Here is a 57671-nt window from a genome sequence, read left to right as displayed (position 1 = left end):
GTAGTCGCTATAGCGTGTGCTATACCAGGAGTTTTTCTTGTATTGCGTAAGATGGCGCTCATAAGTGACGCCATAAGTCACTCTATCTTGCCGGGTATTGTGATAGGCTTCTTTATAACAGAAGATCTTAACTCTCCACTTTTAATACTTCTTGCGGCTCTTATGGGAGTGATTACAGTTGTACTCGTGGAGGCAATACAGAAAACGGGACTTGTAAAAGAAGACACGGCAATAGGCTTAGTCTTCCCAGCCTTATTTAGCATAGGTGTTATTCTCATTGCAAAAAATGCAAACGATGTGCATCTAGATGTAGATGCCGTCTTGCTAGGTGAGCTCGCTTTTGCTCCTTTTGACAGACTCATTGTGTCTGGTACAGATATCGGTCCAAAATCTTTATGGGTTATGGGTACAATTTTGTTAATAACCATAGGTATGCTATTTGCCTTCTTTAAGGAGCTTAAGGTAAGCACCTTTGATGCAGGACTATCAGCAGCGTTAGGATTCTCACCTGTCGTTCTGCATTATGGATTAATGACAGTTTCCTCTGTTACTGTGGTGGGCGCTTTTGAAGCAGTAGGTGCAGTGCTAGTCGTAGCGCTTATGATTGCCCCTGCGGCCACTGCATATTTGCTCACTTCAGATTTAAAAAAGATGCTGGTGTTATCTGTTATCTTTGGAGTCTTTTCGGCAATAGCGGGGTATTGGGTGGCTCATTTTCTTGATGCCTCTATCGCTGGATCTATGACAACCGTCTTAGGTTTAGTCTTTCTAATGGTCTATCTATTTGCGCCAAATAAAGGTCTCATTGCAGTGATGTATCGCCAGAAACAACAGCGCACGGAGGTGTCACTTCTTACATTTTTATTACACTTAAACAACCACGAAGAAGAGAGTGAGCGCCACGTAAAACATCTTAATGAGCATATAAACTGGCAAAAGGTACGCTCTAAAACAGTACTTGACCTTGCCGAAAGAAACAACCTCGTACACATTGATAAGAACATTGTCTCTCTTACTATAAAAGGAAAAGAGTTTACAGACCTCGCTCTAGAATATATCATCACGAATAAGGATGAAAAAATAGAGCATATGAAGGATGACTTCTTCCTCTTTAGAGGCTAATTAATAGTTATTTTGCAACGTGGCATTAGTTTTGGAGTATTTAAGTAACTAATCATAAGATTTAAAAAGAATCATTGTTTATGAAAACATACCTTACACTCATTTGTTTGCTTTTATTTTCCGCTTTCGCGAAAGCGCAAGACACCACAAAAGTAGAAGTCCCAAAAATATATGTAAAAGCTTATCAAGGGGCTGCTACGTCTATAGATTATACATCATTAAGACTTGTGCAAGTGTTGCAAGATAGTAGATGTCCAAAAGGAGCCGACTGTATCTGGGCAGGAAATGCAAAAGTTGAGGTAGAAATTACAAATGAAAAAGGTGATAAAATCACTAAGCAAGTCACACTTAATGGAAAGCAATTACCTGCTATCTACACAGGAGACGGTCTTGAAATTTTTATAAGAGGCTTAGCACCTTACCCTACAACAAATTCAAAAATAAAGTCTAGCGACTATTATTTACAGCTAGAGGTAAGAAACTAGCAACCGCAACTGCTGTTACCACAGCCGTTGTCGTCCTTCTTTTTTAAAAAAGAAGGAGTATATATGAATTTTGTTATTAAGTAACCTACAGCTGCAAGAAAGATGAGCAGCACCATAATTTTTTGAAAAATTTCCATAGCTTTTAGTAGTTCTTAATGGTTAATCCTTACAGTTTATTTAAGCACTTGGTAGGCAACTAGTGCAGCTACGTAGGCTATTACAGTCATAGCACCTAGTTGTATCATAGGCCACTTCCAGGTGTTAGTTTCCCTTTTTACAATAGCAAGTGTACTCATACATTGCATTGCAAAGGCATAAAATAATAAGAGCGATATACCACTTGCAAAGTTAAATCTAGGCGTACCTAGTACTGGGTTTATCTCGCCTGCCATTCTGTTTTTTATTGTTTCTTCTTCGGCGTCACCTACGCTATAAATAGTTGCTAGCGTACCTACAAAGACCTCACGAGCAGCAAAAGAAGTGATAAGGGCAATCCCTATTTTCCAGTCATAACCTAATGGTTCTACTATAGGCTCTATGGCTTTACCCATATAACCTATGTAACTATGTTCTAGCTTTTGGCTCGCAACAAGTTTATCTATTTCCGCCTGGTAAGCCTGGGCATCTGTAAATGCGTTGATACCTCCTTGTGCTTCTAGGTTTGTGGTTACCATCTCTTCTGCCTGATTGAACTTTTCATTAGGCCCAAAAGAGGCGAGTACCCATAGCACAATACTTATGGCGAGTATGATTTTACCAGCATCTACTACAAAAGATTTTGTCTTCTCAAGTACATTAATCCCCACGTTTTTAAGAAGAGGGAGTTTATAGTTAGGCATTTCTACCACAAAGAAAGACTTACTCTTTATTTTAAGAATCTTATTGAGAATCCACGCAGAGCCTATAGCAGCACCAAAGCCTATGAGGTACATAAGCATAAGCGTGAGCGCCTGCAGATTAAAAAATAAGAACTTCTCATCTGGAATTACCAGTGATATAATAATGAGATATACTGGTAACCGTGCAGAGCAGGTGGTAAATGGTGTTACTAGTATGGTGATTAATCGTTCTTTCCAGCTTTCTATATTACGAGTAGCCATTACAGCCGGTATGGCACAGGCAGTACCAGATATAAGCGGCACTACAGACTTCCCACTTAGTCCAAAACGGCGCATCACCCTATCCATCAAGAAGACTACGCGACTCATATAGCCACTCTCTTCTAGCACAGAAATGAATAAAAATAAAAAGGAAATTTGTGGTATAAAAATCACAATACCACCTAGTCCCGCAATAATACCTTCTGCAAGTAGGTCTGTGAGCTTCCCTTCTGGTAGCGTAGCTTGCACCCACTCACTCATATGAGCAAATGCAGCATCTATCGCATCCATTGGGTATTGTGACCAGTCATATATCACTTGGAAAATAAGTAATAGTATCGCAAAGAAAATCACATAACCCCATACCTTGTGTGTGAGTATGCGATCAAGACGTGCTCTTAGGTCTTTTGCATTTTCTACGTCTATAGTTTGCGTCTCGTTGAGCGTTTCATTTATAAACTTATAGCGTATGATGGTTTCCTTTTGCTGTAGTCTTTTAAGATTACTCTCAGATTCGGTCTTAAAAGATGAGATGCTTTTCATCTCTCCACGTTCTAGCTTACCAAAGTTTACATCTTGAGTAATTACTAGCCATAATTTATATAAATCTTGATTAGGAAACGCAGTGCGTAGTCTATCAAAATATTCTGGAGCAATGACAGATGCATTAACACAAGGTTCTGTGTTAAGCGTGCGATACTCAGATATAAGCTCTTTGAGTTCTGTTATTCCTGTATTCTTTCTTGAGCTTATAAGAGCGATGCGTGTTTTAAGACGCTTCTCCATCTCTGGTATATCTAGAGAGATAGCTTTGCGCTCCATACGGTCTGCCATATTTATGGCGAGTATGGTGGGTATACCTAGATCTTTAATTTGTGTAAAAAGGAGCAGGTTGCGCTTTAGGTTTTCTACGTCAGACACTACAACGGCTACATCTGGGTAGTCTTTATCATTTTTATTAAGTAGTAACTCTATTACAACATTCTCATCTAGTGAAGAAGCATTAAGACTATAAGTGCCTGGTAGGTCTAATATATGTGCTTTTACACCACGAGGGAGTTTGCATACACCTTCCTTTTTTTCTACCGTAATACCGGGATAATTACCTACCTGCTGGTTAAGGCCTGTAAGGTGATTAAATACAGAGGTCTTCCCTGTGTTCGGGTTACCGATGAGTGCAACGTTGAGCTGTTTTGCCATAGGGTTATGCTGGCGTTTCTATTAGAATGTGTAATGCCGTCTCACGACGTATCGCCATATGGCAACCATTTACATCTATGTACATAGGGTCTGCAAAGGGCGCAAGTTGTAATAAACGCACTTCGTTACCTGGTAGACAGCCCATTTCTAGTAGTTTAAGAGGCACCTCGTCTGTCATTACATCTGTAATGATTGCGCGTTCTCCTTTTAGTAAGTGGGCTACTGTTTTTTTCAATGTTTATTTAGATTGAATTTAGATAACAAAAGTAATGCATTTTACGCTTTCGCGAAAGCGTACGCATTCCAAACTAAAAAATCTTTTGATACCAAGCTTTACGTGGCTCGTACTCTTGTTTTAGAATCTCGATGTCTTCTAGCAATTGATCTATGGCTTCACGATCTGTACCGTCATAGTATCCTCTTATTTGACTTTTTTTGTCAATGAGCATAAAGTTTTCGGTATGTACCATATCTAGGTCATCTTCTGTACCTGGTATATCTTTTACCGCGAGATAACTCTTTCGCGCAAGCGTAAAGATTTCTTCTTTTGAGCCGGTCACAAGATTCCATCTACTATCATCTACTCCTTTCTTTATGGCGTATGCTTTTAAAATTTCTGGCGTGTCATACCCAGGGATAACGGAGTGCGAGAGAAGTTTTACGAGTGTGTCACCTTTGAGCTCTTCTTGTATGTCTACCATATGGTCTGTCATAATAGGACATATAGTCTGGCAGGTGGTAAAGAAAAAATCTGCCACATAGATGTGGTCCTCGTAGTCTTTTTGAGTTACTAGATTACCGTTTTGATTAGTAAGAGCAAAGTCACTTATTTTGTGGTATTTCTTGACATACTGAAGGGTGCTGTCTACGAGTTCTTTACTCACCATATCTGGCTGATATATGGGTAGTGTGGGAGTTACTTTAAGTTGGCTATATATTAAAGTAAGTATAATTACAGATAGCACAAAAAGTGTAATGAGTAGTATTTTATAGCGATTAAAAATCTGTCGCATAGCTTTATTTTTTTACAAAGTTACAATGCACGTGGCATTTACTTTAAGTATGGCTTGAAAAATGCTATCATACAGCTCTAGAACTTTACTATGCGCATCGAAAAGCCTATTTTTGTGCGTTTTAAAAATTGACTTTTATCCTTTATGGAGACATTTATACAGATTGCCCAGTTTACGCTTGCTATTTCTATACTCGTGGTGTTACACGAGTTTGGTCACTTTGCTCCTGCCAGATGGTTTGGAATTAAGGTTGAGAAGTTTTTCTTGTTTTTTGATGTGAAGTTTGCACTTTTTAAAAAGAAAATAGGTGATACTGTTTATGGTATAGGATGGCTACCTCTAGGTGGTTATGTCAAGATTGCTGGTATGATAGATGAATCTATGGATAAGGAGCAGATGGCAAAAGATCCAGAACCTTGGGAGTTTAGATCTAAGCCAGCGTGGCAACGTCTTATTGTAATGATAGGTGGTGTAACGGTTAATGTACTGCTAGCGTGGTTTATCTATAGTGCGATGCTTGTGTATTATGGTGATGAGTATGTGCCTGCAGACCGATTAAAATATGGTATTGCAGTAGGTGAGATAGGTGAGGAGATAGGCCTTCGTAATGGAGACCAGGTTATAAAAATAGATGATAAGACGGTCACACGTTTTGATGATGTCCAGATAGATATTTTACTAGGTGACAATGTAACTGTTGTACGTGATGGAAATGAGATGACATTTGCCATACCAGATGAGGCAAAAAAATCTGTGCTTGACGCAGAGGAGCGTTTTATAAGACCAAGATTTAGTAATATAATAGGTGTTGTTGCAAAGGACTCAATAGGGTATGTAAATGGAGTGCTTGCAGGAGACCGTATTATGAATATAAATGGTACACCTATAAATGAGTGGTCAGAGTTTCAGTCTGTCTTTGATGCCGCAAAGGGTGGTGAGGTTGTGATGCAACTAGATAGAGATGGCGAGCAGATTGAGAAAAGATTTATAGTAGCTCAAGATAGAGCGCTAGGTGTAGCAGCAAATGTAAATGAACTTCTGGTTAAAGATGAGTATAGCGTTGCTGCGGCAATACCAGCAGGTCTCACAAAAACTTGGGATGTACTTACAAAGCAAGTAAGACAATTTAAACTCATATTTAATAGAAAAGTACAGGGGTATAAAAAAGTAAAAGGTCCTATAGGTATTGTTGAGATGATGGCGCCACAATGGGACTGGTATAAATTCTGGGGCTTTACGGCAATGTTTTCTGTATGGCTAGCTTTTGTAAATATTCTTCCTATCCCAGCTCTAGATGGTGGACACGTTATGTTTTTGCTTTATGAGATGATTTCTGGTAAAGCACCTTCAGAAAAAACTTTAGAAAGAGGACAGATAATAGGTTTTGTTATTGTAATGGGTCTTATGGTTATCATCTTTGGTAACGATATCTGGAATTTAATAAAGGGATAACCTTTCCGCTTACGCGAAATATTACATTTGTTTTTTCTATAGTGTCAACTCGTTCTATAGGCCTTCAATATAGTTTTTGATTTTTCGACTTCTTAAAAGCTGCATATAGCGGGTTTCTTTATTTTCTTAAGTCACACTATCATATTATTTAATTTGCTCTTAAATCTTCTAAAAAGAGCTCTGGTGTGTTTTCTTTAATCATCTGTTGAATTTTGAAATTATTGATGAAAAATTTTTATGATTATTTTGTAAGAATATATGTGTTAATAAATTTTACTTAGACTGTTGAAATATCATCTTGATATGTTAAAAAACGGAAAAATTTTCTAAATACTTGCTAATGAGTTACTTGTAAAATATTGATTTAAGTTCATTTATTTTAAAATTCTAAAAAAGTAATTTTTTTCAAAATTGCTGTGAATGCCTTTGTTTACGTATCTTTCGGGCTGTTAAGAATTTTTTTTGACCTTTTTTAAAATGTTAAACTTTGTTAAATAAGATTATAAGGCTTTGTTGCGTAATTTCCTTTTAACAAAAATTTTTCCTGTGTAGAACGTCGATGTAATTTTTCGGTTTGTCGGATAATCTGCTAGTTATTTGACAAGTAGAATTCATTGTTTCTCTGTCATATACATTTGTTTTGGTTTTTAAATTACACCCTCTTAATTGATAATCAAACCCGAAAGCTTGTCTTTCATTTTTAATAGTTTATGAAAAAAGTTACTCTTAATCAAGTTTCAAAAAGTTTAAAATACTTTGTGATTCCTGTTTGTGTCTTTCTGTTTGGTCAAAATATACAAGCACAATCTACACCTAGATCGTGTGATGATGACCCTATTGTTTTAGATAGTGCAAATTTTGTCGGTGCAAATATGACAGTAGAATCTGAATCTGGAGATCCTAATGCGGTTGAAGTCAATGATGTATTCAGATTTAATGACGTCGCTCCAGGGATTGATTGTTTAATATCTGTAGATGCATTCATAAATGGTGCTGGAATAAGTAGCATAGATAATCTTGATGCTTCAACAACGCTTGTTGGCGGTTTTGATCGAGCATTTCAACCAGTGATTGATGGAGATCCAGGTGTTAATGGTCAAGAGGTTGTGTTTACATTAAATTTTGTTCTTGCAGATACAAATATTAGCCAAACAGTGTCAATATACTTGACAGCACTGGATTTAGACAGTAATCAGCCAGGTGATAGGGAGAGGGTAAAACTAGAACTTCCAGATGCATACTTCACAAACGGTGTAAATTCTGAATTGATAATCACTGAAACTGCAACCCAGATTATAGGTGCGTCTAATGGTTCTGGAATTGTAAACGGTATAAATGTAGACGATTCATATTCGTTTACAGGTTACTATAATTCATTTTCATCTATTGAGTATACTATAAGTAAAGATGGTTATAATGGAGGTTTAGGTTTTGAAGATAGACAGTTTTCTTTATTATTTGAAGATGTAGTTTATTCTCCAGAAGAGGCTGTTCTTCTTACTGATCCAATAATTTGTGGTCAGGTTTTCGTTGATAACGTTCCGAGGCAGGGTGTGACAATTAATCTTACCGGTGATTCAACACAAACTGCGGTTACTGATTCAAATGGGCAATATAGTTTCACGGTACCTGGTAATGGAAATTTTACAATTACTGAAGTTGATCCAACAGGTATTACTTCTACTAGTGATGTAGATGGTGCTAATGATAATGTTATTAATACATCAATCACTGGTCTAGAATCTTCTCAGGAAAATGATTTTTTTGATACAATTACTGTTTCTATTGGAGATGTAACAGTTACAGAAGGGAATAATGGAACTACGGTAGTAGCCAACTTTCCAGTAACTTTAAGTGCTCCGGCAGATATTGACACAGTTGTTACAGTTGTTGTTTCTGAAGGTTCTGGTACTCTAGGAGATAATGACTATGTAGCACCAACAGTATTAACCGTAACGATTCCTGCTGGTCAAACAAGTGGGGTATTTCCTGTTACCGTTAATGGAGACGATAAAGTCGAAGATAATGAGCAATTTTCGGTTAGTATAGCTAGTGTATCTAGCGGAACAATCAATTCAGCGGCAAATACTGGAGTGGGAACTATTACCAATGACGATGATGCTGGTGTAGTTTCAGTATCAACGGAAGAAGAATTAGAAGGAACTTCATTAGTACACGATATAGTTGTTACAGAGAGCGCAGATGCTGAAGTATATCCATTTGTTATTTCAAATGACAGTACTGAGGATGAGGATTACACGCTACCAACGGATGCAGAATTTACTAACGGTGTTGTATTAAATGGTGATGGTACCATTACAGTTCCTGCTGGAGTTACTGACTTTACAGTAACAGTACCAACAACTGAAGATGCTATTGATGAAGAGGCTGAAGTATATGATCTTACTGTTGGCGGAGTAGCTGCTACAGGAACGATTACAGATAACGATGATGCTGGTGTAGTTTCAGTATCAACGGAAGAAGAATTAGAAGGAACTTCATTAGTGCACGATGTAGTTGTTACAGAGAGCGCAGATGCTGAAGTATATCCATTTGTTATTTCAAATGACAGTACTGAGCTGGAGAGGATGATTACGAAGAAACAATTGTAACGGTAACTATCCCTGCAGGAGAGACTGAAGGAGAAGTAATTGTTCCAATTACAGAAGACACGACAGATGAGGATGATGAGATTTTCACAGTAGATGGAACGGTAACAAGTGGCAACACTGATAATACAGATCCTAGTGGAACGGTAACGATTATCGATAACGATGATGCGCCTACAGTGACTATCGAAGATATAATTGTAGACGAAGATGCTGGAACTGCAACGGTTCCTGTAACCTTAAGTAACCCAAGTGATGAGGATACTGTTATTGAAATAGTCACTACGACTGGTACAGCTGGAGAGGATGATTATGAAGAAACAATTGTAACGGTAACTATCCCTGCAGGAGAGACTGAAGGAGAAGTAATTGTTCCAATTACAGAAGACACGACAGATGAAGAAGATGAGATCTTCACAGTAGACGGAACGGTAACAAGTGGCAACACTGATAATACAGATCCTAGCGGAACGGTAACGATTATCGATAACGATGATGCGCCTACAGTGACTATCGAAGATGTAATTGTAGACGAAGACGCTGGAACTGCAACGGTTCCTGTAACCTTAAGTAACCCAAGTGATGAGGATACTGTTATTGAAATAGTCACTACTACTGGTACAGCTGGAGAGGATGATTATGAAGAAACAATTGTAACGGTAACCATTCCTGCTGGAGAAACTACGGGTGAGGTTGTGATTCCTATCGAGGATGATGAGCTTGATGAGGGTGATGAAATCTTCACAGTAGACGGGACGGTAACAAGTGGTAACACTGATAATACAGATCCTAGCGGAACGGTAACGATTATCGATAATGATGGTGCTCCAACAGTGACTATCGAAGATGTAATTGTAGATGAAGATGCTGGTACAGTAACCATTCCTGTAACCTTAAGTAACCCAAGTGATGAGGATACTGTTATTGAGATAGTCACTACGACTGGTACAGCTGGTGAGGATGATTATGAAGAAACAATTGTAACGGTAACTATTCCTGCAGGAGAGACTGAAGGAGAAGTTGTAGTTCCAATTACAGAAGACACGACAGATGAAGAAGATGAGATCTTCACAGTAGACGGAACAGTAACAAGTGGTAACACTGACAATACAGACCCAAGTGGAACGGTAACGATTATCGATAACGATGATGCTCCAACCGTGACTATCGAAGATGTAATTGTAGATGAAGACGCTGGAACTGCAACGGTTCCTGTAACCTTAAGTAACCCAAGTGATGAGGATACTGTTGTTGAAATAGTAACTACTACTGGTACAGCTGGAGAGGATGATTATGAAGAAACAATTGTAACGGTAATAATTCCTGCTGGAGAAACTACGGGTGAGGTTGTAATTCCTATCGAAGATGATGAGCTTGATGAAGAGGATGAGATTTTCACAGTAGACGGAACAGTAACAAGTGGTAACACTGCCAATACAGATCCTAGTGGAACGGTAACGATTATCGATAACGATGATGCGCCTACAGTGACTATCGAAGATGTGATTGTAGACGAAGATGCTGGAACGGTAACGGTTCCTGTAACCTTAAGTAACCCAAGTGATGAGGATACTGTTATTGAGATAGTAACTACGACTGGTACAGCTGGAGAGGATGATTATGAAGAAACAATTGTAACGGTAATAATCCCTGCTGGAGAAACTACGGGTGAGGTTGTGATTCCTATCGAGGATGATGAGCTTGATGAGGATGATGAAATCTTCACTGTAAATGGAACGGTAACAAGTGGTAACACAGATAATGATACCGCTCAAGGCGAAATTACAATTGTAGATAATGATGATGCGCCTACAGTGACTATCGAAGATGTAATTGTAGATGAAGATGCTGGAACGGTAACGGTTCCTGTAACCTTAAGTAACCCAAGTGATGAGGATACTGTTATTGAAATAGTAACTACAACGGGTACAGCTGGAGAGGATGATTATGAAGAAACAATTGTAACGGTAATAATCCCTGCTGGAGAAACTACGGGTGAGGTTGTGATTCCTATTGAAGATGATGAACTTGATGAGGGTGATGAAATCTTTACAGTAGACGGAACGGTAACAAGTGGTAATACTGATAATACAGATCCTAGCGGAACAGTAACCATTACCGATAATGATGGTGCTCCAACAGTGACTATCGAAGATGTAATTGTAGATGAAGATGCTGGAACGGTGACGGTTCCTGTAACCTTAAGTAACCCAAGTGATGAGGATACTGTTATTGAGATAGTAACTACAACGGGTACAGCTGGAGAGGATGATTATGAAGAAACAATTATAACGGTAATAATCCCTGCTGGAGAAACTACGGGTGAGGTTGTAATTCCTATTGAAGATGATGAGATTGATGAGGATGATGAAATATTCACAGTAGACGGAACGGTAACAAGTGGTAATACTGATAATACAGATCCTAGCGGAACGGTAACCATTATCGATAATGACGATGCGCCTACAGTGACTATCGAAGATGTGATTGTAGATGAAGATGCTGGTACAGTAACCATTCCTGTAACCTTAAGCAACCCAAGTGATGAGGATACTGTTATTGAGATAGTAACTACAACGGGTACTGCTGGAGAGGATGATTATGAAGAAACAATTGTAACGGTAATAATCCCTGCTGGAGAAACTACTGGAGAAGTTGTAATTCCTATCGAAGATGATGAGATTGATGAGGATGATGAAATCTTCACTGTAAATGGAACGGTGACTAGTGGTAACACAGATAATGATACCGCTCAAGGCGAAATTACAATTGTAGATAATGATGATGCGCCTACAGTGACTATCGAAGATGTGATAATAGATGAAGATGCTGGTACAGTAACCATTCCTGTAACCTTAAGTAACCCAAGTGATGAGGATACTGTTATTGAAATAGTAACTACGACTGGTACTGCTGGTGAGGATGATTATGAAGAAACAATTGTAACGGTAATAATCCCTGCTGGAGAAACTACGGGTGAGGTTGTGATTCCTATTGAAGATGATGAGATTGATGAGGATGATGAAATCTTCACTGTAAATGGAACAGTGACTAGTGGTAATACTGATAATACAGATCCAAGCGGAACTGTGACTATCGTAGATAATGATATAACAGGAAATCTTGATTTATCAAAGTCTAGTGAGATTGTAGATCTTAACGAAAATGGTGTTATTGATGCAGGAGACCAAATAAACTATACACTAACGGTGACTAACACTGGTTCAGTAGATCTTACAGATGTAGTTGTTTCTGATGAAATGATTATTCTAGAAGAAAATACAGTAGCATTGCTTGTAGTGGGAGATAGTGTTGTGTTTACTGGTGCCTATACAATCACACAAGATGATATTGATACGGGAGAAGTTATAAATATTGCTTTTGCAGAAGGAATAGATCCTCTTGGAGATATTGTAGTAGATCAGTCTGATGACCCAATGGATACTACAGATGTGGATACAGATGGAGATGGAGATGGAGAAGACCCTACAGTAACTATGATTGATCAATTACCTGGTCTTAATATCACAAAAACAGCTTCTTATCAGGACTTTAATGCCGATGGGTTTGCAAATGCTGGTGACCAGATTATTTATACTTTCGTAGTAATAAACACTGGAAACGTCACTTTAACGGATGTTCACGTAGATGACCCGATGGTTATCGTTGCAGGCGAGCCAGTAACATTACTTCCTGGTGAAAATGCTACTTTTACAGCGGTTTATATAATTACTGAAGAAGATGTAGCTAATGGAGAGATTGTAAACGTTGCAACAGCAGTAGCTTTATCACCGTTTGGTATTGAAGTGATAGATGTTTCTGATGATCCAGAGGATCCTACAACAGATGTTGATGATCCAACTGTTACAGTGTTGAGTCAGACAGCGGGTCTAATTGTAAATAATGGTATATCAATAGGTCAAGATGGACGTAATGATAGCTTTAGAATACAAGGACTTGAGAATTTCCCTGATAATACGCTAACTATATTTAATAGATGGGGTATTGAGGTGTACACTGCAGAGCGTTATGGTGTAGATGGAAATGAATTCAGAGGTTTATCTAACGGTAGAACAACTATAAGCCAGGATGATTATTTACCTGTAGGAACCTACTACTGGATACTAGAATATGTAAATGCAGTAGGAGATACAGTTAATGAATCAGGATACTTATATATAACACGATAAAAGATGTTAAATCGCCGGTAGTTTTTAAAACAGCCGGTGATTTTAATTAAATGATTTATGAAAAAGGTAGTTTCAGTTTTTGGATTCTTATTGATTTTAGCGCTTGGTACAACGTCCCTTTCTGCGCAACAAGATCCTCAGTACACGCAGTATATGTATAATACCGTAGCTATTAACCCAGCATATGCTGGTAATAGAGGTGTAACTAGTATTGTAGGATTACATAGAAGTCAATGGGTAGGACTAGATGGGGCGCCAAGAACCCAAAGTTTAAGTATTCATTCTCCTATTGGAGAAGGTAAAGTAGGTTTAGGGTTATCTATTGTAAATGATGCCTTAGGCCCATCACAAGAGACTTACGTTGGTGCAGATTTTAGTTATACAATCAACACTTCAGAAAATGGGAAGCTTAGCTTTGGATTAAAAGCTGGAGGACACATTCTGGATGTAGATTTTACTAAGCTTACGCTCTTTGATGTAACAGATCCTAGGTTTTCTCAAAATATAGACAATAAGCTTTCTCCTATAATAGGTGCAGGATTGTATTATCATACAGATAACTTTTATGCTGGTGTGAGTGTTCCTAATCTTATAGAGACAGAACATTTTGACACAAGCAGTAACTCATCAAGTGTAATCGCTAGAGAGCGTATTCATTACTATGGTATTATGGGTTATACTTTCGATATTAGTGATCAGCTTAAATTTAAGCCTAGTACACTTGTAAAGATGGTTGCTGGAGCTCCATTGCAGGTAGACCTCACAGCAAACTTCTTAGTGATGGAAAAATTACACTTAGGAGCGGCTTATAGATGGAGTGCAGCACTTAGTGGTCTTGTAGGCTTCCAGGTTTCAGATAGTATGTTAATAGGTCTCGCGTACGACCGTGAGAGTACAGACCTAGGTGATACCTTTTACAACGACGGTAGCTTTGAAGTATTTTTACGATTTGAGCTGTTTAATGAGTATGATAGAATGTTAACCCCTAGATTCTTTTAATAAGTTATTTTTGACTTATTCAAACTTACAATTATGATGATTAAAACTATTAATTTATGTCTTTGCGTTCTGTTTTTGGGAACCATAGCACTAAATGCTCAAGAAAGTAAAATAGACAGAGCAGACAAGAAGTTTGACCAATACGCATTTGTTGATGCTCGAAAAATATATCTCGAAGTAGCAGATAAAGGATATGAATCTGCAGATTTATTTCAGAAAATTGCAGATAGCTACTACTTTAACGCTGGTTATGCAGATGCTCAGGTTTGGTATGAGAAGTTAATATCTACTTTCCCAGAAGAAGTAAAGCCAGAGTACTACTTCAGGTATTCACAAACACTTCGTGCTTTAAAAAATTATGATAAAGCAGATGATATGATGGCTACTTTTAATGACCTTAACGGGGAAGATGTAAGAGCTGTTCTCTTTGAAGCAGAGCCTAATTATCTAAAAAATATTGATTACAAAAAGAGTAACTATACAATAGAGGACATACGTAGTATTAACTCACGTTACTCAGATTTTGCTCCTACAGAGTATGAAGGAAAGCTAATTTTTGCTTCGTCTAGAGATACTGGGGGTGTATCAAAGAAAATACATAAATGGAATAATGAACCATTTTTAGACCTTTATGAGACTAATGTTGGAGAACAGACCGAAAGTTTTAGTAAACCTAAAAACTATAGTAGAGAGCTCAACTCAAAATTTCACGAAAGTACAACCACCTTTACAGAAGATGGTAAGACCGTATACTTCACACGTAATAACTACAATAAAGGGACTTACAAAAAGTCTAAAGAGGGGACTAATAAACTTAAAATCTATAAGTCACGTAAGAAAAACGGTCGCTGGTCTACACCTGTAGAAATGCCTTTTAACAGTGATGAGTACTCTACTGCACACCCTGCGCTTAGTAAGGATAATACAAAACTTTATTTTGCTTCAGATATGCCTGGTACTTTAGGGCTCTCAGATATATGGGTAGTAAATGTAGATAGTACAGATGTAGTAAGCGAGCCAGTAAACTTAGGAAGACCTATTAATACAGAAGGAAGAGAGACCTTTCCATTTTTAAGTGACAATGGAGTGCTTTACTTTTCATCAGACGGGCATCCTGGTCTTGGAGGTCTTGATGTATTTGCTACAGCACCAGATGCACGTGGTAATGCTCAAGATGCTATAAGCAACATAGGTGAACCTATAAACAGCTCTTATGATGATTTTACATTTATCGTAAACGAAGAGACTAAAGTGGGTTATTTTGCCTCAAATCGTAAGCAAGGAGTAGGTAGTGATGATATCTATAAATTTACAAAAGAAGAAATACCTTGTGAGATTGAGCTAGTAGGAGTTGTTACAGATAGAGATTCTGGAGAGCCTATACCAGCAGCAACAGTTACTTTATTAGATTACAACGGTAACGTAGTATCTTCAGTACAAACTACAGCAAGTGGGTACTATGCTTTTGATAAGTCTTACTGTGATACGCAATATATCATAAGAGGAGCAAAGGAAACGTATAGTGGAGCAGAAGCAATTACAAAAACTCCAGACATATCTGGTACTGTGACTAACGATCTTGAACTAGAGTTATTGAAAAAGCCTATCAAAGTAGGAGATGATCTTGCAAAGATTTTAGAACTTAACCCTATATACTTTGATTTTGACAGATATAATATTCGTCCAGATGCGGCACTAGAGCTAGAAAAAGTACTTGCAGTTATGCGTGAGTACCCTAATATGGTTATAGATGCGCGATCACATACAGATAGTAGAGGTAAAGATTCATACAACCTAAGTTTATCAGACAAGCGTGCAAAATCTACGGTGAACTATATCATTGCAGAGGGAATCTCTTCATCTAGAATTACAGGTAGAGGATATGGAGAGACACAACTTACTAATGAATGTTCTAACGGAGTACAATGTTCTGAAGAAGCACACCAGCTTAACAGGCGTTCAGAGTTTATTGTAATAAGCAACTAGAAGTAGGTTACTACTTATATTTAAAACCCCTTTTCATACGGAAAGGACTTTTTTTATGCTTTCGCGAAAGCGCACTCATACCTTTATTCATACTATCCCAAAGAGAAAATTACATCTATGTGCTCAATAACTTGTAATACATACAAGACTAAGAATACCATTGTAACCACAGCTTTTATAAATGTAGAAGCTATAAAGCCTATAAAGGATCCTAGCGCTGCTTTAAGTGCAACCTGAGTACTTGTATTGTTAAAGCTGAGTTCACCTATAAAAGCGCCTACAAACGCCCCTATAAGAAAGCCCAAGGGTATGGGGCTAAGCAATCCCACAATAAGGCCTATGGTAGTGCCTATTGCACCTGCTTTACTACCCCCATATCGTTTTGTGCCCATTGCAGGGATGATATAATCAAGTATGGTGATTGCAACCGCCACGGCTAGCGTAATGCCTAAAAATGTCCAGTCTTGCGGTACAGCATCTGTTAGGTGAAGGGTTAACAAACCTAGCCAACTTAAAGGCGGGCCAGGTATCACGGGTAAAAAACTGCCCACTATACCAGCTATAACCAGCAGTAGGCCTACAAAAGCCAAAAAAAGATCTACATAATTCATCGCTTATAAGACGTCAAAATGTTATAATGTTACATTTTTTAAACTAAAACATTAGTTTAAACTAAATATTTAGTTATATTTGATGTGTCGATGTTCAATATATTGACATACAGACTATTCAATACCAGTATTTATGAAACAACTTACAAAGGCAGAAGAAGAGGTAATGCAATTATTGTGGGTAGCACAAAAGGCAAACGTAGCACAACTCATCGAGCAAATGCCAGAGCCCAAGCCTGCTTACAATACCATATCTACCATCATACGGATTTTAGAAAATAAAGGTTTTGTAGGTCACGAGAAGGAGGGAAGAGGCTATATCTACCATCCTCTTGTGACTAAGGAGGTTTACAGCAACGCCTCTATGCATAAAATGATGGACAGCTATTTTAATGGTAGTTTTAAAAGTATGGTAAGCTTCTTTGTAAAAAAGAATGATCTAGATGTAAAAGAGCTGGAATCTATTCTGAGCGAAATTAATAAAGACAAGTAATTATGGGATCTTACATTATTCAAGTCATCTGTTTTCAAGCATTATTTCTGGCAGTGTATTACCTGCTTTTAAGAAAAGAGACCTTTTTCTCATATAACAGAATATACTTGCTAGTCACTCCCGTAATTGCACTAGCAATACCATTTATAAAAATCGCAATGTTACAAACGGTGGTGCCTGTAGAGACATTTGCCAGTGTACTCCCAGAGGTTGTAATAGGTGATGCGGCAGTGATTACATCTACAGATGCGGCTCCCGTTACAGAGTCTTTTACCATACCGTGGTTACAAATTTATATGGCAGGTGTGATCATTAGTCTAGTTGTACTCATCATAAAGATTAAAAAGTTTGCCAACTACTTTTCTTATAAACAGAAGGGGTCTAGCATCATCGAGATTCCTTCATCTACAGAGGCTTTTACATTTTTTAACTACATATTTATTGGGGCAGATATAGATACGCTTTCGCGAAAGCAAATACTTACCCACGAACAGATACACGCAAAGCAAGGGCATACTTGGGATCTCATCTTTTTTGAGATTTTGAAAGTAGTACTGTGGTTTAACCCTATTACCTATTTATATCAAAAAAATATAAGTATCGTACACGAGTACCTAGCAGATCAAAAAGCAACCGAAGGTATCTCAAAATACACCTATTATGAAGAGTTGCTTAACACCGCCTTTGGCACAAGTAAGCTCTCGTTTACAAATACATTTTTTAATCAATCATTAATCAAAAAACGAATCGTTATGTTACAAAAATCAAAGTCGAGACAAAGTGCGCTTATTAAATACATTGTAATAGTTCCGCTCATTTTAGCAATGCTTGTACAAGTCTCTTGGGCACAAAATTCAAATCAGTCAGGTGAGGTAGAAAGAGAGAATTTCACATTGATGGAAAATAACCTGCATAATGAGAAAATATATTACTCTATAATTGTTATAGATACTTTAAAACTGACTGATAATGAGAATGCGTTTATAACAGCTGTAAAAAACGATAAATCTTTAGATTCAAAAGATTTTGATCCAGCAACAGGGAATGAGCCTATATTCGAAACCATAAATAAATTTCTTACGTTTTCAAGTAAGGAGGATATTATTGAACTCAAAGAAAAATTTGATATAAAATCTTATACACTTCAGGAACTACGGACAAAATATAACTTAAAAAATACTTATGCTTATCAGACCACTTATAGAGAAGAGGTTGAAGTTGTTGAAGAAGAAGAGGAGGTTGTTGGTATTCCTTACGCAGTGATAGAAAATGTCCCAACCTATCCAGGTTGTGAAGATTTAGTAGGTAATGATGCTCAAAAAGTGTGTATGTCTAATAATGTGTCTAAGTATGTAAACCGTAATTTTAATATGAATATTGCTAAAGATTTAGGACTTACAGGAGTTAATAGAATCTTTGTTTCTTTCAGAATAAATAAAACAGGGCAAGTAGATAATGTAAAAGTAAGAGCGCCTCACGAAGCTCTCGAAGAAGAAACCAGAAGAGTTATTTACAATCTACCTCAAATGAAGCCTGGCACGCAAGGAGGAGAAAATGTTGGCGTTCTCTACAGTCTCCCTATCACGTTTCAAATAGCGAAATAATTTTTAATAAAAAACAGAAACCATTGCTTTTATGGCATTACAATACATTATACAAGTTATCTGTTTTCAAGCATTGTTTCTGGGAGTTTATTACCTGCTTTTAAGAAAAGAGACTTTTTTCTCATATAACAGAATATACTTGCTAGTCACTCCCGTAATTGCGCTAGCATTACCGTTTATAAAAATCGCAATGTTACAAACGGTGGTGCCTGTAGAGACATTTGCAAGTGTACTCCCAGAGGTTGTAATAGGTGATGCGGCAGTGATTACATCTACAGATGCGGCTCCCGTTACAGAGTCTTTTACCATACCGTGGTTACAAATTTATATGGTAGGTGTGGTGATTAGTCTAGTTGTACTCATCATAAAGATTAAAAAATTTACGAGCTACTTTTCCTATAAACAGAAAGGGTCTAGCATCATAGAGATTCCTTCATCTACAGAGGCTTTTACATTTTTTAATTACATATTTATTGGGGCAGATATAGATACGCTTTCGCGAAAGCAAATACTTACCCACGAACAGATACACGCAAAGCAAGGGCATACTTGGGATCTCATCTTTTTTGAGATTTTGAAAGTAGTACTGTGGTTTAACCCTATTACCTATTTATATCAAAAAAATATAAGTATCGTACACGAGTACCTAGCAGATCAAAAAGCAACCGAAGGTATCTCAAAATACACCTATTATGAAGAGTTACTTAACACTGCCTTTGGCACAAGTAAACTCTCATTTACAAATACATTTTTTAATCAATCATTAATCAAAAAACGAATCGTTATGTTACAAAAATCAAAATCACAAAAAAGCGCATTAGCAAAGTATTTACTTTTAATTCCACTTGTACTTGCAATGCTCGTGTATGTTTCTTGCTCCGAAGATAATGGAGTAGAAAATGAGCAAACTCTAGAACAGCAAATATTAGAACTTAAGTTAGCAATTGAGGATAGAGAAAGTCTTACTGCAGAAGAATTGAAACAGCTTCAAAGTCTAAGAGCAGCATCAGTCAATGGTATTAAAGGTTCTCAAATTATAGAAGTTGTAGAACAGCAAGAGGCATATAATCTTAATGAGGCTAATCAAGATGAAATAATAGAAGTGCTGGAAGTAGAACGTGTTTATGATGTAGATGAGAACGGAAATATCCCATTTGCTGTTATAGACGAGGTTCCAGTATTTCCAGGCTGTGAGTCCCTTACCTCAAATGAGCAATTAAGGAAATGTATGTCTCAAAAAGTAAACGCTTTAATTAACGCTAACTTTAATGTTGCATTAGGAAAAGAGCTAAATCTCAAGGGTACTAACAGAATTTTTGCCAGCTTTAAAATTGATAAAAACGGATTTATCACAAACTTAAGAACGCGCTCGCCACACCCAGATCTTGATGCTGAAGCACAGCGTGTGATTTCTATGTTACCAAAAATGAAACCTGGTAAACATAATGGTGAAGTAGTAGGCGTTCTCTACAGTCTCCCTATCACGTTTCAAATAGCAGAGTAACCTATGAAAAAACTATTTATAGTAATTGTAATTGGGATGATATCAAAAGTCGGGGCGCAAGCTCCGGCTTTGGCCGTTGCAGATAGTTTATACGCCACTGGTGAGTATACAAAGGCAATAGCCCAGTACGAGAAGATTCAAGAACCTACAGCACGTGTATTGTTACAAATAGCCAGAGCATATAAAGGGAAGGGAGCAAAAACAGCTGCTCTTAACTTTTATAAAAAGTCACTAGAGCTTAACGATAAACAACCCATCGCCGCAACCGAGTATGGAAGGTTACTCCTCACAAAATCAAAATTTAAAGAAGCAGACAGTGTTTTTTCTATACTTTCAATGAGATACCCCACAAATGCCGAGTATCACTATCAATGGGGACGAGCACTTAAAAAGACCGCGGTAAAGGACACCTTAGTTTTAAATAAAAAAGTAGATAATGAAAAGATAGATACCTCAGAAAAGGCTTTTGCAAAAGCAGTTCAGCTGGACTCAACACATCAAAAGGCAATGTTTGAACTTGCAAAGTATCACTTGGGTCATAAAAACTATCCAGAGGTTGAGACAATCTGTAAAAAAGCACTTGAAAGCGAGCCAGAAAATATTGAGATTATAGGCGTGCTTGCTCAAAGTTACTATTACAAAGGCTGGTGGATAGAGGCAATAGATCTTTTTAACCAGTTGCTCGATATGGGAGTAGATACCTTATTTGTGAGAAATAAACTAGGGCGTGCCTACTACGAGAAAAGAATGTATCCAGAGGCTATAGAGGCTTATGAAGAAGTACTTGCTTATGATGACGAAGACTGGGGTACACTTATCACCCTTGCTAGGTTATATAACTTTAATCGTGAGTATGACAAGGCCTTAGAGTATGGAAAAAAAGCCTTGTATTTCAAAAATCTACCGCTAGATGATGTGTATTATACAATGGGTCGAGCGTATGAATTTAAGAAGGATTATGAGCAGGCGATGAAGTACTACAGAAAATCTACTAAGGAAGATGCAAACAACCTTGATGCGGTCTATGCAACCGCCGTGGCTGCAGATAATTATTATGAAGATAAGGAAGAAGTACTCAAACTCTATGAGAAGTTTGTGGCACAGTCTAAGAAATTAAAAAAGCGTCCTTACTTAGCAAGAATTGCTCAAGAGCGAATAACACTACTCAAAAGAGAAATTTTTGAGGCACAAGAGAAGAAAGAGTAGGCCAGTGATGGTCGCTTTTTGGAGCGGTTTAAATATTGTATTTTCGAGCTACGTATGAAATGGTTTTTACATCGTGGCTTATTGATAATCACAGCAGTAGTTGTGATGACTTCGTGCGACCAGATTGAAACCAAAAAAATATCTTCTTCGCAGTACCTTTCTGAGAGTTGGAAGGCAATAGATCTACATAGAGTAGATGGGTATCCCACTTTTGATACCTGTGCTACGTTGCCAGAAGGGGAGCCGCTTAAGGCTTGTTTTCAAGAGACGGTTACAAAGACCTTTTACGAGTCATTTGGAAAACATACCATCGTAGTGCAACGCGCTCTAGACGACACTATATTTGTTGACTTTGTAGTAAACGAAAAAGGGAAGTACTGCATAGATACACTCAAAATCGCTCAAGAAATCCGCACAGAAATCCCTCGCCTAGAACAGTGGATACACGAAGCCGCAAGACAATTACCAGAAGCAAAACCTGCAACTAAAGAAGGCGTACCCGTAAAAACACGATTTAAAATCCCTGTGGTTTTAAAGGTGGAGTAATAGTAAGTCACGACAAACTATTTCTTGTAGTTGCGACCTTTCCATTGATACTCAGTAGTAAGCGATCTAAGGGCTATGTAGGTGCTTATAAAAGGGTAGCAAACCATCACAACTGGATACCATTTTAAATATCTTTTTCGATTGTAAAAAGAAGCTTCGGATGCAATGAGGATAACATCAACCACTAGTTTTATGACTAAGCCCATTAGTATGATGGATTGGGTTTCCGCTTTCGCGAAAGCGTAATAAAGAACTCCCACAACACTTAAAAGATTAACTGCCAAAACAAGAATCCCCATTAGTTTTGAGAACCAAAAGGTATAAGCACTAGACTTTGCCGCCCAGCGTGTGCGCTGTGCTATAAATATGTTCCACTGCTCTTGAGGCTGTGTGGTTACAATCGCATCTGGAGAGCGTAAATAGCTTATCCTATTTTTAAACTTCTCTTGAAATTTCTCGAGCAAAAAATGATCATCTCCACTAGCGATGTGATTATTATTTGCAAAGCCTTGAACGGCTGTAAAGGCTTCTTTTTCATAAGCGAGATTTGCTCCGTTACATAAAAAAGGTGAGCCCATATAAAAGCTTCCGGCGGTTGCGCCCATAAGACTCAAAAAGTCCAATTGCTCATAGGCAGTTAAAAATGAAGGCTTAACCGTGGAAGCGATGGCAACGGGCATAATCACCATAAGTGGTGATTGTTGCTGGATGATAGCGTCTAATGTGTTGAGCCAGTTTACGGGCACGGTACAGTCGGCATCTGTGGTCACAATCCACTGGTGTTTACTGGTATGGATGGCGGTCTGGAGTGCATCTTTCTTTGGCGATGCAGAGGTGCGCACGTTGTCTATAACATCAATGTTTGTAAGCGCATATTGCGATATGCACTTATTTATGACCTCGAGAGAGTTATCTGTAGAGGCATCATTTACTAAGATGATTTCCCAGCTGTTTTGTGGATAGTCAACTTCGGCTAGTGATTGCAGTAAGTTAGTAAGATGCGCTTCTTCATTTCTAAAGGGTACAATAACGGTAAATGTGGTAGTTGTAGCGTCACAAGTTTGTGAGAACGTGCCAGCGCGATTAATCTCAAGCGCAAACCCGAGGATGATAATTCCATAGGGTAAGAAAACAAAAAACAGCATCCAGATCATTATACTGTCTTTATGGTGCTAGTAGGCTTTTGCACGAGTAAAAAGTAGGCGCCAGGTAATAGCGGTACTACTACATTGAGCAGCCACATTAAAAGTACAGTACTTAATACAATCTCTTCGGGTACATTAAACCAGCCAAAAATGAGAACAGCCACACCACCGCGCACCACAACATCTAGTAACTGCATTACAGGTATAAGCGAGCTCACAAGGTAGGTAGCACAAATGCACGCCATTACAAAAGGATAACTTGTGGTAGCTCCTAGCAGGTAGAGAATGAGGTAAAACTGATGTGCAAAAATGATATATCGTATAACGGAAAACAAGCGCACCTTCTTTTTGATGGGTGCAGCAATAGATTTCCAGTACTTCTTGATTTTATACCAAGGATTTCCTTTGAGTGTCCAGTGTACACTTCGTAGTATTTTAGGAAGTATCTGGTACAATACGAGTGCCATAAATATGCTCAAACTCCAAAAGAATATCGCTGTCCCACTAGTAAAAAAGGCAACAACCCCTAAGCCAATGCTCCCAAAAATAAGCGTTGCCAGCAGCTGATACATATTGCCTATAAAGTTTAAGAAGAGTATCTGCTTGCGTTGCTCTTTTGGATAATAGAGAGCCTTTGCACCATAGTCTCCAGCTTTGGCAGGAGTTACAAACCCTACGAGGTGAGCGGTGAGGGTTTGTATTGCGCTTTCGCGAAAGCGTACTAATCTATATATACTCACTAGAGTTTGCCATTTCTTGATTTCAAAAAACCAGTTGGCAGCTGTAAGTAATAGCATAATTATAATATAGAAATATAACGATGATGTGCTAATTTCAGAAAGCTGAAATTGTAGCGACCGTAAATCACCGCGGTCTAGTTTGTCATAAATAAAATAGCCAGCCAGTAGTACAATGAGAATCTTAAGAGTCGCCCAGAGTAATTGCGTAGCTTTGTGAGATAATCTAGGCATTCATTTCTTTGTTAAGGATGAGCACAAAGTAACAATAAAAGCATTGGCAGACGAAAAAATCATATTAGGTATTGATCCTGGAACCACAATTATGGGTTTTGGACTTATCAAGGTTGTGGGTAAAAAGATGGAGTTTATGCAACTCAATGAGTTATTGTTACAAAAGTATAATGACCCTTATGTGAAGCTCAAGCTCATTTTTGAGCGCACCATACATCTTATAGATACGTATCACCCAGATGAGATTGCGATAGAGGCACCGTTTTTTGGTAAGAATGTACAAAGTATGCTCAAGCTAGGTAGAGCACAAGGAGTGGCGATGGCAGCAGGTTTATCTCGAGAAATCCCTATCACAGAGTACCTCCCTAAAAAGATTAAAATGGCAGTTACTGGAAACGGTAATGCAAGTAAGGAGCAGGTGGCAAGAATGCTACAGTCTTTACTAAAACTTAAAACCTTGCCTAAAAACTTAGACTCCACAGATGGTCTTGCCGCAGCAGTGTGTCACTTTTATAATTCTGGAAAAGTAGAAATAGGTAAAAGCTACTCAGGCTGGGAGAGCTTTGTAAAGCAAAATGAAAAACGAGTTAAGAAGTGATATTTCTTTAGAACATATGGCATCCATCTACATCCACATACCATTTTGCAAGCAGGCGTGTCACTATTGTGATTTTCACTTTTCGACCACAATGGGAAAAAAAGAGGAAATGATAACGGCTATCATAAGCGAACTTGAAATGCGTAAAGCCGAGTTTGAAAATGAAGAGGTGTCTAATCTTTATTTTGGCGGTGGGACACCTTCTGTCTTAAACACTGCCGAGATTGAACAAATTATAGATGCTTGCTATGCACATTACAAGATTCAAGAAGATCCGGAGATTACCCTAGAAGCAAATCCAGACGATCTTACTGAGCAAAAAATAAGAGAGCTCGCAGCATCGCCCATTAATAGATTGAGTATAGGCGTGCAATCATTTTATGAAGAAGATCTCAAATTAATGAACCGTGCTCATAACGCTCAAGAGGCAATAGATTGCCTGCGATTAACAAGAGCAAGCTTTCCTAACAGTTCGCTAGATCTTATTTATGGAATTCCTGGGATGAGTAATGAGCGCTGGGAGGAGAATATAGATAAAGCACTAGCGTTAGACCTACCTCATATATCTGCCTACGCGCTTACGGTAGAGCCTAAGACGGCCCTAGAAAATTTTATTAAAAAAGGAATTGTACCTCCGGTAGAAGATGAGGTGGCACAAGAGCATCACGAGCTATTAATACGTAAGATGGAAGCTGCTGGTTATGAAAATTACGAGTTTTCAAACTTTGCAAAACCAGGTTATCATTCTAGAAACAATACGGCATACTGGCAAGGGAAAAAGTACATAGGTATAGGTCCCTCTGCACATAGCTATGACGGTAAGCGCCGCGCGTGGAATATAAATAACAACCCAAAGTACATAAAAGCAATCACGGCTGGAGAGCTACCTCAAGAGGTAGAAGAGCTCTCGCTCACAGACCAGTACAATGAGTATGTAATGACGAGATTGCGCACGCAGTATGGAGTTTCTTTACTTGAGATAAAAGCACAATATGGCGAGCGTTTTTATAACTACTTTTTAGAACACGCTCAAAAACACATAGAGGAACATTTGCTTTTTATAGAAGAAGATAGAGTCTATGTGAGTAAAAAAGGAAAGTTTTTAAGTGATGGTATTGCAAGTGACTTATTTATACTCAACTTAAAGTAGCCTAACTCGTTGCAATGAGTTTAAGTACTCTAGGTAAATCAATAGAGTATTTTTATCTTTAGTTTTCTCTTTAATTACGCTATGCTTGCAACTATAACTCATAATAAAGAAACTTTTAAGGTCAATCTTTCAAAACCTATTGATCTCTCGATTCCCCTTACTTCTAAGAAGAATCCGCTGGCTTGGTATATTGACCCGCCTAAGTTTGAGACAGTCACAGATGGCGAGTGGGTAGGTAGTGTGCGCAAAGGAGGCGATGTAAATTTTACTACCATCACCTTTAACCCACACTCTCACGGAACGCATACAGAGACCGCTGGTCATATCACAGAAAAGGTGCATAGCATTAATAAAAATCTCAAAACATTTTTCTTTATCGCAGAGGTGGTGACGGTCATACCAGAGCCGCTTGATAATGAAGATGATGATTTTATACTAAGTGATAAGCAGTTTAAAAACCTTCTTAAAGATAAATCACCAGAAGCTTTGGTGATACGCACATTGCCTAACGCACGAGAAAAGAAAACAACGAACTGGTCTAACACAAACTGGCCATTTGTAGATGAGAGGGCGATGGTACGCTTTCGCGAAAGCGGTATAAAACACCTCCTCATAGATTTACCTAGTGTAGATAAAGAGAAGGATGGCGGAGAGCTTAAGGGACATCACGCGTTTTGGGATGTAAATGGTGAGATACGACTAGATGCAACCATTACAGAGATGATCTATGTGCCGCATAAAATTCCAGACGGGACGTATCTTCTTAATCTCCAGATTGCCTCTTTTGAAAATGATGCCACACCTAGCAAGCCTATCTTATATAAAATCGAAACAGAATAATGCAACCACCTTACTACGCTGTAATCTTTACGTCTACACAAACTAGTAGCACAAGAGGCTATAAACAAGCAGCAGATCTTATGGAGGAGCTGGCCGCAACAATGCCTGGTTTTCTGGGAGTAGAGGGAGCTAGAAATGATAGCGACCACCTAGGGATTACGGTATCATACTGGCGCTCGCTAGAAGACATTGCAAGATGGAAAGCCCAAGCAGAGCATCAAGGCGCGCAACGTATGGGGAAGTCAGACTGGTACGATAACTATACGGTGAGAATATGCAAGGTGGAAAGAGAATATAGCTTTGATAAAAGTTAAATATCTGCCAAATGTTAAATAGAAACATACGATGTTTTTTAACATTTGCGTTGCAATTATAACCACACCTCCCAAGGTAATATTTCACGTTTATAAATCATCAATGTGTTTAAAATCAGCTATTTTTAGCTTGTCTGAGAACACCCTTATTTTAGATTTATTTTTAATGTCATAAGCACATTGATCTAAAGTAAGCACCTAACACCATCACTCAAAATGCCTAACTATCATCTCTCATCCTCCTGTATCAAAAAAACGATTATAACTAGGTATGCATACGTCCTGCTGGCTTTGCTTACCATAACTATTTCTTGTAAAGAGAAGAGCACACCTACAGACAATCTTTTTAAGTTTAAAGATTACATTTCTTACACGACAGAGGGGCGACAGTCTGTTATGAGCCCTATACGTGTGGAGCTTGCACAGCCACTCACGCAGTTTGAGGTAGACCAGGTGCTACCTAATGACATTATCAAAGTGCGTCCTAAAGTTTCTGGAGTGTTTAGTCTTCATAACAGTAGACTCTTAGAGTTTATACCAGAAGAGCCTCTCAAACCAGACACGGCATACGAGGTCACTCTTATGCTTGATAAACTGTATGATGATCTTGACACAGGGAAGGAGCAATTTACTTTTGGCTTCAAGACCATTACCCCAGATTTTAAAGTAGCGCTGGGAGCTTTGCAATCATATAGTAAGGATTATAATTATCTAGAAGGACAAATAGAAGCGAGTGATGATATCGCTTTCGCGAAAGCGCAACAACTCATAAACGCTTCTCAAAATGGTAATGCACTAGCCGTAAAATGGTTTGATAAAGATGGTGTGTCTAGATTTCATTCATTTAGAATAGATAGCATTTCCCGCTCTAAGGCAGATTCACAAATTATGGTTGCCTGGGATGGTAAAGCTATAGGAGCCAGAGACACAAATGGTAAGAACACCATACAAATACCAGGAAAAGATAACTTTAAAATCATAGGCATACATCAAGAGCGCGGCGCAAACGCCTCTGTGATTATAAATTTTTCTGACCCATTAAAGGATAACCAAAACTTTGCTGGACTCGTGACAATTGCGCGTGCAGGAAACCTTCGCTTTGAAGTAAATGGAAATGTACTACAGGTATATCCAGAAAATAAGATAGTAGGTAATGCACTGGTTGAGGTTTTTCAAGGAATAAAAAGTACTGATGACTATAAGTTGAAACAACCCTTTAAAGAGACCGTAAGTTTTGAGCAAATAAAACCTGCCATACGGGCTATCACAAATGGAGTTATTCTTCCAAAATCTACGAGTACTCCTTACTATTTTGAGGCAGTAAATCTTACACACGTAGACGTGAGAGTGATTAAGATTTATGAAGATAATGTACTCGAGTTTTTACAAGAGGGATCGCTTAATAATACGAGTAGTTATAACCTTAAAAAAGTGGGTAGGCGCATAGCAAAAAAAACGATTGAGATTGCACAACAAGGTGATCTTAACACCGGCCAGTGGCAAGCTCACGGGGTAGATCTCTCAGCTATTTTTAAGGCAGATCCTGGAGCATTGTATAGAGTAGAGATAAGTTACAAACCTTCTTATGCTATTTATGAGTGTGATGATGCTGTTGCTGGTAGTATAGAAGAAGATAGTTATGAGGACTATTATGAAGATGCATATACCGAGGTAGAAAGTCCAGATGAAGATGCTAGAGAGGAGCAGTACTGGGATAACCGTATTTATAGATGGCGTAAGCAAGTGTATGACTGGAGACAAGAAGATAATCCTTGCCACCCTGCATACTATCAAGAGTCAAAATTTGTAAATAGTAATTTACTAGGGAGTAATCTAGGGGTGATTGTAAAAAAAGGAAAAGACAATTCCTACTTGTTTGCAACATCAGATATTGTGACTACTACGCCAGAGGCAAACACAAAAATCACATTATATAATTACCAAAAGCAACCTATTGCAACAGTCACTACAGATGCGACTGGAATAGCTCAAGTAACACCAGATGGCTACCCAGTATATGCTGTTGCAGTAAAAGATGGAAACTATGCTTACTTAAAACTGCAAGATGGGCATAGTCTCTCTATGAGTAAATTTGATATTGCGGGTAATCAACTTGAAAAAGGGCTTAAAGGTTTTACCTACCTAGACAGAGGTGTACATCGCCCTGGAGATACCATCCACCTTACTTTTGCACTTAATGATAAGGCAAACCCGCTGCCAGAAGACCACCCAGTAAAGCTGGAAGTGACAGATGCACGAGGTAAACTTATGTATAGAAAGGTAGCGTCTGGATCAAAAAGAGGATCTCAAAATGGAAGCCAAGCGCTTAATAACTTTTATTATTTCCCGGTTCCTACAGAGCAGGACGCTCCTACGGGTAACTATAATGCTACCATCTCTGTGGGAGGTGCCACATTTAACAAAACGCTCAAAGTAGAAACCATAAAACCTAATCGCCTTAAAGTAGACCTTACTTTTAAAGATGAGATACTACAAGCAAGCGGAAATCTTATGGGAGATGCCGCTGTAAAATGGTTACACGGAGCGCCTGCCAGAAATTTGAAAATTAAAACAAACGTAACTATACGCAAGTCAAGTAGCGGGTTTAGCAAGTTTCCTGGATATAATTTTTATGACCCAATTAGGGAGTTTGATGAGGTTAGTATAGATGTGCTAGATGGCACTCTGGATAATGAAGGCAACATAAAGATTAATAAAAAAATAGATTTGAGTAAGCGAGCACCGGGTATGCTCAAGGCAACGTTTGTTACAAAAGCCTATGAGGGAGGAGGTGACTTCTCTCTAGATGTGGTAAGTAAGGATGTCGCACCGTTTGATCACTTTGTTGGTCTGCGAGCTCCAAAAAGTCGTGCCTACGGCAGTTATTACACAGATCAAAATATAGAGTTTGACCTAGCTACTACAAATGCTCAAGGCGCACCAGCTGCGGGTCGTAAGCTTCAAGTAAAAGTATTTAAAATGTCTTGGCGCTGGTGGTGGAACAGGAGTCGAGATAATTACTCTACTTATGAAACAAGTACCGTACATACACCTGTACAAGACTTTACAGTCACTTCTGGTTCTAACGGAAAAACAAGTTTTAACCTCAATATTCCTGAGAAGGAAAGCGGGCGTTATCTCATACGTGTTATAGATCCAGAAAGCGGTCACGCTACAGGCCGTATCGCATATTTTTATAGAAACTGGGGTGGTTTTCAAAGGGACTCAGAAAGTGCAAAGATGCTCGTGTTTTCGGCAGATAAGGAAGAGTATAGTGTGGGAGATAATGCCACCATTACATTCCCATCTTCGGCGGGAGGTAGAGCGCTTGTGAGTATTGAAAATGGTACAAAAGTACTCGAGAGTTATTGGGTAGAAACCCAGCAAGGTAAAACCAATTTTTCCATACATGTTACCTCCGCAATGGCGCCTAATGTGTATGTGAATATTTCGCTATTACAACCTCATAAACAATCTGTAAATGACCTTCCTATTAGGCTTTATGGTGTAATTCCTTTGATGGTAAAAGATAGACAAACAGTGTTAGAGCCGGTAGTCACTATGCCAGATGTATTAAAGCCAGAAGAGCCATATACCATCAAAATCACAGAAAAAAATAATAAACAGATGACCTACACCATCGCCGTAGTAGATGATGGCTTGCTGAATCTTACAAGATTTCAAACACCAAAAATTCATAAGCATTTTTATAGCAGAGAAGCACTAGGTGTGAAGTCTTTTGATATGTATGATTATGTGATAGGTGCATATTCTGGCAGTGTAGATAATATTTATGCAATAGGAGGTGGTGATGCTGCGAGTGCTGCCAAAAATAGAAAGGCAGAACGCTTTAAACCTGTAGTTACTTATTTGGGGCCTTTCGCTTTAAGCGAAAACGAAACAAAGTCACATAAGGTAACGATGCCTAACTATGTAGGCTCTGTGAGAGCAATGGTAATTGCTGGAGATGCCACAAAAAGCGCCTATGGATCTGTAGAAAAGACAGTACCTGTGCGTAAACCGCTTATGGTTTTAGGTTCGCTTCCGCGAAAGTTATCTCCGGGAGAACACGTGACTTTACCAGTAACAGTGTTTGCAATGGAAAAGAACATCAAGCAGGCTAAGATTACCGTCAAAACATCTGAAGCTTTTAAAGCATCTGAAGGGAATGTAAAAAAGGTAAATTTCACGCAAGTGGGAGAAAAAATAGTTCCTTTTGAGTTTGATGTGCAAGCTGCTACAGGAGTGCAAACCGTACAAATTATTGTAGAAGGTCACGGAGAACGTGCAACCTATGATGTTGAGATAGACGTAGAAAACCCAAATCCTATTACTCAAAAAGTAACCGATTACGAACTAGACCCTAGCAGTAATCTTACTATTGATTATGAGACGTATGGTGTGGCAGGGACTAATGAAAGCGCTTTGGAGTTTTCGACATTACCACCTATGGATTTTACTAAGCGTATGCAGTATTTAATACGTTACCCACACGGCTGTGTAGAGCAAACTACCTCTGGAGTTTTTCCGCAACTGTTTTTAGATGATGTTTTTGATCTTACGTATGAGCAAAAACGGGATGCGCAACAGCATATTAAAGACGGTATTGCGAGGCTAGGCCGTTTCCAAAACACAGACGGAGGTCTAGGTTACTGGCAGGGAGAAACAGAAGCAGACCTATGGGGTACCACCTATGCTGGACACTTTATGATAGAAGCCCAGAAAAAGGGATATGCATTACCGCTCACTTTTATGAATAACTGGTTACGTTTTCAGAAAAAGGAGGCTCGTGAATGGAGATCTGGACAACAAAGTTATAATGCAACGCTAGTACAAGCATATCGCTTATATACGCTCGCACTTGAGGGACAACCCGACCTTGCAGCGATGAACCGTCTTCGTGAGAATACAAATTTAAGTAATGAAGCAACCTGGAGGCTTGCAGGAGCTTATGCACTAGCAGGTCAAGACAAAGTAGCTGGCCAACTTGCCGCTACGGCAAATGTAGATTTTACTCCAAAAAAGTATGACTACCATACCTATGGCTCGGTATATCGCAACAGGGCAATGGCGCTAGAAACGATGGTGCTTCTTAATGATAGTAAGCAAAAAGAGCTTGCTATAAGTATAGCCAAAACGCTAGCTTCAGACAGGTGGTTAAGTACTCAAGAAACCAGTTATGCACTGCTGGCTATGGCAAAAATGGTTGTAAAGAACGGAGGTAAAGCAATGCAGTTCTCTTATACAAAAGATGGAAAAGAGTATAGTGTAGATACTCAGCAAGCTATCGCTCTACGTGATATAAAAACACAGGACGGAACAAATAAACTCGTTATAAAAAATGCTAAAAATAGTACCGTGTTCATACGTCTTGTGCAAAGTGGTAAGTTACCATTAGGCAAAGAGCTTGTAAATCAAAAAAACCTACAGGTTAAAACAACCTTTTATAACCTCGCTGGTAAAGTGATGTCTATCAATAATCTCCAGCAGGGAGAAGAGTTTACAGCAAAAATTACGGTGAGTAATACGAGCAGAGATTATGTAGATAATGTCGCGCTTACACAAATCTTCCCTAGCGGTTGGGAGATAGTAAATACACGTTTTACAGATGCTCAGGGAGGTACAGCAGGAAGCGCCCGATATACAGATATAAGAGACGATCGTGTGCAGTTTTATTTTGATATGAGTAAGACCAGTACAAGAACATTTACGGTTCGTCTTAATGCGAGTTACTTAGGTGATTACTATTTACCAGGTACTCAGGTAGAGGCTATGTATGATGCGACTTATTATGCCAGATCAAAAGGTACTTGGATAAAAGTTAAGAACTAACAGCGATGTACAGCCGCCTCCTACATATCATAAAGCGCCATAAAATCAAGTTTATACTTGTGGTGTTATTTATGTTGTACTGGGTTTTTTCTATACCGCAGCAGGTTTTTAAAGATCCTCACGCTACAGTGGTTGAGAGTGCGAGTGGTGAGTTGCTGGGCGCCCGCATTGCTAGTGACGGGCAATGGCGTTTTCCGGCATTAGATCGTGTTCCTCATAAGTTTGAAAAGTGTATTCTGTTATTTGAAGATGAGTATTTTTATTCCCATCCAGGATTTAATCCCGTGGCGATGGGAAAAGCAATATGGGGTAATATCACTACAGATAAGCGTCGTGGCGGGAGCACCATTACACAACAAGTAATTAGACTTTCTAGAAAAGGAAAACAACGCTCCTATACAGAAAAAGTAGTCGAACTTATAAAAGCTACACGTCTCGAGGCAGGCTATTCAAAAGATGAAATTCTGGGTATGTATGCTACCTATGCGCCCTTTGGCGGTAACGTAGTAGGGTTAGAAACTGCCGCTTGGAGATATTTTGGACTCCCGGCGTCACAGTTAAGTTGGGGGCAAATGGCGGCACTTGCAGTATTACCTAACAATCCTAGTATGGTGCGACCGGGTAAAAATGAGATTACGCTTTCGCGAAAGCGTAACAACCTCCTTAAAAAACTTTGGGAAACAGGAGAAATAGACAAAACTACCTACGAGCTATCGCTGCTAGAAAAACTACCCGGAAAACCCTATCCATTACCACAAATTGCTCCTCATCTAGTTGATAGAATTGCTAAAGAATCTCGTGGAAAAAGAGTTCAAACCACGGTACAACTTCCTATACAGCGAGACCTCAATAGACTTGCCAAAGAGCATTATGGCCTGTTAAAGCAAAATGAAATTTACAACCTAGCGATAGTGGTTATGGACGTAAATACAAAAGAGGTTGTAGGCTATGTAGGAAACGCACCAACAGATGCAGCACACCAAAAAGATGTAGATATTATCACAAAGTACCGTAGCACAGGAAGCACGTTAAAACCTTTGCTTTATGCGGGAATGCTAGATGAAGGGCTCATATTGCCACAAACATTAGTCCCAGATATACCTACGAGTATCAGTACCTATAGACCACAAAATTTTGATAACGAGTATCAAGGCGTAGTACCGGCAGATGTGGCTCTTGCAAAATCGCTCAATGTACCTGCAGTGCGATTACTACGTGAGTACGGGCTTGACAAGTTTTATAAAAATGTACAAGAGATGCATATGAGAGGTATAGATAAACCCGCCTCTCACTACGGACTTGCAATTATATTAGGAGGTGTAGAGAGCAGTCTTTTTGAGTTGACAAAAACCTATGCAGGGATGGCAAACACCCTTAACACATTTAATAGGTCTAGTAGTGAGTATACTTTGGAGTCTTATAGGGATTATCGTTATGTCAAAAGAGATAATCTGGCTTCTGTAAAAAAGAGTGTCCCCTTGCAAAGTGAGCCCGAGGTATTTTCGGCGGGAGCTATTTATAAAACGCTTGAGACACTGCAAACTGTAAATAGACCAAGCGGCGAAGAAAACTGGCAGTTTTATGAAGATGCCCAACCTGTGGCTTGGAAAACAGGGACGAGTTTTGGTTTTAAAGATGCGTGGGCAGTAGGGGTTACGCCTCAATATGCAATAGGAGTGTGGGTAGGTAATGCAGATGGAGAAGGAAGACCAGGGATTACAGGAATACAAGCAGCAGCGCCATTGTTTTTTGATGTGTTGCGTAGCTTGCCAGTAAATGGCTCTTGGTTTGACACTCCATACGATGCACTCGTGGAGACTACGGTTTGCACAAAAAGCGGAATGAAAGCGAGTCCATATTGTGTAGAAACACGTAAAGAGCAAATACCTCACGCTGGGGAGCACACAACTTCTTGCTCATATCACAAGCAAATGTACCTCTCTGCAAATAAGGAATATCTAGTAAACTCAGATTGTTATGAGCTTGATGAGATGACGGCTGTCACCTATTTTACACTACCTGCTACAATGGAGTATTACTATGCAAGCAAGCATCCAGATTATAAAGAATTGCCACCGTACCATCCAGATTGTAGCTTTTCTGGAGAAATGCCTATGGCCTTTATGTATCCTAAAAATAATGAAGGAGTTATACTCCCCAAGGATTTTGATGCAGCAGTAAACGATGTCGTGTTTAAAGTCTCTCACCGTAACCCTGAGACTAAGATTTTCTGGTATCTAGATAATGAGTTTATAGGAGCTACAGAAGATTTTCACGAGCTAGCTGTTACACCAGAAGTAGGAAATTATACACTCACCGTAGTAGATGCAGCAGGTAATGAAATTAAGAAAAAAATTGAGGTTTCTAGAGGGTAATGTCTATCTCAAAGCAAACCCTTTTCCAGCCCAAAGCGGTTTTATATCTACTACCAGTCGGCCACTTTGTACTGCAGGATCTAGGCGTACGAGACTATCTGCTGTGGCAAGGTTAGGGACGTTGTAAATGGTTATTCCCTGTGTAATACCTAAGTTATCTTCTAGAGGTCCAGATATATCTGCATAGCCTAGCTCGTACATACGACCTAGATGCGCGCGATGTCCTTTTTGAATCTCTGCCGCCTCATCTTCACTTTGCGCTCTATTAGGTCCCGTATTGAGAAAAGCTAGAAAATACTTTTGCATAATTACCGTGTCCTGAATATCATTATCGTAATAATCGAATATCTCAAAACCATTGGCTTTGAGATCTGTAATTTGTTGTGCTTTACTAGGTGAAGCTGCGACATCGCTAGTATTTGTCTCAACCTTAGATTGACAACTTATTAGTAGTACGAGTACTAAGAAAGTGAGTATAATTTTCATTTTACCAATTTTTAAAAGGATTCTCAGATAGCTGCGAGTTGTAATATTTGTTATCTCCTGTCACTTCGTTACCTATCCATTCTGGTGTTGTAAAATCTTCTTCTTCAGCGTTGAGTTCTATTTCGGCGATGGTTAGTCCTTCGTTTTCTCCATAAAATTCATCTATTTCCCAGGTGTGATTACCTGCGGTATACTCGTAACGTGTTTTATCTATAACTCCGGGAAGGCATAGTGATAGAAGCGTTTGCGCCTTGTCTACTGCGATTTCTTCTTCTATTTCTACACGCGTAGTACCGCTATCGTTTGATTTTCCTTTAATGGTAAGAAAGCCTTTCTCGCCTTTAATGCGCACTCTTACAGTTCGCTCAGGATCTGTGCTTAGATAGCCTTGGGTAATACGAGTTGACTTTTGAGCAACTTCTTTAAAAGTCGCTGAGGTTACTAGGAATTTTCGTTCTATTTCTAACATAATGTTGCTGTTATATCTAGCCTTTAGTTAATGCGCCACGGCGGATTTTTACGATTATCACCAGCGTAGTAAAGAATAATTTGATTTCCACCTGGATCCTTAAGTCTTGCCTCTCGCCACAACCACGACTGGTCTGTGGGCAATAGGTCAAAAGTAACATTCTCCCCTTGTAATCGTGACACTTCTTGGTCTAAACGCTCTGTTTCAAAATATACCGTTACTCCAGCACCTGCAGGTAGCTCATCTACAAGATGTATAGAAAACGTAGCATCTCCCTCTGGGCACTCAAAGCGTGCATAATGTGGCAAGGCTTTTACAATGAGACGCAATCCCAGTTGCTCATAAAAAGCAATGGAAGTTGCAAGATCTAGTGACGGTACGGTGATTTGGTTGAGATTCATAGCGTTTATTTTTGCCAGGGAGTTACGGTCGTAGGTGTGTCCTTTTGGTAAAGCACCACATTATTCCCATCGGGATCTTGTAGTGTTAAGTCTTTGCCACCCCAGTCTCTGTATATGGTGGGGCTGAGTACGCTTTCGCGAAAGCGTAATTCAAACCTCTCAATACCGTCTGTTTCAAAGTAAACAGTTACGGGTTGTTCTGGAAGCTTGGGATTATAATAAGCTGTAAAAATGACTTCGTGCTCCTTATTTTCAAAATGTGCGTGATGCTGAGGCTCGTGTTCAATAAGTTCCATACCAATGCCTGTATAAAACGCAATAGCCGCTTTAAGGTCTTGGGAGGGAACGGTGATGTGGTTAAACGTGGTAGGCACTGCTTAGTTCTTTAATCTCCATATTTGTGATGTCTGTGTGGGTTACTGTTTGTTTTGCAAGTTGTGCCATTGCTCTAGCAATATCTTTTGCTTGTGTAGACTTCCACTTTTTGAGCGGTCCCACCATAAAAAAGTCCATAACGGCCATCATCATTTTAAGAGCTTTCTCGCCTTTGCGAGCGTCATCTGGGCGGCCATTTATAAAAGCAGGTTTAAGAATGTAGGTGTTCTCAATTCCTACCTTACTCAAGTCGCGCTCCATCTCACCTTTTGTGCGCACATAGAAAAACGGACTCTTAGCCGAAGTTCCCGCCGAAGAAATGACCATATAACTTGCTATACCGTGTTGTTTTGCTAGTTGTGCCGTTTCAATCGGGATGCCGTAGTCTATAGCTTTATATTTCTCCCTATCTGGCGTTTGGGCCTTCGTTGTGCCTATGCAGCAAAAAATAACATCACCTGTAAATTGCTCCTTGAAGGTACTCGTGTTTAGTAAATCACAAATAATCTCTTCTACTTTGTCGTGTGTAAAAGAGGTAGGCCGCCTTGTAAAAATCTTCACTTTAGAAAATGCTGGGTCTTTTATGACTAACTCTGTTAAAAGTCCGCCAGTAAGACCTGTGGCGCCGAGTATGATTGCTGTTTTAGACATACTCAAAGTTACGATTTATAGTACAAAACCTTCTGAGTACTTTGTAACTTGCATACAATGTCTGAGCTGCCTATAAAAAAGATAATTCACGTAGATATGGATGCATTTTATGCATCTGTAGAGCAGCTGGACAACCCAGATTTACGAGGTAAAGCTATTGCTGTAGGTGGCGGTGGTGAGCGTGGTGTGGTAAGTGCAGCGAGTTATGAGGCTCGTAAGTATGGCGTGCGGTCTGCTATGGCGGGTGCGCTTGCGCGAAAACTGTGTCCCGACCTCATATTTGTAAAGACTAACTTTGAGCGATACCGAGAGGTCTCTGCTCAGATACGCTCGGTTTTTCACGAGTTTACAGATCTTGTAGAACCCTTATCACTAGATGAAGCTTACCTAGATGTCACCGAAAACAAAGTAGGAATGCCTAGCGCAACCGTTATTGCCTCGTGGATACGACAACGCATAAAAGAAAAAACAGGACTAAATGCCAGCGCAGGAATAAGCATCAATAAGTTTATAGCAAAAGTTGCTAGTGATATTAATAAACCCAATGGCCAGAAAACCATACCGCCAGAGGAGGTAATCACCTTTCTTGAGGAACTAGACATCAGAAAGTTTTACGGCATAGGAAAAAAGACTGCCGAAAAAATGTATCTACACGGCATTTTTACAGGGATGGATCTCAAATTAAAATCAAAAGAATATCTGAGTGACAACTTTGGAAAGAGTGGAGCGTACTACTATGATATTGTGAGAGGCATACAACATAGCGAAGTAAAGCCTAACCGCATACGCAAGTCACTTGCGGCTGAGCGCACCTTTAGAGAAAACATCACCTCAGAGATTTTTATGCTTGAAAAGCTAGAACACATAGCCGAAGAAGTGGAGAGAAGATTAGAAAAAAGTAAAGTAGCAGGTAAGACCATTACTCTTAAAATAAAATACTCAGACTTTACACTCCAGACCCGCTCAAAAACGCTAGACTTATACGTGAGGTCTAAAGACATCATACTAGAAACCGCAAAGGACTTACTGTATCAAGAAAAAATGAAAAATAGTGTACGTCTTTTAGGCATCTCACTATCTAACCTCAATACCGAAGACCGTAAAAAGAAGGATGCAGCAAAAGCTGTAAAAGAAGAAGAGATCGATGTACAGATGCGTTTTACGTTCTAGCAAGACATATCTGCTACAATTTTCCAGGCGCCGTTTATACGCTTAAAGATGATGATAAAAACACCGTCTGCATTTCCTACTTTACGTTTGAGATGATATTCTCCCATCACGTAATAAGCGTTTTCTTCTATGAGTGTCATATCATTTATCACAAATTGCAACTCACCTGTGTGATCTAGCGTAGGGTATCCTTTTTTATAATTTGCTAGTGTGTTTTCCCACCCATAGGTAAGGCCTTTACTTCCATAAAAATTTAAGGAATCACTCTTCCAGTAGCCTTGCATAAAAGCTTCTAGATCTCCCTGTGACCAGGCTTCTTGTTGTGCTTTTAAGACAGCGGTAATGGCTGCCTTATCTTGAGCAACTGTAGGTTGTTGCTGGCAATTTATTAATAAGAAACTAGCAAGCAAGAGCGTGATAACGGTTTTCATAATAGGCCTATTTCCTATAAAGATACATTATAGCACATAGGACTAAATGTGACTATCCTAAAATTTTAGTCTGCCGCCTGTAAAAGGCATCTTGCTGGCGTTTTAAAATCTCTTTTGCCATCTTTTTCTTGTAGTTGTATAGCTCTTCATCTTGAGCGATGTCTGTATACACCCGATCATTTACTATATGATCTGTCTCGGTAAGGATCTTGCGTTGTAAGGCTTTTTGTGCGCTCCATTCTTTTATGGTGAGCTCGTGGTCTGCAAGTTTTATATCATACTCACCCATAGGCGAGATAAGCTTAGAAAATATAGGTGCCGTCTCTATGGCAAGAAAGAGTAAGAAAATAAACAGCGAGGGTAGCCACGGTAATTCTTTCATCGCATCTATGCGCGCCATTAATCCGTCAAAGTTATTTATAATGGGCTGACTCGTGCTTACAGCAGTGTTGAACTCATCGCGCAGTTGTATTTTTTGCGCTTCGGCTTGTGCTATTTTTTCTGCATTTGTGGCTTTGAGAGTAGTGAGCTCAGCAAGCGCAGCGTCGTGTTTATCACGTTTTTCTTGATATACGGGGCCTTTACCTAGTAGCTCTGTGCCAGCAGTACCTTCTGCCTCATCTATGTAGATTTCATATAAGTTATTTACTTCTGTCTCTTTGGTAGCGATTTCTTGTTTTGCGGCAGCTATTTGGGCATCCAGTTTATTGATTTCTGGGGTGTATTGTGCGAGTATCTCGCCTTGATTTTGCACGGTAAACTCATTTTTTTGACTGAGCATCACGCGGTCTATCTCTTTCTCAAATATTTTAAGCTCTAAGGGTTTTGAAATCACCACAGCAATAATTACCGCAAGAATAAGGCGCGGAATTGCCATTCCAAATTCTTTCCACCAGTTGTTTCGCTTTTTGAGTGTAGAAACAATAAAACGGTCTAGATTAAAAATAACTAGTCCCCATAATAAACCAAAAAGTATGGCTCTATACACATTATCAAAAACGGTAAAAAGCGCATAGGTTGCTGCGATGGTGGCTAATACGGCTGTAAAAAATACGGTAGCACCTATGCCAGCATATTTATTCTTCTCTCCGCGAGAGCAGGTGTCTAAAACGTCACGATCTGCACCAGAGCAGAGAATAAAAAAGGATTGAATCATAATACGGTTCGTTTAGTTAGTTTTTTGAGTGGGTGGTTGTTATGCAACCGGCTGATTGATGAGGGTGTGGAGTACTACAACGACGGTTTCCTGCTTTTTCGTATGTATTACATAACAAGGTGCAGGCGTAGGTGAGACTCTTGCTTTAAGAGACTCATAAAATATGAGATTGTTGCAGTTGTGTGTGTTACGCTTTCGCGAAAGCGTATAAAACCTATTGAGAAACGTCTATAAAGTTATCACGATTAGGACTACTAGGGTACTCAAAGAGCTCAAGATCAAAGTAAGGTACGGCGGCCAAAAAATGGTCAAAAAGATCTGCCATTATGTACTCGTAGTTTTCCCACTTTTTGTCCTTGCTAAAGCAATACACCTCTAATGGGATACCTTGTGCAGTAGGAGCCAGCTGGCGACACATAAGAAGCATCTCTTTGTGTATGGCGCTGTGGTTTTGAATATAGGTCTCCATATATTTTCTAAAAAGACCTACGTTAGTCAGGTTGCTACCATTAATCTGGATAGACTTATCAGAATCATCTCGCTCGTTAATGCGAGCCAGTTTTTCCTCCATATTTGTGAGGTAATCTGTGATGAGTCCTATCCTCTTAAAGCGCTGTATATCCTCGTCTGTAAGAAACTTTATGCTGTCTTGTTTTATATATAAAGAACGTTTTATGCGACGACCAGGACTGTCTGTCATACCACGCCAGTTCTTAAAAGAGTCTGAGATAAGCGCGTAGGTAGGTATGGTTGTGATGGTCATATCAAAGTTTTGAACCTTTACCGTTGCGAGGTTAATCTCTACCACATCACCATCTGCTCCATACTTTTCAAAAGTAATCCAGTCGCCTATGCGCACCATATCATTTATAGCAACCTGAATACTTGCTACAAACCCAAGAATAGTATCCTTAAAAATGAGTAATATAATGGCTGAGGCGGCACCAAAAGTTCCCAAGGCCTGCCCTAGTGATACAGGTGTGAGAAGACTTATTGCATAGAATATAGTAAACACCCACGCAAAAATCATAAAGACCTGTATGTAGCTATCTATAGGTTTATCACGTAAACCTGGTACTGTTTTAAAGTAATCTCTAAGGGTATGTAAAAGTGCTCTTATAATACGTAGCGCAAGAATGACTCCTATAAGATTGAGTATGACACTAAAGACGTGCTCAATTTCAAGAAAATCGTCTAGTACAAATGGAAGCGCCCCTATAAGTAAGTATAAAGGGAGTATGTGCGCTAGTCTTCTAGGTACTCGGTTTTTGATGAGGAGATCATCAAAGTTTGTTTTTGAACTTTTTGAAATATATGCAGCGAGGTTGCGCAGTACTTTGCGCACGAGCATATCTGCCAGAAAAACCAACACTAGCACAATAACACCTAGTATAAAGGCATTGAGATACTTAGAGAAGGTTTCTGATAGTCCCCAATCAATAAAATGATCAAAGAAAAAACAGCTTATTTCCTTTTTATAATCCATTGCCGCAAAGCTACATATATCTGTATTAATGGCTTTGCTATTGGCTTTGTTTTAAGAAATAAGCTGTGTGAAGTATAGCTTGTAATTATTCTTTGATTTTCACAAATTTGAAAGATGGTTTCTCTTTTTCAGAACCTCTTGAAATGAGCTGCATAGTATACAAAGGGTTTTCAAATAATTCAATCATCTCGTCGCCTGAGAGTAACTTGTCATTATAGTAATAAAGTGCTTTTTGTTGAAGTAGATCCTTATGGATAATCATTTTATTATGTAAGGTAGAAGTCTGCGTGCTAATATTAGGTTCCTTAGATTTAAGTATCGCTTCTTCTTTTGAGATTTCTTTTCCTTCAAATTCAAAAGTACCGCCATTTAGGGCGTGCTGTTCAACGTTTTCTGATAAAGAACCATCTTCATCATAACTTGCTTTAACTTTAAAATGATTGCTTTTTTGAGTTGAAACAGCGGCTTGTTCTCCATCTTCTTTAGCTTTAATAAAACTAGTTCGTTGCATTACGCGTGTTGATTTGTTGGGTTTGCTGTAACTAGTACTAATAGGAGTAACATTCTTACTATCAATATTGTTTTCTTCTAAAAAAGAAGCGACTGCTTTGTCTGTTGCCTCTGTAGATCGTATTTTTTCTGACACCTCGTCTATTGTACTCACTGTAAAACCAACCTTCTTAGGGTACGACTCTTGCGATAGGCTGCTAGCTGGATCTATTACTTCTTGATGAATAGTCTGGTACGTATTAGGATCTTTAAAAACGTTGCCCTGCCCTTTTTTATTTGAGAGGGTAGCGCCTACTTTTTTACTTACCTTAGGTTTAATTGGCTCTGTACTTCCTATGAAAGTTTTGGGCGGGTTGCTGTAAGGATACGGTGTTTTAATTTCTGTTACACCACCTTTTGCCAGGCGTACAGCTTCTTCATAGGTTACTTCTTTGCCATTATGGATAAAAAGGCTACCCAGTTTGTTCATTTTAAGTAAATGTTCTTCTGGAGATGGCGGCGGTGGCGGTGGAGGAAGCTCTCCTCTAGGTGCCGGTGGAGCAGGAGGTGGCGGAGGAATAAGGCGTAGACTGTTATTTGCCTTATACAATTGCGTTTGTCTAAAAACAGCTTCGGCTTTATTTATAAACTCTTTTGAGTTACCCTTAAAAATCATAGACCTCACAGGCGCTGCAAACTCTTCTTTTGTCCACCGGGCGGTGATATTATCTACGCTTTCGCGAAAGCTGTCAAGCGGACTATATTGTCCATTTATATAGATACTATCATTTCGTACCTCTATAACTAGTGCGTTTTTACCATTAAGTGATGCTCCTTCTACAAACTGTGTGGCGTAGGTTGAGGTTTGAGGTGCCTTGGTAGTTACGTGTTTTTGACTTTGCCAGTATGGACTAGTCCATACATCTACTCTATATCTACCATTTGTGCGATCGCCAATAGCGTAGTAAGGGAGATCATCTGGGTGGTAATCTAAAATAGTTTTATTTGAAATTTCCTCGTTGTCTAAAAATATGGCAAACAACGATGTGTTTTGCCACTTAACAAGGTCTTCATAGTTTGGTTTTTTTGATTTTACAAAATTTGCTTTTACAAGTGCATTTGCCTCAGGATCAAAAATTGTATTTTGGTCATCAACTAAATTTGAAGTGCAAAAAGTAACTCTACTAAAATTCCATAGCTCTGCTACGAGTAGTTGCTTTTCTCTTCCTAACTTGCTAGATACTCCTGGTCTACCTTGTATAGATAAGTAGTCGTAAACCGTTTCCTTAATAAGGTTCTCGATGCCTTGTATAGAGATAGGTTTTAGTTTGTAATAGAAATTACCTTCGGTGTCTAGTTCTAGCTCTAGAGTGTTTGTTGCACTATTCTCGTATGACATAATACCAGATACAGCATTTGGTCCCGATTGTGCAACAATAGCTTGATTAAAAAAGAGAACACACAAACCTATGATAGGAATGAGTAGTAATGCGCGCAGCATTACTTTTTTACGACTAAATGATTGTGATAACATAACGATTCGTTTTTTGGTTAATGAATAATTAAAAGGACTCTCGAGCGCAGTGTGATGAGTACTGCTTGCATAACTTAAGAGTATGTTTTGATATATAGCAATATTACTTTTATCTATTATAGCACCTTGATCTGCTAGAAATTCGTGGTTTAATTTTATAGAACTTTTAAAGAGCCACACCAGCGGATTAAACCAGAAAATGACCTGTATAAACTCTATGGCAATAATATCTAGGGAGTGCTTTTGGCGTACGTGAGTTGCTTCGTGAGCAAGTACTTCTGGAGCTATTTCTTGTTGTGTGTATGATTGTCTGTTTACAAAAATCCACTTTAGAAAAGAGTGTGGTACCATCACTTGCTCTAATAGGGCAAGCGTAAAGTGTGATGATGGGTGCAGCTCTGCCTGATGTATCTTTCGCTTTAAGCGCATAAGATTTACAATAAAACGTGTTCCAAAAATGAATACCCCTAGAAGGTATATTCCCCAGATAACGGTGTATGTGTAATCTACTTCGGTAACCTGAGGCACTTGGTTTGGAGCAGAAACTGTTTCTACATACTCTTGAAATATGGGAGTAATCTGCGGTGCTTCTGCTGCTTGGTATGTAAAGGTGATAAGCGGTATGGTAAATGAAAATACAAGACTTGCCAGGAGGTAAAATCTTTTAAAGTGGTGCATCGCTTTTCCTTCTAGCGCTAGCTTATAAAAGCCAAATAGGATGCCTAAACATAAAGCGCTTTTTAAGAGATAGATGAGTATCATTTCTTTTTGGCTTTAAGTTGGTTATCTATGATTTGTTTTAACTCCTCTAGTTCTTGCTGTGAGAGATCTGTCTCACGGGTAAAGAATGAAGCAAACTGCCCAGCGCTATCATTAAAGAAATTTTTAATCAGGCCATTTACGTGTTTTGAGAAGTAGTCTGTCTTCTTTACAAGCGGGAAGTATTCCCTAGAACGGCCGTACTGTTTATAATCTACAAACTTCTTGTCTTGCATACGCTTAAGTAGCGTTGCGATTGTCGTGGTCGCTGGCTTTGGATCTGGATATGCCTCTATGAGATCTTTCATAAAAGCCTTTTCCTGTTTCCAGAGCAATTGCATAAGCTGTTCTTCAGAAGTGGATAGTGCCATAATGTTCTACGGTGTTAGAATGTACTCTACAAATGTAGAATAATATTTTAATTCTACAAGTGTAGAGTTAAAATATTTTAAGATAACTGTCTGTAGCTGTGTCTTTTTACGTTTTCGCGAAAGCGTAATTACCCTCGTTCATCTTAGTAGGGGATAGGCTTCTGTCTATTGTCTGGCTTCGTTTTTTGAAAAATATTGATATAAAAAAAGCGCTTTAGTAATCTGTAAATTACCAAAGCGCTTTTTATTAAATAAGATGTAGTGCTATTTACTCATCTCTGTAAAATACTGGTAGAAATAGGGAATGGTTTCTATTCCTTTTAAGTAATTCCATACGCCAAAATGCTCGTTTGGTGAGTGTATCGCATCACTGTCGAGACCAAAGCCCATAAGGATTGTTTTACTTTTAAGCTCTTTCTCAAAAAGTGCCACAATAGGAATACTACCTCCACTACGTTGAGGTATAGGTGTTTTTCCAAAAGTTTGCTCATACGCCTTTTCGGCAGCTTGATAAGCCACATTATCTATAGGAGTGACATAACCTTGACCTCCGTGGTGAGGTGTTACCTTAACTTTTACGCCTGCTGGAGCAATACCTTCAAAATGCGTTTTAAATAGTTCTGTGATTTCTTCCCACTCTTGGTGTGGGACTAGTCGCATTGATATTTTTGCATATGCCTTGCTTGCAATCACTGTTTTGGCTCCTTCTCCTGTATATCCTCCCCAGATACCGTTTACGTCTAGGGTAGGGCGTATAGAGTTGCGCTCGTTTGTAGTGTATCCTTTTTCTCCATACACAGCGTCTATATCTAGCGCTTTTTTATACTCATCTAGTGAGAAGGGTGCTTCACCCATTTTATCGCGCTCTGCCTGTGTGAGTTCTTCTACCTTGTCATAAAAGCCTTTTACAGTGATGTGATTATTCTCATCGTGTAGTGAAGCAATCATTTTTGATAACACATTAATAGGGTTTGCTACGGCACCACCATACAATCCAGAATGCAAGTCACGGTTAGGTCCTTTAACTTCTACTTCTACATAGCTCAAGCCACGTAGGCCTGTTGTAATAGAAGGAATATCATTTGCAATCATCCCCGTGTCTGAAATAAGGATGACGTCATTTTCTAGTTTTTCTTGGTTACGCTCTACATACCAAGCAAGGTTTGCGCTTCCTACTTCTTCTTCACCCTCTATCATAAATTTTACGTTGCAAGGGAGCTTGTCATTTGCAACCATATACTCAAGTGCTTTTACGTGCATATACATTTGCCCCTTGTCGTCACAAGCACCACGTGCAAAGATGGCACCCTCTGGATGTTTATCTGTTTTTTTAATTACAGGTTCAAATGGTGGAGAATCCCATAGTTCTATAGGATCTGCTGGTTGTACATCATAGTGACCGTACACGAGTACTGTAGGTAAGTTTTTATCTATAATCTTATCTGCATACACAATTGGGTAGCCTGGTGTCTCACAAATTTCTACGGTATCGCAACCAGCTTTACGTAAGCTTTCGGCAACGGTTGCGGCAGTTTGATGTGTGGCTTCTGCATAGGCAGAGTCTGCGCTAACACTCGGTATTTTAAGGAGTTCTATAAGTTCGTTAAGAAATCTGTCTTTGTGTTGTGCTATATATTCTTTTGGATCTTGCATTATAATCTCATATTTGAAGTAAAAATACGAATAACGAATTGCAATTTTTATTAAAAAAATATTTTGCAATTGAAAAAATGTATTATATTTGCACCCCGTTACGAAGTAAACGAGTAACGATTTATTGAAATGCAGGCGTGGTGGAATTGGTAGACACGCTAGACTTAGGATCTAGTGCCTTACGGTGTGAGAGTTCGAGTCTCTCCGCCTGTACAACGAGAAAAGCTGACTTTAATTAGTCGGCTTTTTTTATGCGATAAATTTTCTGGACTCATTAAAGGCCTTTCTAAGGCTTTTTTTGATGCCTTAGAGGAAAGACTTTGTAGTATTGCTATTAGCGCTTTAAAATTCTCCTACCCTTTATTAAAAGGCAAAAAAATAAAGAGCATCCCCCGACACTCTTTATTATACACTCATTTTTGTAGTAAGCAAACTAATTCAAATATTTTGAGTGTTGTAAAGTAAAGGAAGTTTTTTTTTAAATAATCTCTCTATCCCTCAAACAAAAACTCTCCCTTAGTTTCTGCTGCGTGTAATCCCCAATCAACAATTAGATTTAGAATAGGAACCAATGTTCGCCCAAATTCCGTAAGGGTATATTCTACTTTTAAAGGTGGTTTTTTTGTAAACACTTTTCTGTTTACCATACCATCTGCTTCTAATTGTTTCAACTGTAAGCTCAACGTACGCTCAGTAATACCAGGAATTTCTTTACGCAACTCGTTGTAGCGTTTTTTACCGCCTATTAAGTGTGTTAGTATAACACTCTTCCATTTACCACCTATCAATTCCATTGCTGCACTCGTTGGGCAGTAAGATACTTTATCGTTGATTTTAATTTTTGGCTTCTTTTCAAACAGTTCTTTTCTGTCCATTTTCATAACATTTTAAAAGGTGCAAAGATAGTGCACTTTAAAATAGTGTGCAACTATACTTTTTATAGTAATTATTATTATATTTAAGTTTCTGATATACAGTATTTTGCAACTAATTTTAGATACTATACTTCTTGACCGTTATTGACGCGTATCAACTTCACGCATACATTTGTACTATAATTTTGATAGTATTAATAATCAATAAGTTAAATAAATCATAAAATGAATCTAACAGAAATATTAAACAAGCGTTACTCTGCAAAAGAATTTGATGCAACTAAGAAAATATCAGATGCAGATTTTCAACAAATAAAAGATGTACTGCGTTTAAGTCCTTCTAGTGTAAACCTACAACCTTGGCATTTTTTAATTGCAGATACCCAAGAAGGTAAAGAGCGAATTGCAAAAGGCACACAAGGATTTTTCAAATTCAACACACCAAAAGTCTTAGATGCATCTCACGTAATTGTTATCGCAGCTCGCACAGATGCAGACGAAGATTATATGAATAGCATTTTGGAGCAAGAAGACCAAGATGGTCGCTTTGCAGCACAAGAGTTTAAAGATCAAATGCACGGTGGTCGTATGCTATTTGCAAACATTCATCGCTATGACCTTAAAGATTTACCACACTGGATGGAAAAGCAAGTGTATTTAAATATGGGGGCACTTTTATTAGGTGCAGCTGCCTTAGGTATTGATGCTTGCCCAATGGAAGGTGTAGATGTAAAAGCCTTAGATGAAGAATTTAGCTTACGCGAAAAAGGCTTCACCGCTCTAGCAGTTGTGTCTTTAGGTTATAGAAAAGACAGTGACTTTAATGCAAAATTACCAAAGTCAAGGTTTCCTGAAGAAACAGTTATTACGCAGTTATAATCAAATTTAAAACTCTAGAAATTATGAATAAGTTTTTAAAAATAATTGGAGGAATTATTGGAGTATTAGTGATTGCTGTAGCAGTCATATACTTCTTCTTTCCAAAGGTTCTTGTAGACCAAACCAATGCCAGCTATGCTCGTGCTTCGGGTCTTGAGAAAAAGACGGTTGAAATAAATGGCTACACTGTTCATTTCTATGCAAGTGAAGGGGAAGATGATAAGCCAGACTTTGTTCTTGTTCACGGTATGGGAGATGATAAAAGTAGTTTTTTACAAACGGCTAAATTTTTATCAGAAGATTATCATTTAATTCTACCCGATTTGGCGGGTCACGGTGAAAATGAAAAAAAAGAAGGACTTGATTATTCCATAGATGGACAAGCAACATTTTTAAAATTTTTTTTAGAGAAATTGGGCGTAAATCAATTTAACCTTGTTGGTAACTCAATGGGCGGACATACCGCTGCAGCATTTGCTATTAAATATCCCAATGACCTTAACAACCTAATTTTACTAGATGCTGCGGGTATTAATATAGATGACCACGTTGTGTATGGTGGTTTTGGTAAAGAAATTGAGAATGAAGAAGAGCTGAATGCGGTGCTTTCACGTGTGTTTTACAAAGTGCCGGAACTACCAGGTCCAATAGCAGATTATATGATTGAAACGGTTAACAACAGTAAAGATTTTGTTGATGGTTCTTTAATTCCTGCAATTAAAAACGGAAAATATTTCAATCTAAAAGATGATGTACAATCTATAAAAGTCCCCACATTAGTCTTGCAAGGTAGACACGATGAAGTGGTAAAGTTTAATGTGGCAGAGTACTACAGAGATCATATACCCAATGCGAAGTTAGTAGTTCTTGAAAACGCATCGCACTCTCCACAATTAGAAATTCCAGAGGAAGTAGCTAATGATATTAAAAAATTCATTTCTAACACTAAATAAATTATGGAAGCAAACACAAAAATTGTTCACGCAGCTATCGTACAATATCACCGTTGGTATCTTTTTTATGAACGTGATATTGAAAATAAACAGCGACTAGAAAATCAGTTAGAAATTTTAGCAGATGATATAAAAATGAAATCTGGAGCTGGAGAAATGCAAGGCAAAGAAAATTATCCTGAAAGATTAAAAGTTTATAAAGGATGGAAAAATGCGCATCATATTCAAAATATAGAAGTTAATACATTAGAGAACGGTACTATTAATTTAGAAGCTGATATTATTTATCAAAATTTAAAGTCAGACGGTTCTAATGATAGTTATCCTTTGCATTACAGCACATTTTTAAAAGAGGTTCCTGGTGCGCTTTTACCTGTGTTTACAGAAATTAATATTAACCCTACTGGCGAGATTAAAGACCCAACGTTTGAGGATGCGTATCCAGAAAACCGAATGTTATCCCTTATGCACTACTGGCTCTTAAATATGGAACAGTTAGATGGTAATGTTGCGCCTTTTAAAGAGGTATTAGCAGATGGATTTAAACTTAATTTTTCAACAAATAGCGAACCTATTGTTACCATAGAGCAATTCGAACAATGGTTGAATGGAACACCAAAACAATTGAAGGAAAGCAGTCATTTTCCAGAGAACTTTACTGTAAAAGTAATTTCAGAAAAGGAATATGAAGTGAATGTAGATTTTGTTTGGAAAGGGATATCAAATGAGGGCCAAAAATTAACCGCAACTACTTCACACCATTGGATTGTAAAGGATAATCCAAATGACAGATTTGCAAAAATAAAAGAAGTTACAATCATTCAAAAAGTACCACTTACTCCATTAAAATAAAAGGCGATTCAATTCTAAAGAACATTATTATGAAAAGTACAATAGTAAAATTTACTGCAAAACCAGAACACAAAGACACCTTTGCAGTAACGCTTAAAGAAGCACAAGCGGCAACACAAAAAGAAGCTGGTAATAAAGAGATTAAAGTATTTGTATCTAAAGCAGAAGATAATGTGTTTTTTGTTTACGAACGTTGGGCAGACAAAGCTGCTATTACAGCTCACGATAACGAGCCACATACCAAGAAGTTAATGGAAGTAGGACAGACCGCCTTACAGTCGGCTCCAGATTTCTACTTTTTAGGCGATACAAATCCGCTTCCAGATCATTCTAAATCTGCAAATTCTGAAGATGAAGTATTTATTATTTTCTTCATTTTTAAACTAAAAACTGAATTTAGAGGAGCACTTCTTGAACAGTTTGAAAATCACATTACCCACACAAGAAAAGAGGAAGAAGGCAACATTCTTTTTGATTTATATACAGTAGATAATCAAGAGGATACCCTAGCAGTTTATGAGCATTGGAGAAAAGAATCTGATGTTTGGGACATTCACTTTAATCAACCTTATGCAGTAAAAACAGGCAAACTGATGGAAGAAGCTGTCATTGGTGATTTAAAGCAGTATATGAATTTCGTTACAGAAATTTAAGAGAAATCAATAATCAACTAAAAAGCACTCTTATGAAAAAAGTAATTCTATTAGTTTCCTTGGCAATTTTAGCTAGCTGTGGAAATCAGGACAAAAAAGAAGCAGTTTCAACTACAGAAACGCAGGATCACGAACATCCGCATCCACACAACGTTGATGATAACGGATTAGCACCACATACGGAAAACACCATTCATCAATATGCGCCAACGGTTGCATTGTTAAATAGTATTTATGAAGGTGATTTTACGCCAGAACAAATGGTACAGCAAGGTAATATTGGTATTGGTACCGTAAACCACCTAGCAGGTGAGCTGGTTGCTGTAGATGGTGTGGTATATACTATTGATGCGGAAGGCGGAATTAAAGAGGCTCCGGAAGATTTACAATCGCCTAATATGACGATGATAAATTTTCAACCTAAAAAAACGGTAACCGTTGAAAACATTGCCTCTTATGAAGAACTAAACAAAGAACTTAAAAAATACTCTACTTCTAAAAACAGTTTTTACGCTTACAGAATTAAAGGGGAGTTTGGATATCTAAAAATGGCATCTGCACATAAAGTGGAAAATGAAGATGTTTCTCTATTTGAATATTTAGATACAAGAGTAATGTATACTAGAGAAAATATCAAAGGAACTTTAGTCGGCTTATTTACGCCAGATTATATTGGAAACGTAGTGATTCCGGGAATGCACTTTCACTTTTTATCTGAAGATATAACACTGGGAGGACATTTAGAAGATATCAAGTTTGACAAACTTCAAGTAGAAATTCAAGAAATAAACCAAGTAAACCTACAGCTTCCTCAAACCGAAAAATTCAGAAACAAAACGTTGAAGCAAGGTGCCTCACCAAAAGCAACTGCAAAGCAAAACGGCAAATAAGAAGGTTATGAAAAAGTACATCATTTTAGTTTTAGCATTGTCTTTCTCTTTTGCAGGTATTGCGCAAAACACTAAAGAAGACAACTATAAAACAGGCGTAAAAATTGTTAATGAGGTTAATGGCGAAGGAGCTTCAAAAGGTTTGGAAACAGCTTTTAAAAGCGTCTCTCCAGATATGGCAGATTATATTATTCGCTATGGTTTTGGAGAAATTTATAACAGAAAAGGTATAGGTTTTAAAACCAAAGAATTATTAATAATTGCTAGTCTTACTACACAAGCAAATGCAAAGTCGCAGTTAAAGTCCCATATAAAGGCTGCCTTAAATTTAGGTGCTACGCCAAATGAGATTTCAGAAACTATGATTTTGTTAAGCTTGTATACGGGCTTTCCAGCTGCAAATAATGGCATATTTACTTTAAAGGAAGTTTTAGAAGAAACAAGCTATACTGCATCTAATCACATAAATACAACACAACAATTAGTTAAAAACTGGGAGTTAGATGGCTTTTCTATGCCTGAGTCTATTGTGGCATCACCAACAGAGAATTGGTTGTATGCTTCTAACGTAAATCAAAATAACAAAGGGTATATAAGTAGAATTTCAAAGGACGGAAAAGTTGATAATTATAAATGGGTAACAGGTTTAAATTCGCCTGCAGGCTTAGCACTATATCAAGACAAATTATACGTTGGCGATGGTAAGGAGCTACATATTATCAATGTTAAAAATGGTAAAGTCGTAAATAGCATTACTTCTCGAGATGTTGTGTCATTAAATGATGTGGTAGTTTCTAAAAACGGACAGGTTTTTATCTCCGATATAGCAAGTGGTAAAATTTTCACATTAGAAAATAACAAATTAGAAGTTTGGTTTCAATCCCCAGAAATTAAGCATCCAAACGGACTTTATATTCAAAATGAAGACTTAGTTATTGCAAATTTTGGTGAAGAATTGACTTTAGAAATTTCACCAAATAAGTTTGGCAGTCTATATAAAGTCAACCTAAAAGATAAAATGATATCACGGTTTAAAAGTAGTTATCAACTAGGAGCTTTAGACGGTTTAACTGCTGTTAATGATGGTTTTTTAGTAACAGGAGGTACGGTTAGTGACTTGTTTTATATAAATGAAAATACGCGACAATTAATTGGAAACTTCCCGAAAGGTTTAGCGGATATTACTATAGAAAACAATGTGTTATTTACTCCGGTTCTATTTAGTAATTCGATAGCATCTTACACACTTCCATCAACTATTAGTGAAGCTATACCTGTAGATGAAAATTGGAAAAGAATAAACACAAAAGAAGAATACTTAAAGATAGCTGCCGACAATTTTTATGGTGACAAAGACGGACAATCTGTTGCTACGCACGACGGACAAATATTTGGAGTTTTTGGAGGTAAAGTATTGACAGGTACTTGGGATTGGAAAAATAATTTCTTCACCAGAACCAGCAAAATCGGAAATATGGATTTAGGGTATGATGAACTTGTAATTGAAGTTACAGATACCAAAATGCGCTTAACACTTAAGCAAGGCAAGGGAATGACCGTTGTCTACAATAAAAAATAATTTAAAAGAAATATTATGAAAAAAATACAATTATCAATAATAGTTTTAGGCACATTTTTATTAGCCTCTTGTACAGACAACTCAGCTGAGTCAAAAAAGCTAAATGAAAATATCTCACGTCTTGAGACTCAAATATCTACTCAAAAAGAGGAGAAAGCAACCTTAGAAGCAAATAAAAAATTGGTAACAGATTTTTATCAAGACCTTTTCGGTAATCAGAATTATCAAAATATGGATAAATATGTAGGTCCGGTCTATGTACAGCACAATCCCAATGTTGCCGATGGTAGAGAGGCATTGCAAAAAATGCTTCCGATTTGGTTTAAAGATACTCCGAAGTATAAGCTAAATTTTAACCTTGTAATTGCTGAAAAAGACCTTGTTTTTGTGCAAGTAATTACCGAAAAAGACGGGAACAGAACATCTACAATGGACGTGTTTAGAGTTACAGATGGTAAAATATCTGAGCATTGGGATGCCTTCAATACTTTTAATGCGGGTGACAAATCTGCCAACGATAATCCATTATTTTAATCAAAAAAAACGTACAATATGAAAGCAATAGTATTAGAAAAAGCAGGAGGACCAGAAAACCTTCACTTAGCAGAAGTAGCAAAACCAGGCATAAAAAATAACGAAGTATTAGTAGCGGTAAAGGCTATTTCATTAAACCCGGCAGATGTAAAACCAAAGTATCAAGATAAGATGCTGAATATGATGTACGGTGAAAAACGACCTGTTATTTTAGGCTGGGACATAGCAGGAACCGTAACAGAAGTTGGTACTGAAGTCACCAATTTTAAAATAGGCGACAAAGTTTTTGGTATGGTAAACTTTCCTGGTGTAGGTAACGCTTACGCGGAATTTGTTGCTGCGCCAGAAGCACATTTAGCTATAATGCCAGACAACGTCTCTTTTGAAGAGGCTGCTGCTACAACCTTAGCTGCTTTAACTGCATTACAAATCTTAGAAGGAAGGATTAATAAAGGTGATAAAGTACTAATACAAGCAGGTTCTGGTGGTGTTGGTCATTTTGGGATTCAAATTGCAAAAGCAATGGGAGCTTTTGTAAATACTACTGCCTCGGCAAAAAATAGCGAATTTGTCACCTCCATTGGAGCAGATAATGCAATTGATTATCACACTGAAAAGTTTGAAGAAATTCTATCTGATATCGACTTTGTGTTAGATACGCAAGGTGGTGAAGTATTAGAAAATTCGGTAAAAGTTTTAAAAAGCGGTGGTACAGCCTATACAACAGTAGGTATGGATTTAGATGACTTAAAAGCATCAGCCAAAAAGGAGAACAAAACCGTTTCAGACATCTTAGTACACTCTAGTGCTGAAGATATGAACACCTTAAAAGAAATGTTAGAAAACGGTAGTATTAAACCAAACATTTACAAAACGTTTGCTTTTAAAGATATGGCTGCTGCTCATACCGAAGTAGAAAAAGGAAGAACAGTGGGTAAAGTAATCGTGACACTTTAGTATCAACTATTAAAACACAATGAAAATGAAAACACAAGATAAATTACCGAATTATACGAGAAAAATATTTGTTGGTGGCGAATGGAAAGACGGAAAAGGACCAGCAATCAAGGATATTAATCCTTGGAACCAAGAGGAATTATTCTCTTTAAATGGAGCTACTACAGATGATGTAAATGAAGCTTTTGAACAAGCAGCAGTTGCGCAGAAAAAATGGGCAGCGGTACTACCTCCTGAAAAGAGTAGAATGATGCTAAAACTAGCCGAAGTAGTTAGAAACCGAAAGCAAGAGTTTGCAGAATGGGCAAGAAAAGAAGTTGGAGCAACCTTAGCAAAAGGGTATTTTGAAGCAGAATTAGTAGCTAGCGTTTTTGAAAGTGCGGTGCATTTACCATTACAAGTAGAAGGTAAAATATTACCACAAGATATTGATGGCAAAGAATCTATAGCAGTTAGAAAACCATTAGGAGTTATCGGATTAATTTCTCCTTGGAATTTTCCGGGTCAATTAACCGCGCGTACTTTAGGTCCAGCATTGGCAGTTGGTAACGCTGTGGTGTTAAAACCAGCATCAACGTCTATAGTAACAGGCGGATTAATATTCGCTTCTTTTTTAGAAGAGGCAGGTTTCCCGAAAGGGTTATTAAGCGTTTTACCAGGTGGAGGAAGTACTATTGGTACTGCAATTACAAAGCATCCAATCTCTAAACTAATTTCGTTTACAGGCTCAACACCAGTGGGTCGTCAAGTTGGTAAAAATGCTCTGGAAGCAGATATTATTAAAAATATCGAGCTAGAATTGGGAGGAAACAGTCCGTTTGTAGTGCTTGAAGATGCTGATATTGATCAAGCGGTTGAAGCAGCAGCTTGGGGTAAATTTATGAACCAAGGTCAAATCTGTATGGCTATCAACAGAATTATCGTTGAAGATAAAGTCTATGACGAATTTACAGAGAAGTTTATAGCAAAAGTAAAGGCCTTAAAACGATTGGATATGAATGATCCGGATACGTTTGTAGGTCCTATTATTGATCAAAACCAGTTTGATACTGTTAAAGGGTTAATAGACGATGCAAAAGAACAAGGTTACAAAATGGCATTAGGTGGAGAAGCTGAAGGTTTACATATGCCGCCACACGTTTTTGTAGATGTAGACGAAAATTGCCCATTATTTCAAAATGAGATTTTTGGACCAGCAGTGTCTATTGCTAGAGCAAAAGATACGGAAGATGCGCTACGATTAGCAAATGCTACAGACTACGGTTTATCTAGTTCTGTATTTACACAAGACGAAGCAAAAGGAATGGCATTTGCACAAGGTATTGAAGCTGGTATGACACATATTAATGACCAACCAGTTAATGATAGTGCCTATGCACCATTCGGTGGAGTTAAAAACTCAGGGCTAGGTCGTTTTAATGGACAATGGGGTGTAAAATCGTTTACCGTAGCACATTGGATTACCATTCAGAAAACACCAAGAAAATATCCTTTTAAAGCAGCTGATTTTCAGTAGAATTTTATTGTTTAAAATTGAATGATAAACAAATATAATTATGTCACTCTCACGGGTGAAAAATGTACTTAATGAGTTGGAAGCAATGTCTTTCCAACTATCTAGTGGAGAATTAGTATCTATTAATTTTCTCTTGATTGCGGTAGATAAGGTGTTAAAACATTTTATAAATTAAGATGGTGTCTTGAGTAAAGTAGAGGTGATAAACTTCCATATATGGAATGTAGATGACTATAATCTAAGATCGCAAGTAGAAAAGCAGACTTTAATTAGTCGGCTTTTTTATGCTTTAGGAAGTCTTTGTGTGTAAGGCTTGTAATGTTTATGTTAGCTTCTTAAAAGCCTCCTAACCTTCATTAAAAGGCAAAAAAATAAAGAGCATCCCCCGATACTCTTTATTATACACTCATTTTTGTAGTAAGCAAACTAATTCAAATATTGTGAGTGTTGTAAAATCTTATTATGCTTTTTTAATTGAAGCTACAATGTCTAGCGCTTTTTTGGTTTTTTGTTCAATAGCTTTATAATCCCAAACACCTGTTGTCGCATCTGGAGCGATAAGTTTTGATCCCATACCTACGCAAGTAACACCTGCGTTAAACCATTCTTCCAGACTCTCTTGAGTAGGAGATACTCCACCTGTAGGCATTATAGAGGTCCAAGGACACGGGCCCTTTATAGCTTTTACAAACTGAGCTCCATATATCCCTCCAGGAAAAAGCTTTACTACCTCACAACCTAATTCTTCTGCACGAGCAATTTCTGTAAGAGACCCACAGCCTGGTGACCAGAGTACTTTTCTTCTGTTACACACTAAGGCGATATCTTCTCGTAACACTGGTGTTACAATAAAGTTTGCGCCTAGTTGCATATAAAGCGATGCTGCAGCACCATCTGTAATACTACCTACACCTAGTATGAGCTCTGGTAATTCCGCTTTCGCGAAAGCGCACAACGCATCAAATACTTTGTGGGCATTATCGCCTCTACTTGTAAACTCTATCACGCGAGCACCTGCACTATGGCAGGCTCTGAGAATGTTTTTACCCACCTCAATAGACTCGTTATAAAACAAAGGCACGATGCCTGTGTCTTTCATTGCTTGAGCTACTTCTATTCTTGTAAATCTTGCCATAATTATCTTGAAACTTTACCTGTTTGATCTCCATCCATAAATCGCTCTATGTCTTGTAAAGATACGAGGTTA

Annotated in this window: 50 protein-coding genes and 1 tRNA gene (2 of these 51 cut by a window edge); 30 read left to right on the top strand and 21 right to left on the bottom strand. The window is 38.3% G+C overall.

Translation table 11 applies throughout. From position 1 onward, the window contains the following. Window positions 1–1122 carry the 3' portion of a metal ABC transporter permease gene (locus ACJJVM_RS06625; RefSeq protein ID WP_298350186.1) on the top strand. The gene continues 36 nt to the left of window position 1, outside the view, so only the last 1122 of its 1158 coding nucleotides appear in the window; its start codon lies off the left edge, out of view; the stop codon is at window positions 1120–1122. An 80-nt stretch (window positions 1123–1202) separates the two neighbouring features. Beyond that, complete coding sequence (locus ACJJVM_RS06620) at window positions 1203–1607, top strand: hypothetical protein (RefSeq protein ID WP_405211170.1); 405 nt, start codon at window positions 1203–1205, stop codon at window positions 1605–1607. On the opposite strand, the gene ACJJVM_RS06615 is transcribed toward ACJJVM_RS06620, so the two are convergent. The 4 genes from ACJJVM_RS06615 to ACJJVM_RS06600 all read right to left on the bottom strand — a co-directional run bounded on the left by ACJJVM_RS06615 (window position 1604) and on the right by ACJJVM_RS06600 (window position 4920). Next, complete coding sequence (locus ACJJVM_RS06615) at window positions 1604–1744, bottom strand: hypothetical protein (RefSeq protein WP_298491269.1); 141 nt, start codon at window positions 1742–1744, stop codon at window positions 1604–1606. The two genes, ACJJVM_RS06620 and ACJJVM_RS06615, sit on opposite strands and share 4 nt — an antisense overlap. Before the next feature lie 36 nt (window positions 1745–1780). Then, window positions 1781–3907, bottom strand: a complete 2127-nt coding sequence (gene feoB / locus ACJJVM_RS06610) for a ferrous iron transport protein B (RefSeq protein WP_405211169.1) — start codon at window positions 3905–3907, stop codon at window positions 1781–1783. A gap of 4 nt (window positions 3908–3911) precedes the next feature. Continuing rightward, entirely contained in the window at window positions 3912–4142 is a 231-nt protein-coding gene (locus tag ACJJVM_RS06605; protein WP_035326774.1) for a FeoA domain-containing protein, read from the bottom strand. A 73-nt stretch (window positions 4143–4215) separates the two neighbouring features. Continuing rightward, entirely contained in the window at window positions 4216–4920 is a 705-nt protein-coding gene (locus ACJJVM_RS06600; RefSeq protein ID WP_405211168.1) for an SCO family protein, read from the bottom strand. A gap of 144 nt (window positions 4921–5064) precedes the next feature. On the opposite strand from ACJJVM_RS06600, the gene rseP reads away from it, so the two are divergent. From rseP to ACJJVM_RS06575, 5 genes are all read left to right on the top strand, one after another. Then, window positions 5065–6372, top strand: coding sequence for an RIP metalloprotease RseP (gene rseP, locus ACJJVM_RS06595; RefSeq protein ID WP_405211167.1), 1308 nt, complete (start codon window positions 5065–5067; stop codon window positions 6370–6372). Between the two features lie 710 nt (window positions 6373–7082). Further along, window positions 7083–8984: a Calx-beta domain-containing protein gene (locus ACJJVM_RS06590; RefSeq protein ID WP_405211166.1), complete on the top strand. Its 1902-nt coding sequence runs from the start codon at window positions 7083–7085 to the stop codon at window positions 8982–8984. Beyond that, the gene (locus tag ACJJVM_RS06585) at window positions 8978–13171 is read left to right on the top strand and encodes a Calx-beta domain-containing protein (RefSeq protein WP_405212181.1); all 4194 of its coding nucleotides are present in this window, start codon (window positions 8978–8980) and stop codon (window positions 13169–13171) included. The genes ACJJVM_RS06590 and ACJJVM_RS06585 overlap by 7 nt, the downstream gene beginning before the upstream one ends. 57 nt (window positions 13172–13228) lie before the next feature. Further along, window positions 13229–14170, top strand: a complete 942-nt coding sequence (locus tag ACJJVM_RS06580; RefSeq protein ID WP_299147888.1) for a type IX secretion system membrane protein PorP/SprF — start codon at window positions 13229–13231, stop codon at window positions 14168–14170. A 33-nt stretch (window positions 14171–14203) separates the two neighbouring features. Continuing rightward, window positions 14204–16156, top strand: a complete 1953-nt coding sequence (locus ACJJVM_RS06575; protein ID WP_405211165.1) for an OmpA family protein — start codon at window positions 14204–14206, stop codon at window positions 16154–16156. A gap of 92 nt (window positions 16157–16248) precedes the next feature. Here ACJJVM_RS06575 and ACJJVM_RS06570 read toward each other — a convergent pair whose 3' ends face one another. Then, complete coding sequence (locus ACJJVM_RS06570; RefSeq protein WP_405211164.1) at window positions 16249–16767, bottom strand: DUF456 domain-containing protein; 519 nt, start codon at window positions 16765–16767, stop codon at window positions 16249–16251. A 133-nt stretch (window positions 16768–16900) separates the two neighbouring features. Between ACJJVM_RS06570 and ACJJVM_RS06565 the strand changes: the two genes are divergently transcribed. Genes ACJJVM_RS06565 through ACJJVM_RS06545 form a run of 5 tightly spaced genes read left to right on the top strand, consistent with a single transcriptional unit; the run spans window position 16901 to window position 22120 of the window. Further along, window positions 16901–17260 carry a BlaI/MecI/CopY family transcriptional regulator gene (locus ACJJVM_RS06565; RefSeq protein ID WP_038598658.1) on the top strand — a complete coding sequence of 120 codons (360 nt, stop codon included), beginning with the start codon at window positions 16901–16903 and terminating at the stop codon, window positions 17258–17260. A 2-nt stretch (window positions 17261–17262) separates the two neighbouring features. Beyond that, window positions 17263–18864, top strand: a complete 1602-nt coding sequence (locus tag ACJJVM_RS06560) for a M56 family metallopeptidase (RefSeq protein ID WP_405211163.1) — start codon at window positions 17263–17265, stop codon at window positions 18862–18864. 31 nt (window positions 18865–18895) lie between these two features. Continuing rightward, window positions 18896–20368, top strand: a complete 1473-nt coding sequence (locus tag ACJJVM_RS06555; protein ID WP_405211162.1) for a M56 family metallopeptidase — start codon at window positions 18896–18898, stop codon at window positions 20366–20368. A 3-nt stretch (window positions 20369–20371) separates the two neighbouring features. Continuing rightward, window positions 20372–21574: a tetratricopeptide repeat protein gene (locus tag ACJJVM_RS06550; RefSeq protein WP_405211161.1), complete on the top strand. Its 1203-nt coding sequence runs from the start codon at window positions 20372–20374 to the stop codon at window positions 21572–21574. Between the two features lie 54 nt (window positions 21575–21628). After that, window positions 21629–22120, top strand: coding sequence for a hypothetical protein (locus ACJJVM_RS06545; RefSeq protein ID WP_148305656.1), 492 nt, complete (start codon window positions 21629–21631; stop codon window positions 22118–22120). A gap of 17 nt (window positions 22121–22137) precedes the next feature. Here the strand turns inward: ACJJVM_RS06545 and ACJJVM_RS06540 are convergent, their stop codons facing one another. Continuing rightward, the gene (locus tag ACJJVM_RS06540; protein WP_405211160.1) at window positions 22138–23274 is read right to left on the bottom strand and encodes a glycosyltransferase; all 1137 of its coding nucleotides are present in this window, start codon (window positions 23272–23274) and stop codon (window positions 22138–22140) included. After that, window positions 23274–24236: a lysylphosphatidylglycerol synthase domain-containing protein gene (locus ACJJVM_RS06535; protein ID WP_405211159.1), complete on the bottom strand. Its 963-nt coding sequence runs from the start codon at window positions 24234–24236 to the stop codon at window positions 23274–23276. Before ACJJVM_RS06535 ends, ACJJVM_RS06540 begins: the two co-directional genes overlap by 1 nt. Window positions 24237–24279: 43 nt before the next feature. Here ACJJVM_RS06535 and ruvC point away from each other — a divergent pair, with 43 nt between their 5' ends. The 6 genes from ruvC (at window position 24280) to pbpC (ending at window position 35345) form a co-directional block, all read left to right on the top strand. Then, window positions 24280–24834 carry a crossover junction endodeoxyribonuclease RuvC gene (gene ruvC, locus ACJJVM_RS06530; RefSeq protein WP_035335461.1) on the top strand — a complete coding sequence of 185 codons (555 nt, stop codon included), beginning with the start codon at window positions 24280–24282 and terminating at the stop codon, window positions 24832–24834. Window positions 24835–24850: 16 nt separating this feature from the next. Beyond that, entirely contained in the window at window positions 24851–25984 is a 1134-nt protein-coding gene (hemW, locus tag ACJJVM_RS06525; protein ID WP_405212180.1) for a radical SAM family heme chaperone HemW, read from the top strand. Between the two features lie 81 nt (window positions 25985–26065). Next, window positions 26066–26824, top strand: a complete 759-nt coding sequence (locus ACJJVM_RS06520; RefSeq protein WP_405211158.1) for a cyclase family protein — start codon at window positions 26066–26068, stop codon at window positions 26822–26824. Then, the gene (locus tag ACJJVM_RS06515; RefSeq protein ID WP_298352613.1) at window positions 26824–27138 is read left to right on the top strand and encodes an antibiotic biosynthesis monooxygenase; all 315 of its coding nucleotides are present in this window, start codon (window positions 26824–26826) and stop codon (window positions 27136–27138) included. The genes ACJJVM_RS06520 and ACJJVM_RS06515 overlap by 1 nt, the downstream gene beginning before the upstream one ends. Window positions 27139–27354: 216 nt before the next feature. Further along, the gene (locus ACJJVM_RS06510) at window positions 27355–32970 is read left to right on the top strand and encodes an alpha-2-macroglobulin family protein (protein WP_405211157.1); all 5616 of its coding nucleotides are present in this window, start codon (window positions 27355–27357) and stop codon (window positions 32968–32970) included. Between the two features lie 5 nt (window positions 32971–32975). Then, window positions 32976–35345, top strand: coding sequence for a penicillin-binding protein 1C (gene pbpC / locus ACJJVM_RS06505; RefSeq protein WP_405211156.1), 2370 nt, complete (start codon window positions 32976–32978; stop codon window positions 35343–35345). 3 nt (window positions 35346–35348) lie between these two features. Here pbpC and ACJJVM_RS06500 read toward each other — a convergent pair whose 3' ends face one another. From ACJJVM_RS06500 to ACJJVM_RS06480, 5 genes are read right to left on the bottom strand one after another with little or no spacing between them, the layout of a single operon-like run. Then, window positions 35349–35831, bottom strand: coding sequence for a YciI family protein (locus ACJJVM_RS06500; RefSeq protein WP_405211155.1), 483 nt, complete (start codon window positions 35829–35831; stop codon window positions 35349–35351). Between the two features lies 1 nt (window position 35832). Then, window positions 35833–36300, bottom strand: coding sequence for a CYTH domain-containing protein (locus ACJJVM_RS06495; protein WP_405211154.1), 468 nt, complete (start codon window positions 36298–36300; stop codon window positions 35833–35835). Between the two features lie 23 nt (window positions 36301–36323). Continuing rightward, a complete protein-coding gene (locus ACJJVM_RS06490; RefSeq protein WP_405211153.1) occupies window positions 36324–36701 on the bottom strand; it encodes a VOC family protein in 378 nt (125 codons plus the stop codon). Window positions 36702–36706: 5 nt separating this feature from the next. After that, window positions 36707–37075: a VOC family protein gene (locus ACJJVM_RS06485; RefSeq protein ID WP_405211152.1), complete on the bottom strand. Its 369-nt coding sequence runs from the start codon at window positions 37073–37075 to the stop codon at window positions 36707–36709. Continuing rightward, window positions 37059–37727 (bottom strand): NAD(P)H-binding protein, encoded by a 669-nt coding sequence (locus tag ACJJVM_RS06480; RefSeq protein WP_405211151.1) that lies wholly within the window; start codon window positions 37725–37727, stop codon window positions 37059–37061. Before ACJJVM_RS06480 ends, ACJJVM_RS06485 begins: the two co-directional genes overlap by 17 nt. 57 nt (window positions 37728–37784) lie before the next feature. Between ACJJVM_RS06480 and dinB the strand changes: the two genes are divergently transcribed. Further along, window positions 37785–38897 (top strand): DNA polymerase IV, encoded by a 1113-nt coding sequence (dinB, locus tag ACJJVM_RS06475; RefSeq protein WP_035335468.1) that lies wholly within the window; start codon window positions 37785–37787, stop codon window positions 38895–38897. Here the strand turns inward: dinB and ACJJVM_RS06470 are convergent. The 6 genes from ACJJVM_RS06470 to ACJJVM_RS06445 form a co-directional block, all read right to left on the bottom strand. Beyond that, window positions 38894–39328 (bottom strand): YybH family protein, encoded by a 435-nt coding sequence (locus ACJJVM_RS06470; protein ID WP_405211150.1) that lies wholly within the window; start codon window positions 39326–39328, stop codon window positions 38894–38896. The genes dinB and ACJJVM_RS06470 overlap by 4 nt on opposite strands. Window positions 39329–39380: 52 nt before the next feature. Continuing rightward, window positions 39381–40484, bottom strand: coding sequence for a DUF4407 domain-containing protein (locus ACJJVM_RS06465; protein WP_396597493.1), 1104 nt, complete (start codon window positions 40482–40484; stop codon window positions 39381–39383). A gap of 214 nt (window positions 40485–40698) precedes the next feature. After that, complete coding sequence (locus ACJJVM_RS06460) at window positions 40699–41970, bottom strand: mechanosensitive ion channel family protein (protein WP_405211149.1); 1272 nt, start codon at window positions 41968–41970, stop codon at window positions 40699–40701. 85 nt (window positions 41971–42055) lie between these two features. Continuing rightward, the gene (locus tag ACJJVM_RS06455; protein WP_405211148.1) at window positions 42056–44755 is read right to left on the bottom strand and encodes a M56 family metallopeptidase; all 2700 of its coding nucleotides are present in this window, start codon (window positions 44753–44755) and stop codon (window positions 42056–42058) included. Next, entirely contained in the window at window positions 44752–45123 is a 372-nt protein-coding gene (locus ACJJVM_RS06450; RefSeq protein ID WP_035326836.1) for a BlaI/MecI/CopY family transcriptional regulator, read from the bottom strand. The genes ACJJVM_RS06455 and ACJJVM_RS06450 overlap by 4 nt, the downstream gene beginning before the upstream one ends. A gap of 264 nt (window positions 45124–45387) precedes the next feature. Beyond that, the gene (locus ACJJVM_RS06445; protein ID WP_405211147.1) at window positions 45388–46776 is read right to left on the bottom strand and encodes a dipeptidase; all 1389 of its coding nucleotides are present in this window, start codon (window positions 46774–46776) and stop codon (window positions 45388–45390) included. Window positions 46777–46907: 131 nt separating this feature from the next. Between ACJJVM_RS06445 and ACJJVM_RS06440 the strand changes: the two genes are divergently transcribed. Further along, window positions 46908–46989 (top strand) — tRNA-Leu (locus tag ACJJVM_RS06440). A gap of 278 nt (window positions 46990–47267) precedes the next feature. Here the strand turns inward: ACJJVM_RS06440 and ACJJVM_RS06435 are convergent. Beyond that, entirely contained in the window at window positions 47268–47651 is a 384-nt protein-coding gene (locus tag ACJJVM_RS06435) for a helix-turn-helix domain-containing protein (RefSeq protein ID WP_299147848.1), read from the bottom strand. A gap of 225 nt (window positions 47652–47876) precedes the next feature. On the opposite strand from ACJJVM_RS06435, the gene nfsB reads away from it, so the two are divergent. Genes nfsB through ACJJVM_RS06385 form a run of 10 tightly spaced genes read left to right on the top strand, consistent with a single transcriptional unit; the run spans window position 47877 to window position 56639 of the window. After that, window positions 47877–48530: an oxygen-insensitive NAD(P)H nitroreductase gene (nfsB, locus tag ACJJVM_RS06430; RefSeq protein WP_405211146.1), complete on the top strand. Its 654-nt coding sequence runs from the start codon at window positions 47877–47879 to the stop codon at window positions 48528–48530. Window positions 48531–48553: 23 nt separating this feature from the next. Further along, window positions 48554–49483, top strand: a complete 930-nt coding sequence (locus ACJJVM_RS06425) for an alpha/beta fold hydrolase (protein WP_405211145.1) — start codon at window positions 48554–48556, stop codon at window positions 49481–49483. 3 nt (window positions 49484–49486) lie between these two features. Beyond that, entirely contained in the window at window positions 49487–50335 is an 849-nt protein-coding gene (locus ACJJVM_RS06420; protein ID WP_405211144.1) for a hypothetical protein, read from the top strand. Between the two features lie 29 nt (window positions 50336–50364). Continuing rightward, on the top strand, window positions 50365–50988 hold the full coding sequence (locus ACJJVM_RS06415; RefSeq protein WP_405211143.1) for a putative quinol monooxygenase: 624 nt from the start codon (window positions 50365–50367) through the stop codon (window positions 50986–50988). A 32-nt stretch (window positions 50989–51020) separates the two neighbouring features. Beyond that, window positions 51021–51878: an acetolactate decarboxylase gene (gene budA, locus ACJJVM_RS06410; RefSeq protein ID WP_405211142.1), complete on the top strand. Its 858-nt coding sequence runs from the start codon at window positions 51021–51023 to the stop codon at window positions 51876–51878. 7 nt (window positions 51879–51885) lie between these two features. Next, window positions 51886–53457 carry a carboxymuconolactone decarboxylase family protein gene (locus tag ACJJVM_RS06405; protein ID WP_405211141.1) on the top strand — a complete coding sequence of 524 codons (1572 nt, stop codon included), beginning with the start codon at window positions 51886–51888 and terminating at the stop codon, window positions 53455–53457. Window positions 53458–53472: 15 nt separating this feature from the next. After that, window positions 53473–53991, top strand: coding sequence for an ester cyclase (locus ACJJVM_RS06400; protein ID WP_215939403.1), 519 nt, complete (start codon window positions 53473–53475; stop codon window positions 53989–53991). A gap of 18 nt (window positions 53992–54009) precedes the next feature. Then, window positions 54010–54948 (top strand): NADP-dependent oxidoreductase, encoded by a 939-nt coding sequence (locus ACJJVM_RS06395; protein WP_405211140.1) that lies wholly within the window; start codon window positions 54010–54012, stop codon window positions 54946–54948. A gap of 19 nt (window positions 54949–54967) precedes the next feature. Continuing rightward, a complete protein-coding gene (locus ACJJVM_RS06390) occupies window positions 54968–56464 on the top strand; it encodes an aldehyde dehydrogenase family protein (protein WP_405211139.1) in 1497 nt (498 codons plus the stop codon). A gap of 40 nt (window positions 56465–56504) precedes the next feature. Next, complete coding sequence (locus ACJJVM_RS06385) at window positions 56505–56639, top strand: hypothetical protein (RefSeq protein ID WP_405211138.1); 135 nt, start codon at window positions 56505–56507, stop codon at window positions 56637–56639. Between the two features lie 285 nt (window positions 56640–56924). On the opposite strand, the gene ACJJVM_RS06380 is transcribed toward ACJJVM_RS06385, so the two are convergent. Together ACJJVM_RS06380 and ACJJVM_RS06375 are read right to left on the bottom strand one after the other, a co-directional pair. Then, window positions 56925–57599, bottom strand: a complete 675-nt coding sequence (locus tag ACJJVM_RS06380) for a bifunctional 4-hydroxy-2-oxoglutarate aldolase/2-dehydro-3-deoxy-phosphogluconate aldolase (protein WP_035326842.1) — start codon at window positions 57597–57599, stop codon at window positions 56925–56927. A 2-nt stretch (window positions 57600–57601) separates the two neighbouring features. Further along, window positions 57602–57671: the 3' portion of a sugar kinase gene (locus tag ACJJVM_RS06375; protein ID WP_298352691.1), read on the bottom strand. Its footprint extends 953 nt past the window's final position; 70 of the gene's 1023 nt are visible here — the last part of the coding sequence; its start codon lies beyond the right edge, outside the window; the stop codon is at window positions 57602–57604.

The organism is Dokdonia sp. Asnod2-E02 (assembly GCF_045063915.1).
Classification (GTDB): domain Bacteria; phylum Bacteroidota; class Bacteroidia; order Flavobacteriales; family Flavobacteriaceae; genus Dokdonia.
The sequence above is the reverse complement of the archived record's forward strand: the minus strand, read 5'-3'. Positions and strand labels throughout refer to the sequence as shown.

Excerpts from the sequence above, each read along its gene's own strand:
- ACJJVM_RS06425 (WP_405211145.1), top strand. The coding sequence starts at position 48,554 with ATGAATAAGTTTTTAAAAATAATTGGAGGAATTATTGGAGTATTAGTG.
- ACJJVM_RS06460 (WP_405211149.1), bottom strand. The coding sequence starts at position 41,970 with ATGGATTATAAAAAGGAAATAAGCTGTTTTTTCTTTGATCATTTTATT.
- ACJJVM_RS06495 (WP_405211154.1), bottom strand. The coding sequence starts at position 36,300 with ATGTTAGAAATAGAACGAAAATTCCTAGTAACCTCAGCGACTTTTAAA.
- rseP (WP_405211167.1), top strand. The coding sequence starts at position 5,065 with ATGGAGACATTTATACAGATTGCCCAGTTTACGCTTGCTATTTCTATA.
- ACJJVM_RS06540 (WP_405211160.1), bottom strand. The coding sequence starts at position 23,274 with ATGATCTGGATGCTGTTTTTTGTTTTCTTACCCTATGGAATTATCATC.
- ACJJVM_RS06435 (WP_299147848.1), bottom strand. The coding sequence starts at position 47,651 with ATGGACAGAAAAGAACTGTTTGAAAAGAAGCCAAAAATTAAAATCAAC.
- ACJJVM_RS06510 (WP_405211157.1), top strand. The coding sequence starts at position 27,355 with ATGCCTAACTATCATCTCTCATCCTCCTGTATCAAAAAAACGATTATA.
- ACJJVM_RS06515 (WP_298352613.1), top strand. The coding sequence starts at position 26,824 with ATGCAACCACCTTACTACGCTGTAATCTTTACGTCTACACAAACTAGT.
- ACJJVM_RS06470 (WP_405211150.1), bottom strand. The coding sequence starts at position 39,328 with ATGAAAACCGTTATCACGCTCTTGCTTGCTAGTTTCTTATTAATAAAT.
- ACJJVM_RS06380 (WP_035326842.1), bottom strand. The coding sequence starts at position 57,599 with ATGGCAAGATTTACAAGAATAGAAGTAGCTCAAGCAATGAAAGACACA.
- ACJJVM_RS06550 (WP_405211161.1), top strand. The coding sequence starts at position 20,372 with ATGAAAAAACTATTTATAGTAATTGTAATTGGGATGATATCAAAAGTC.
- ACJJVM_RS06575 (WP_405211165.1), top strand. The coding sequence starts at position 14,204 with ATGATGATTAAAACTATTAATTTATGTCTTTGCGTTCTGTTTTTGGGA.
- hemW (WP_405212180.1), top strand. The coding sequence starts at position 24,851 with ATGGCATCCATCTACATCCACATACCATTTTGCAAGCAGGCGTGTCAC.
- ACJJVM_RS06420 (WP_405211144.1), top strand. The coding sequence starts at position 49,487 with ATGGAAGCAAACACAAAAATTGTTCACGCAGCTATCGTACAATATCAC.
- ACJJVM_RS06535 (WP_405211159.1), bottom strand. The coding sequence starts at position 24,236 with ATGCCTAGATTATCTCACAAAGCTACGCAATTACTCTGGGCGACTCTT.
- ACJJVM_RS06385 (WP_405211138.1), top strand. The coding sequence starts at position 56,505 with ATGTCACTCTCACGGGTGAAAAATGTACTTAATGAGTTGGAAGCAATG.
- ACJJVM_RS06415 (WP_405211143.1), top strand. The coding sequence starts at position 50,365 with ATGAAAAGTACAATAGTAAAATTTACTGCAAAACCAGAACACAAAGAC.
- ACJJVM_RS06580 (WP_299147888.1), top strand. The coding sequence starts at position 13,229 with ATGAAAAAGGTAGTTTCAGTTTTTGGATTCTTATTGATTTTAGCGCTT.
- ACJJVM_RS06465 (WP_396597493.1), bottom strand. The coding sequence starts at position 40,484 with ATGATTCAATCCTTTTTTATTCTCTGCTCTGGTGCAGATCGTGACGTT.
- budA (WP_405211142.1), top strand. The coding sequence starts at position 51,021 with ATGAAAAAAGTAATTCTATTAGTTTCCTTGGCAATTTTAGCTAGCTGT.
- ACJJVM_RS06450 (WP_035326836.1), bottom strand. The coding sequence starts at position 45,123 with ATGGCACTATCCACTTCTGAAGAACAGCTTATGCAATTGCTCTGGAAA.
- ACJJVM_RS06445 (WP_405211147.1), bottom strand. The coding sequence starts at position 46,776 with ATGCAAGATCCAAAAGAATATATAGCACAACACAAAGACAGATTTCTT.
- dinB (WP_035335468.1), top strand. The coding sequence starts at position 37,785 with ATGTCTGAGCTGCCTATAAAAAAGATAATTCACGTAGATATGGATGCA.
- ACJJVM_RS06400 (WP_215939403.1), top strand. The coding sequence starts at position 53,473 with ATGAAAAAAATACAATTATCAATAATAGTTTTAGGCACATTTTTATTA.
- ACJJVM_RS06455 (WP_405211148.1), bottom strand. The coding sequence starts at position 44,755 with ATGATACTCATCTATCTCTTAAAAAGCGCTTTATGTTTAGGCATCCTA.
- ACJJVM_RS06405 (WP_405211141.1), top strand. The coding sequence starts at position 51,886 with ATGAAAAAGTACATCATTTTAGTTTTAGCATTGTCTTTCTCTTTTGCA.
- ACJJVM_RS06520 (WP_405211158.1), top strand. The coding sequence starts at position 26,066 with ATGCTTGCAACTATAACTCATAATAAAGAAACTTTTAAGGTCAATCTT.
- ACJJVM_RS06620 (WP_405211170.1), top strand. The coding sequence starts at position 1,203 with ATGAAAACATACCTTACACTCATTTGTTTGCTTTTATTTTCCGCTTTC.
- ACJJVM_RS06570 (WP_405211164.1), bottom strand. The coding sequence starts at position 16,767 with ATGAATTATGTAGATCTTTTTTTGGCTTTTGTAGGCCTACTGCTGGTT.
- ACJJVM_RS06565 (WP_038598658.1), top strand. The coding sequence starts at position 16,901 with ATGAAACAACTTACAAAGGCAGAAGAAGAGGTAATGCAATTATTGTGG.
- feoB (WP_405211169.1), bottom strand. The coding sequence starts at position 3,907 with ATGGCAAAACAGCTCAACGTTGCACTCATCGGTAACCCGAACACAGGG.
- ACJJVM_RS06590 (WP_405211166.1), top strand. The coding sequence starts at position 7,083 with ATGAAAAAAGTTACTCTTAATCAAGTTTCAAAAAGTTTAAAATACTTT.
- ACJJVM_RS06395 (WP_405211140.1), top strand. The coding sequence starts at position 54,010 with ATGAAAGCAATAGTATTAGAAAAAGCAGGAGGACCAGAAAACCTTCAC.
- ACJJVM_RS06600 (WP_405211168.1), bottom strand. The coding sequence starts at position 4,920 with ATGCGACAGATTTTTAATCGCTATAAAATACTACTCATTACACTTTTT.
- ACJJVM_RS06390 (WP_405211139.1), top strand. The coding sequence starts at position 54,968 with ATGAAAATGAAAACACAAGATAAATTACCGAATTATACGAGAAAAATA.
- nfsB (WP_405211146.1), top strand. The coding sequence starts at position 47,877 with ATGAATCTAACAGAAATATTAAACAAGCGTTACTCTGCAAAAGAATTT.
- ACJJVM_RS06490 (WP_405211153.1), bottom strand. The coding sequence starts at position 36,701 with ATGAATCTCAACCAAATCACCGTACCGTCACTAGATCTTGCAACTTCC.
- ACJJVM_RS06555 (WP_405211162.1), top strand. The coding sequence starts at position 18,896 with ATGGCATTACAATACATTATACAAGTTATCTGTTTTCAAGCATTGTTT.
- ACJJVM_RS06480 (WP_405211151.1), bottom strand. The coding sequence starts at position 37,727 with ATGTCTAAAACAGCAATCATACTCGGCGCCACAGGTCTTACTGGCGGA.
- ACJJVM_RS06545 (WP_148305656.1), top strand. The coding sequence starts at position 21,629 with ATGAAATGGTTTTTACATCGTGGCTTATTGATAATCACAGCAGTAGTT.
- pbpC (WP_405211156.1), top strand. The coding sequence starts at position 32,976 with ATGTACAGCCGCCTCCTACATATCATAAAGCGCCATAAAATCAAGTTT.
- ACJJVM_RS06560 (WP_405211163.1), top strand. The coding sequence starts at position 17,263 with ATGGGATCTTACATTATTCAAGTCATCTGTTTTCAAGCATTATTTCTG.
- ACJJVM_RS06615 (WP_298491269.1), bottom strand. The coding sequence starts at position 1,744 with ATGGAAATTTTTCAAAAAATTATGGTGCTGCTCATCTTTCTTGCAGCT.
- ACJJVM_RS06500 (WP_405211155.1), bottom strand. The coding sequence starts at position 35,831 with ATGAAAATTATACTCACTTTCTTAGTACTCGTACTACTAATAAGTTGT.